Origin of the sequence: Shewanella electrica (assembly GCF_022321485.1) — a bacterium.
Lineage (GTDB): Bacteria > Pseudomonadota > Gammaproteobacteria > Enterobacterales > Shewanellaceae > Shewanella > Shewanella electrica.
On the sequence record NZ_JAKOGG010000004.1, the window covers coordinates 403,701 to 452,270 of the forward strand.

The window sequence follows — 48,570 nt, forward strand, 5'->3', positions numbered from 1 at the left end:
GCCACTTTGTTGCCTTGGCGTTTGATAAGACCTTTGCCGATTGGCAGGGCGGTCATCTGTTCTTCCGGTTTAACACCTGTGGCGCTGCCACGCGGGTAACGCACAGCAACGGGGCCGTCTTGATAGCAATAACCGGTGTACAGCATCTGACGACATTCGTTTTCATCAGATGGTGCCATAATCACCATGTTTGGCACACAACGCAGGAAGGTCAGGTCAAACGCACCTTGGTGAGTTGGACCATCGGCGCCGACAATGCCGCCACGGTCAATGGCAAACAGCACAGGTAGACGTTGCAAAGCTACGTCATGGATCAGTTGGTCATAGGCGCGTTGCAAGAAGGTGGAGTAGATAGCAACTACAGGTTTGTAACCTTCACAGGCAAAACCCGCACCTAGCGTGACGGCATGTTGCTCGGCAATCGCCGCATCAAAATATTGCTCAGGAAAACGCTGAGAAAACTCGACCATGCCTGAGCCTTCACGCATCGCCGGAGTGATGCCCAATACTTTCTCATCACGGCTAGCCATGTCACACAGCCACTTACCGAAGATTTCTGAGAAGGTCGGCAAGCCCGGTTTGGTATCGGGTTTACGGAACTGAGTTGGGTCGAATTTAGGCACTGCATGCCAACCAATCGGATCTTTCTCCGCAGGTTCATAGCCTTTGCCTTTCTTGGTCATAATATGCAGCAGTTGTGGCCCTTGCAGGCCGCGCATATTTCGCAAGGTTTCAACCATGGCGTCAACATCATGGCCGTCGATGGGGCCGATGTAGTTGAAGCCCAACTCTTCAAATAAGGTGCCTGGCACCATCATGCCTTTCAAGTGCTCTTCGGTACGGCGTGCCATCTCTTTAATCACTGGCATGCCTTTAAGCACTTTTTTGCCGCCTTCGCGGATGGTGGTGTAGAAACGGCCAGACATCAGTTGCGCGAGATGTTTATTCAGTGCGCCGACGTTTTCGGAGATCGACATTTCGTTGTCGTTCAGCACAATCAGCATGTCTTTGTGCAGATCGCCTGCGTGGTTCAGTGCTTCAAACACCATGCCGCCAGTCATGGCGCCATCACCAATAACGGCTACCACTTTACGGCCTGCTTGCTCTTTATCTGCAGCGATTGCCATACCGAGTGCGGCTGAAATTGAGGTACCAGAGTGGCCGACGCTGAAAGTGTCGTATTCGCTTTCTTCACGCCAAGGGAATGGGTGCAGCCCCTCTTTTTGGCGAATCGTGTGCATTTGTTCGCGGCGACCGGTAAGAATTTTATGGGGATAGGCTTGGTGGCCTACGTCCCACACCAAACGGTCAAACGGCGTATTAAATACATAATGCAGCGCCACAGTCAGTTCGACTGTGCCTAAACCTGAGGCAAAGTGCCCGCTTGAGCGGCCAACTGACTGTAATAAAAAGGCGCGAAGCTCGTCGGCTAATTGAGGCAATACTGCCTGTGGTAATGCACGCAGTTCATCTGGCGTATTCGCCTGCGCTAGTACCGGAAACTGAGAAATATCCAGGCTCATAAAATCATTCATTAGGTTATTTATACTCGCCGTTCAATGATATAGCGGGCGAATTCTGCAATTAGTTGGCTATTGTAGGGCAAATCACTCAAGGCTGATAGTGCGTCCTGTAACAGCTGTTCGGCGGTGGCTTTGGCACCGTCTAAGCCTAGCAAACGTGGATAGGTACTTTTATTAGACTTTGTATCAGAACCTTGCGGTTTACCTAGCACTTCCGTGGAACTGGTGACGTCTAAAATATCGTCCTGTACTTGGAAGGCAAGACCAATGGCGACAGCGTATTGGCGTAATTTGCTTTGGGTCAGCTCATCCCCCGCGGCAGCAATCACCGCTAGTTCAACAGCACACTGGATCAAGGCACCAGTTTTTAGCCGATGCAGTTGGGTGAGTTCGTCTAAACTGATTTGCTTATCGGTGGCTGCCATATCCAGCGCCTGACCGCCACACATGCCGCTGTAACCCGCCGCTTGCGCCAGTGAACGCACCATCGCTAACTGCTGCTCGGCAGAAAACTCACTCGGTGCGGTTAAAATATCAAAGGCTAAAGATTGCAAACCGTCACCAGCTAAAATCGCGGTGGCTTCATCGTAGGCGACATGTACGGTAGGTTGTCCACGGCGCAGCGCGTCATCGTCCATTGCCGGCAGATCATCATGGATCAGAGAATAGGCGTGAATACATTCGATGGCGGCGGCACAGTTATCTAATTTGTGTAACGGCACACCCAACATATCACCCACGGCATACACCAAAAATGGTCGCACACGCTTACCACCGAGTAATACCCCATGTTTCATGGCGGCTTTAAGCGTTGCATCGGTTGTGGCGAGCTGATCCAGCAGCGAGGTTAGGTGCTGATTAACGCGTTGTTGGTAGCGGGTAATAGCGTCAGATAACAATTACTGTTCCTCAGATTCAAACGGTGAAAGTGGTGCTTCCGTATCGTTCGCCAGCAAAATAGCGACTTTCTGTTGCGCTTGTTCTAACTTGTCTTGGCTGGCACGTACCAGATGCACGCCGCGCTCAAATTGTTTTAACGCATCGTCGAGCGCGACATCGCCTTGCTCAAGTTCGTTGACTATCTGCTCCAGCTCACCAAGTGACTGCTCAAAACTGAGATTTTCGGGTTTCTTAGCCACATCCAAATCCTGTTATTCAATCTGGGACGAGAGTATACCAGCCAACACGGTAGAACGGCGACCATCCTTTTCACCATGGTGGGCTGCAATAAGCAGCGAGAAAGTCGCAAACGTTATATCAGTGATGCCTAAGGGTCAAATGAGCTGCTTGGTTCTTTGTTACACCGCACGGTTTGTCACATAAAAACCTTTGGTTTCACTATAATTCTTTCTAAACTTGCCGGAGCACTGACCGATAAACAAAATAGAACCCGTTAATTTTGAGTAAGTTGGTTATACTTATTCATCGTAGGATTTGACTGAGCATGGCAGTATAGCGCCAGAGTAGTCACGACAATGAGCAATCATTCTCTCGAGGAGCAACAGTGGATTTAGCAACGATTATAGGGCTTATTGGCGGGTTCGGATTTGTTATCGGCGCGATGGCAACCTCTGGCGGTATTGGCATTTTTATTGATACAGCCTCCATATTGATCGTGGTCGCCGGCAGTATGTTTGTGGTGATGATGAAGTTCAACCTCAAACAATTCCTCGGTGCAGTAAAGATTGCCATCAAAGCGTTTATGTTCAAGTTGGATAAGCCAGAATCCTTGATTGAACAATCAGTTACTATGGCTGACGCGGCGCGTAAAGGCGGCTTTTTGGCGTTGGAAGAAGCACAAATCTCCAACTCATTTATGCAAAAAGCCATTGATATGCTGGTGGACGGCCATGACGGTGAAGTGGTGCGTGAGGCACTAGAGAAAGATATCGCCTTGACCGAAGATCGCCACAAAATGGGCATTAAGATTTTTAGAGCTTTCGGTGATGTGGCACCGGCAATGGGGATGATTGGTACCTTGGTGGGCTTGGTGGCGATGTTGTCCAACATGGATGACCCCAAATCTATCGGCCCCTCAATGGCGGTGGCATTATTGACCACCTTGTACGGCGCGATGATAGCCAACATGGTGTGCATGCCTATTGCCGATAAGCTTGAGTTACGGATGGGCGAAGAGATGCGTAACCGCAACTTAATTATGGATGCGGTGTTGGCCATTCAAGACGGCCAAAACCCGCGTGTGATTGAAGGTTTCTTGAAAAATTATCTCGCCGAGAGTCAGCGTAAAGTTGACACCACAGGCGGGGAGTAACCCATGGCTAAGGCTAAGTGTGAATGTCCACCACCGGGAGCGCCCGCTTGGTTAGCAACCTTTGCTGACCTGATGTCGCTGCTGATGTGCTTCTTCGTACTGTTGTTAGCGTTTTCTGAAATGGACGTACTCAAGTTTAAACAGATTGCTGGCTCGATGAAGTATGCCTTTGGTGTGCAAAACAAGGTGGAAGTGAAAGACATTCCTAAGGGCACGTCAGTGATTGCGCTGGAGTTCCGCCCCGGTCGCCCCGATCCAACGCCAATTGAAATCATCAACCAGCAAACCAACGAAATGACCGAGCCAACGCTGACCTTTCAAGCGGGTGAGGACGATAGCTCTGGCGGTAATCAACAGCAGCGAGGCGATCAACGTGGCGGTGATGCCGCGGCATCCGCGCAAGATGAAGCCGAAGCTGAGGCGCAAGCCCAACCGCAAGATCAACAAGCGCAGCAACAAGCCGTGAATGAACAGGCGAAAAAGCTGGCTGAGCAACTCAATAAAGAGATTGTCGACGGCGCGATTGAAGTGGAAGCCCTAGGGCAACAAATCATTATCCGTATTCGTGAAAAAGGGGCGTTTGCATCGGGCTCGGGTTTCCTGCAACCGCAATTTAGGCCGGTGATCCGCTCTGTGGGTGAGTTACTGAAAGATGTACCGGGGATTATTACGGTGTCGGGTTACACCGACTCATCCAACATCAGTAATGAGTTGTATCAATCTAACTGGGATCTGTCGGCGCAGCGGGCAGTTGCGGTGGCGCATGAACTTATTCGGGTTGATGGCTTTGATCAATCGCGCATGAAAGTGGTGGGCATGGCCTCAACCAATCCATTAGTGCCCAATACTACGCCAGAGAATCGCGCACGTAACCGCCGTGTAGAAATTGCCATCGAGCAAGGTAAAGCGATGGAATCGCGCGATGAAATTCAAGCGATGCCAGCGCCAGCAACCACGCCAACAGCGACGGATGCCAGCAACACCCCGCCAGCTCCTGCGAACTAGCGTGACATTGATTTAACGCAAATGCCGACGAGATGTCGGCATTTTTGTGTCGGCGTTTTAGCTATTTTGTTGGCGGATAACCACCTTGCGCGGATGTGCTTTTATTTGAGCAGTGCAGCGGCTGTTTTGCTATACTGCGCCGATTGCCGATTTTAATGCTGTTTTTTTGCGGAAGTTCCATGAAGTTTATCGTTAAGCTGTACCCTGAAATCATGATGAAGAGTAAACCGGTGAGAATGCGTTTCACCAAAATGCTCGAATCAAATATTCGTAATGTTCTGAAAAAAGTCGATGAAGAAGCTGCTGTGTTACGTCAGTGGGACCGCATTATGGTGCACGTGCCTACTGGAAAACCTGAGCTGGTGGATGTGTTTGCTGAACGCCTTGGTTGTATCCCAGGTATCTCCACCATCAGCCAAGTGAATGAATATAGCTTTGGCAGTGTGCACGACATATACGAACACGCACTGAAAGCGTTTGGCGCCTCATTAGCCGGTAAAACCTTCTGTGTGCGCGTTAAGCGTTCAGGGCAGCACGACTTTAGCTCAATTGATGTGGAAAAGTACGTTGGTGGCGGTTTAAACCAACACACTGACGCCGCTGGGGTAAAACTGAAAAACCCAGACACCACAGTGAATATTGAGATCAATAACGACAAACTCTATCTGGTAGAAAAGAAACTGCCGGGCTTAGGCGGTTTCCCTATTGCTACCCAAGAAGATGTGTTGTCGCTGATTTCTGGTGGTTTTGATTCGGGCGTATCTAGCTTCCAATTCATCAAAAAAGGTGCACGTACCCACTACTGTTTCTTCAACTTGGGCGGTGCCCAACACGAGATCGGTGTGAAGCAAGTGGCGCATCATTTGTGGAAACGTTATGGCGAATCGCACAAAGTAAAATTTGTCACCATCCCGTTTGAGCCCGTGGTGCAAGAGATCCTCGAGCGCATCGACAACGGCATGATGGGCGTTATCCTTAAGCGGATGATGATGCGTGCTGCTAGCCGCGTGGCTGAGCGTATGGGTATTCAAGCATTGGTGACCGGTGAAAGTTTAGGGCAGGTATCTAGCCAAACGCTGACCAACCTTAACGTGATTGACCGTTGTACCGACATGCTGATCTTGCGGCCACTGATCACCATGGATAAACAAGACATCATCGATGAAAGCCGTAAAATCGGTACGGAAGATTTTGCCAAATCGATGCCGGAATATTGCGGCGTAATTTCGCAACGTCCAACGGTTAAAGCGGTATTGTCTAAAATCGAAGAGCAAGAGACTAAGTTTTCTGACGATCTGCTCGACCGTATTCTGGCCGCTGCAGAAGTGATCGATATTCGCGAGATTGCTGAGACGATGGATACTAAAGTTGCCGAGACCGAAACGGTGAGCACCGTAGCGCAGCAGCAAGTGGTGATTGATATTCGCGCCCCTGAAGAGGAGGAGCGTAAGCCGCTGCAATTGGATGATACCCAAGTGCTGCATATTCCATTCTTTAAACTGGCCACCGCCTTTAATGACCTTGATAGCAGCAAAACCTATCTGCTCTATTGCGAGCGTGGGGTGATGAGCAAGCTGCAAGCGTTATACCTGTTGGAGCAAGGCCATAATAACGTCAAAGTCTATCGCCCATAATTGAGGCGATTGCCCAACACGTTATACAAGCCGCAGCATCTGTCTGCGGCTTTTTTACATCAATACCCCCAAGAAAATGCTAGCGCCTCGCATAAATAAAATGCCAGAATACGGATTAGAAAATCTAATAGAGTAGCTGGGTTTATGGCCGTATTTTGGTCATTAACTGTTTGAATTGAGTGATATTCAAACATGACTGCTCAACACCGTTAATCATGTTGAAGGAAATTTATGAGCAAGCGCCTTCCTCCTCTTAATGCGGTCAAAGCATTTGAAGCCGCCGCTAGGCATTTAAGCTTTACGCGAGCTGCTGAAGAGTTGTTTGTGACCCAAGCGGCCGTGAGTCATCAAATTAAAGCCTTGGAAGACTTTTTGGGACTGAAGCTGTTTCGCCGTCGCAACCGTTCGTTGCTGCTGACGGAAGAAGGTCAGAGTTATTTCCTTGAAATTAAAGATATCTTCACCCAATTGGCCGATGCGACCGATCGCTTGTTAGCGCGCAGTGCGGTCGGTTCTTTGACTGTTAGCATGTCGCCAAGTTTTGCCATTCAGTGGTTGGTGCCACGGCTGGCAAAATTCAGTGAAAAGAACCCCGACATCGACGTGCGTATTAAAGCGGTCGATGGTGAATCTGGTTCGCTTACCGATGATGTGGATGTGGCGATCTATTATGGGCAAGGCCATTGGCCGAATCTACGAGCCGATAAACTGCGTAATGAAGTACTGATCCCGGTGTGTTCACCACTGCTGCTCAACGGCCCTAAGCCACTCAGTCAACCGGCGGATTTGAAGTATCACACGCTGCTGCACGATATGAGCCGCCACGACTGGCAAGCATGGTTCCGCCAATGCGGTGTAACCGATGTGAACGTCAATCAAGGGCCGATTTTCAGCCACTCATCACTGGTGTTGCAAGCGGCTGCGCACGGGCAGGGCGTGGCACTGGGCTACAGCGTGCTGGCTAAGCCTGATATTCAGGCGGGGCGTTTAGTCTGTCCATTCCAAGAAGTGCTGGTCAGCAAAGATGCCTACTATCTGGTGTGCCAACAAAAACACGCCGAGTTGGGCAAAATTGTCGCGTTTCGTGAATGGATGTTAGATATGTTTGCCGAGGAGTCGCGCAGTGAATTGCTCCCCGGATGATTGCCGCTTTGATAGCGCGCCCAATGCTGACACGCTACTGATTTTTGCCCATGGCGCGGGCGCTGACATGGCCCATCCGTTTATGCAGACGCTAACTGAGCTACTGGTAGCACAAGGTTTTGCGGTGTTACGGTTTAACTTTCCTTATATGCAAAAGCGCGCCGAGGACGGCAAACGTCGTCCACCTGATCGCGCGCCAAAACTGCTGGCACGATTCAGCGAAGTGTTGCAGCAAGTGTGCGATGAACAGGCGTACCAGCGAGTGTTTCTGTTGGGCAAATCGATGGGCAGCCGTATGGCGACCACTTTGGCTGGCGAGCCGTTACCGGCGGTCGTCAAAGGTGTCATTTGTTTGGGGTATCCGTTTCTCCCTAAAGGCAAAACGGCGCCGCGGATTGAGGCCATTGAGCAGTGCCTGTTGCCAATCTTGATTGTCCAAGGCGAGCGCGACAGTTTTGGTACGCAAACGCAGCTAGAGCAATGGCCGTTACCGACAAATATCACGGTCGAGTTTTTACCTGATGGTGACCACAGTTTTGAACCTCGTAAACGTGCTGACGTGTCATTAGCACAGAATTATCATCACGCCGTAACCGCAATTACGGCATTCGTTAGGAGTCATCCATGAAAAAAGGGTTGTTTATGTTGGCCGCTATCAGCGGTTTTTTTGCGGTGGCAATGGGCGCTTTTGGCGCGCATGGTTTGAAGAATGTAGCACCGCCAGATCTGGTGGCGATTTTTAATCTTGGCGTTGAATATCAGTTCTATCACACCTTCGCGCTAATCGCTGTGGCGATGGCTGGGCATTGGGTTAACTCGCGCTTGCTTAATTGGGCGGCGGGGTTCTTTATCGCCGGTATGGCGCTGTTCTCTGGTTCACTTTATCTGTACGCGCTGCTGGGCGTAAAAATGCTTGGTATCATCACGCCGTTTGGTGGTGTGTGCCTGTTAGTGGCGTGGATGTTACTGGCCGCTGCGGTTTATCGCCATCGCATGGATGAATCTGGTCTTTGATTTGTTATACTTGCCGCCGTTTTTAGGTCGATGATATCCGCTATCCATGAATAACCTGTTTTTATATTGCCGTGCGGGCTACGAAAAAGATTGTGCCGCCGAGATCCAAGATGCTGCCAATCTTTTTGGGGTAGCGGGTTTTGTTAAAGCCGCGAAAGATGCCTATGTGCAGTTTCAGTGCTTTAGCGCTGCTGATGCTGATCGCTTAGGGCGCGAGCTATCGCTGGAGCGTTTGATTTTCGCGCGGCAGATGTTTGTTAGCAGTGACTTGCTGACCGATTTGCCAGTAGAAGACCGTATCACTCCAATTATCGACGCGCTGGCCGACGCCCCCAAAGCGGGCGAGCTGCGGGTGGAAACGCCTGATACCAACGAAGCCAAAGAGCTGTTGACCTTCTGCCGCAAATTTACCGTGCCGCTGCGCCAAGCGCTGAAGCAGCAAGGTAAGTTGTTGGCGAAGGAAAACTTTAACCGGCCGATTGTGCATGTGTGCTTTTTAGGTTCAGACAAAGCGTTTGTCGGCTACTCCTACAGCTTTAATAGCTCGCCGTACTTTATGGGCATTCCGCGCTTAAAATTCCCGCCAGCGGCGCCAAGCCGTTCAACGCTGAAATTGGATGAAGCCTTTATTCACTTCATTCCGGAAGATGAAGCTGAGCAACGTTTGTCTGGTGGATTGCAAGCGGTTGACTTAGGCGCTTGCCCAGGCGGCTGGACCTATCAGTTAGTGCGTCGCGGCATGTTCGTCACGGCCATTGATAACGGCCCGATGCAAGAGGAACTGATGGCATCAGGCCAAGTGACGCACTTGCGTGAAGACGGCTTCCGCTATGAGCCAAAGCGTAAAAACGTGTACTGGCTGGTGTGCGACATGGTGGAAAAACCGTCGCGTGTGGCTGAGTTGATCGAACAGTGGGCCATTAAAGGCTGGTTCCAAGAGGCGATGTTTAACCTAAAATTGCCGATGAAGAGCCGTTATAAAGAGGTCAGCACCATTTTGGCGCGTATGGATACCATTCTGAAAGAGAACGGTATTCATCACTTCACCCTGCGTTGTAAGCACTTGTACCATGATCGCGATGAGGTGACGGTTCACTTGAGCTTGCGCAAAGCCTAACGCCGTTGTGTGAATTGAATTAAGGATGGCTTAGCCATCCTTTTTTATGTTGGTTGTATCGTTAACGACGAGCAGCATCAGGGCCGAAAGTTCGCAATAAATCAGCGGCCGTTGCGGCCAAGATAATCCTTGGGGCTAGGTAAGGCGATGCGCGCTATCACCTCAGCGGGCAGGGAAAACTCCTGCACAATCCAATCGAGATTGGCATGTTGAAAGCCCAAATATTCGCGGGTCATCATCAGCGCCAGTGTTGCTTCAGTAAGCTGATTAAGGTGTTGCTGCTGCGGTAGTTGCTGGAAGCCGTGTTGCTCATCTGCTTGGTACGCCGCCAACAAACGTTGCAGTTCACGACCCGCGCGGCCAAGGGCAGAGCATTGCTCTTTGGCGACTTCATATTCCACCAGTTTATGCTTGCCGATACGAATATGGCTGACGGGATTATCACTCATGCTGATGACTCTGGTGTGATTGGCGTTGGCTGGTGGGAGTATCCTGCAACTGCGTAGCGATAAATGCAATGGCGCAAGATGGTATGGAGTCGTCGCTGCTAAGGCTGTGCAGGCCTGAATGCCCCATAAAAAACGACAGCCGTGGCTGTCGTTTTCAGTGTTAGGTAAAGCCTAAGATGGTTTGTAAGCAGTGCTTACAGACGATCTAACACCGCTTGGGTGAAGTCGGTAGTACCGTGAGTACCGCCCAAATCGGCCGTGGTACGGTCACCTTCAGCAATCACGTCTGATACTGCTTTGCGGATTTGTGCCGCTTTGTCGGCCATTCCTAAGTATTCCAGCATCTGGATAGATGCCAAGATCACTGAGGTTGGGTTAGCCAAGTTTTTACCGGCGATATCAGGCGCACTGCCGTGTACCGCTTCAAAAATGGCCGCGTCTTTACCGATGTTCGCGCCAGGTGCCATACCTAAACCGCCCACCAAACCGGCACACAAATCTGACAGGATGTCACCAAACAGGTTAGTGGTAACAATCACGTCGAAGTTTTCTGGGTTCATCACCAGCTTCATGCAGGTTGCGTCGACGATCATCTCTTCCGTTTTGATGTCTGGGTAACGCAAGCTCACTTCGCGGGCAGTTTTCAGGAACAGACCAGAAGTCGATTTCATGATGTTAGCTTTGTGTACGATGGTGACCTTTTTACGGCCTTCTTTACGCGCTAATTCATAAGCGAAGGTGGTGATCTGTTCCGCACCTTGCTTAGTGATAACGCTCATCGCTTCTGCGGTGTTGCCATCTTCAGAAATTTTCTGACCAATACCGGAATACATACCTTCGGTGTTTTCACGTACGGTAATGATGTCGATGTTGTCGTAGCGCGCTTTGGTACCTGCGAAAGACAGCACTGGACGTACGTTAGCGTACAAGCTGAACTTTTTGCGCAGAGATACGTTGATAGAAGTAAAACCTTCGCCAACTGGGGTGGTCAATGGACCTTTCAGGGTGATTTTATTCTTTTCAATTAAGTCGAGTGTGCGCTGTGGTAACAGCTCACCGTGCTTTTCTAGCGCGGCAAGGCCTGCATCAGCATATTCATATTCAAAGTCACAGCCAGCTTTATCAAGAATTTTTAGAGCAGCATCAATAATGCTCGGACCGATCCCATCGCCGGGGATTACGGTTATCGTTCTTTTTGACATGGAGAATCCTTCCACGGTTGAACATTAAGCGAGAATTCGCAAGGTGTGTTGGGGCACAGCCCGCGAGTTGAATTGTGTGATTCAGATCTCTTTTATTTTAAACACTTTTAAACACTTTTCACAGGAATTCAAAAGCAAAGTGCCGGGTTTTTATGTAGTCTAAAAGTCGTAGATGCCGCGATTTGGAACACTTTTTATTCATTCAGTATGGATTTTAAACATTGAAGCCGAACATAAAACAAACAGGACGGTCTTTTTTTAAGACATCAATATTGGCGGCGCTGATGACCTTGCCACAGCTTGGCAATGCCGCCACCGCAAAATCGACGCTGACGTTGCAAGACATTATGCATTTTGAGCAGATCACCGAGCAGACATTAGATCCTGCTGGCAAGGTGTTAGCTTACAGTGTGGCGCCAGACCGTGGTGATAGCCGTGGCGTGGTTAAATTGCTCGGCAGTGATAAAGTTTTCAACGTTGCCGGTGGCAGCAAACCGCTCATCTCCGCCGATGCTGCTTACGCTGCTTTTTTAGTGAAACCTGCGTTGCTCGCAACTGAACAAGCTTCGGCGAGCGAGCGCAAAAAACTGACTGATAACTTAGTGTTGGTTAACACTGCCAGCGGTGAGCAGCAACAGTTCAGTCGCGTGAAATCGTTCGCTTTCACCGAAGATGGCAAGCAATTGGTGGTTTGGCATAAAGCTGATGAAGCCAAAAAAGCCAAAGATGACGAGAAGTCTGCCGCGGACACCAGCAAAGATAAAAAAGACAAAGTGTCGCCAGCCGATCGCGGCAGTGAATTGTTGGTTATCGAGCTGGCTAGTGGCAAACAGCACAGCTTCAATGACATCACGGCGTGGAGCGGTGCGTTTGATAGCCGCTATCTCGCCTTAGCGCAAAACAACAGCGAGCAACAACTGCATAAATTGCTGTTAGTCCGCCTCGCTGGTGGTTTTAACGTAGCTGAGTTAGTGAATAGCAAAACGCAGCAGATTGGCAGCTTGGCGGTGAGCCGCGATAGCCAATATCTGGCATATACCTCTGGCGATGCGGCTACCGATATTGACCAACGTCTGTATCAACTGTCGTTGTATACCTTGGGCGAGGGGAAGTTCCAGCAACTGCAAGCGGCGCAGGCTGATGCCAACGGTTGGCGTATTAATCGTTACGCGAGTTTGAATTTTTCTGCCGATGGTCAACGGCTGTTCTTTGGTCGTGTGCCTGAGCTGAGCCAGCAAACCCGTGTGGCTAAGGTGGCCCAGCAGGCGGATCTCTATAACGAAGACCTGATCCGTGGACAACGGGGGTTGAACGTGTGGCATGGCGATGATCCGCTGATCAAGCCGAATGAAATCAAGCATTATGCCGATGAACTCAAACGCACCTATTTGGCGGTAGCGCATGTGATGTCAGGCAATGTCGTGCAGTTGGCTGACCGCCAAGTACCGAGTGTCGAACCTACGCAGCAGCGCCGGTTTGTGTTGGCTAGCTCCGATGTGCCATACCGCAAAATGATCACTTGGGCTGGTTTCTATCGTGATTGGTATCTCGTCGATTTAAACACCGGTAAGCGCGAGTTGGTATTGGCACAGCAGCCGTCAGACAGTGAACCGAGCTTGTCGCCACAAGGCCAATATATTGCCTATTATCAACATGGCAATATCTACCTGTATGACATTGCCGAAGCACATAAAATTCAGCTAAATACCAGCATTACCACCCCATTTGCCGATGAAGACCATGATTATCCATCTGCAGCGCCCGGCTACGGTTTCGGACCGTGGTTAGCCGATGATGAAGGGCTGCTGGTGTACGATAAATACGATATTTGGCAGTTTGATAGCCGTTCCCACCAAGGCTTTATGCTGACCGGTGGCACAGGGCGCAAACAGCAAGTGAGTTATCGTGTGGAAGCGCTGGCTCAGCCAGATGCTGCGTTTGAGCCGACAGTGGCCGATAAGCAAACGCTGTTGCTGCAGGGCTATAACAATCTTACCAAGGCTGACGGTTTTTATAGTGCAACGGTGGGCACGGCAGGTGTTACACCATTGCTCAATAAAGATGAAAAGCTAGAAGTGTTAGCGCGGGCTAGCAAAGGTAACACCTTGCTGTTTAGCCAACAGCGTTATGATCTGTTCCCCGATTTATATACCGCTGTGGTGACACAACCGGCATCAGCCACTAAACAAACTGACTTAGATAAACAGCGCCGTGCTTTGCCTTGGGGCAAAGCGGAACTGCTACGTTGGCGCGATGGCGATGGCCGCGATATGGATGGTGTAGTTATCAAGCCAGCGAACTATAAACCGGGTAAACAATATCCAGTGATGGTGTATTACTACCGCTTTATGAGTGACCGTTTGCACGCGTTCCCCGATATGAAAATCAATCATCGGCCAAACTTTGCTTGGTATGCTGCCGATGACTATGTGGTGTTCCTGCCAGATATTCGCTTTGAAGTGGGCTATCCCGGCATTAGCTCGGTGAAGGCGCTCACCAGCGCAGTCAATAAGCTGATTGACAGTGGCATTGCCGATCCTAAACGGATTGGTTTACAAGGCCACTCGTGGAGTGGTTATCAAACCGCCTTTGCCGTGACGCAAACCAATATGTTTGCCGCGGCGGTTTCCGGTGCACCAGTGAGTAATATGACCAGCGCTTATAGCGGCATCCGTTTAGGTTCTGGTTTGGCTCGTCAGTTTCAGTATGAGACCGGCCAAAGCCGCATTGGTGAGAGTTTGATGGCGGCACCACAAAAATACATCGAAAATTCGCCCGTGTTTTATGTTGACCGTATTCAAACGCCGTTGCTGATCATGTTTGGTGATCGTGACGACGCGGTGCCATACGAGCAAGGGATTGAGATGTATATGGCAATGCGCCGTGCGGGCAAAGACGTCATCATGCTGCAATATGAAGATGAACCGCACCATCTGAAGAAGTACCCTAACAAGTTGGACTACACCATCAGAATGAAGCAGTATTTTGACCATTACTTGAAGGGCAAACCCGCTGCGCCGTGGATCACTCAAGGCGAGGCTTATAGCGAGCCAAAAGCTGACTAAGCTGTGAGCAAACAACAAGGCAGCCAATTGGCTGCCTTGTTGTTTAATACGTGAGAATGTTTGATAGGTTAATTGGTGACGCTCGTCGGTACGGGTTGTAGGTACTGCTGATAGGTATCTTCACCCCATGCCACCAACTGTTCATTGACAAATAGCAGCGGCGTGCATTCATCACGGGTCAGTTGACCATCGGCCACTTTGCGTTGTGTTTGATAAAACAACACCAGCAGTTGTTTATCTCCTGCCATTTTGGCTTCAGAGAAATCGGCATGCCCCATGTGTTGTTGAATGTTGCTCAACGCTTCGCCAATGCGCAATTCACTTATTTTACCACGGTTAAACGCCTGCCTATCTTGCCAATCCATATCGTCCGGCGATGGTTCATACACCATCAAAATCACCCCGACAAAGGCTAAATAGGCAATAAATATTCCGCCAATTAACACTGGAATCTTGCTTTTCATTACCGTCCCTTAATTCAATCTTCTGCCAATATCATCTACTGAATTGCCAGTGAGATTCAACCGGCAATTGTAAGATAATTTGGCCGAATATGAACGAAAGGTTAATGTTGCAGGCGATAGTCGCTTAACCGGACTTGCAGCGTTAAGTCGGTTCTCAGCTTAGCCAGTTTGTAGCTTAGCCGCGCCATATCGCGGCCTTCGGCTAATTTCTGAGCCTGTTTGTGGCCGAGTTTATCGAGGGCGTTATAGATGTTGGCTAACGAGCGGTAAGTGCGTAGCAGTTCGGCGGCAGATTTCGGCCCGATGCCGCTAATACCGGGGATCTTGTTGCCGCTATCACCACTTAATGCGGCAAAATCCAATAGCTGATGACGCGAGATCCCGAGTTTGTGTTCGAGTGCGGCAATATCCAACCATTGGTTGGCAAAGTAATCCCATTGATTAACCGATGTTAGGTTAAGCTGCGCAAAGCCTTTATCGGTTGACACAATAATCGCTTCACCACCGGATTGGCTGAGTTTGCAGGCGAGGGTGGCTATCACGTCGTCGGCTTCTGAATCTGCCATCAACGAGTTAAATCCTTGGCTGGCAAAATGTTCGATAAGCGTGGGGAGGCCTTGTGCCAACGCCTCCGGCATTGGCTTACGGCCTTTTTTATAATCTGGGTAAAGTTGCTTACGCCACGAGATTTCGGTGCCATCCCACACCATCACGACATGTGTGGGCTGGTGGTGCAGACACAGTTTACGGCAAGCTGCTAGGGTACGAAGTTCTAGCGCTTGCATGTCTTGCTGATCAGGTTGCGCCGCTAAAATGCGGCGCACCAAGTTCATACCATCAATAATTAAAAGTCGGTTCATTTGCTAATTTGGTAACAGGGCGTATAGGCATTGCCCGGTAATTTCATCCGTTGTTGTTCAACAAAGGCGGACAGCAGTTTGTCCATCAAGGCCATCAATGCGGCATCGCCGCGTAGATTAAATGGGCCTTTTTCTTCCACTTGTTGCATGGTGTCGGCTTTGACGTTACCGGCCACAATCCCTGAAAACGCCTTGCGCAGATTGGCCGCTAGCTGTGCTTTCTCTTGGGAGAAGTGCAAGTCCAGTGATTCCATCGCTGCGTGGGTTGGTTCAAACGGCAACTGAAAATCGGGGTCAATGGTCAGGCCCCATTGGTACTGATAAGAATCGCCAGTATGTTTGCGATGCTGTTTGACTTGCTCCATGGCGTGGCGCATCTGCCGTGCAACTTCTTCAGGATTATCAATAATAATCTGGTATTTGCTTTGGGCGGCTTCGCCCAAAGTGGCCGCAATAAAGGCGTCCAACTCTTCAAAATAGGCCGCGCTTTCACTTGGACCGGTCAAAATCAATGGAAACGGTATGCCATGGTTCTTTTCATGCAGCAGAATGCCGAGGATATACAGCAACTCTTCAGCGGTACCTGGGCCACCGGGGAAGATAATAATGCCGTGCCCCATGCGCACAAAGGCTTCAAGACGTTTCTCGATGTCCGGCATAATCACCAGTTCATTGACGATCTGGTTTGGTGGTTCAGCTGCAATAATGCTCGGCTCAGTTAAGCCGATATAACGCGGGTTATGAATACGTTGCTTGGCATGACCAATGGCAGCGCCTTTCATTGGGCCTTTCATAGCACCCGGTCCACAACCGGTACAGATGTCGAGTTTTCTCAAACCAAGCTGGTAGCCCACTTCTTTAGTGTATTTGTACTCGATTTGGTTGATGCTGTGTCCACCCCAGCACACCACCACATTCGGGTCTTGTATCGGCGAAATGGCGCGCGCATTGCGTAACACATCAAACACCATATTGGTGATATGGCTCGGCTCGTTTAAATCGATATGTTTGAGATTATTGAATTTGTGGCGCACATAGATTAAGTCACGCAGTACTGCAAACAGGTGCTCTTGAATACCGATGATGATCTGTTCGTCAACAAAGGCGCTGGCGGGTGGGTTGATCAGCTCCAGCTTTATGCCGCGTTCGCGGCGCAGAATATTGATGGCAAAGTCGCTATACATGGCAAACAATGACTTGGCATCATCGGTTTGGGCGCCAGAGGAGAGTACGGCCAGTGAGCAGTTGCGATACAGCTGATATAGCTCACTGCTGGCACCTTGTTTGAGACTGTCGACTTCTAATTGAGACAGTTGGTCCATACTACCGCGTGGACTGATTTTGACGATCATTCTAACTCCTTGTTCTTGGGTGTTGTTCGTCGAGCATAAGTACACGACACATCACCCGCTTTGCCTAAATCAGGCTCTTTTGCTGCTAAACGACCAATAAAGGTCAACAGCCCCAAGGCACAGGAGTTGTTCCATCAATCAATAATAACCCTGTCCCTGCTTTCATGTTTGGCTTTATAGAGCGCTGCGTCGGCTCGTTCAAAGGTTTCGAGGATATGCTCACCGTCGATAATTTTGGCGGCACCGACAGATAATGTAACTGTAATGCGCTGATTTTTAAATTTAAACGGAATATTTTTAATTTTTTCACGCACGCGGTTGAGCAAACGGCCAATGTCGCTGTGGGATACATCAGGAATGAGCATGACAAACTCTTCACCACCATAACGTGCGACAAACTCGGTGTCGCGTAGCGAGTTTTTCAGTGCCATGGCAATCACCTGCAATGTCTTATCACCAGTCGTATGGCCGAAACTGTCGTTGATGGATTTGAAGTGGTCGATATCGGCCACCGCTACCCACAGTGGATTACGATGGCGTTGATAATGGCGATACTCCTGCTCCATGCGTTCATCAAGTGCGGCGCGATTGGGCAGTTGTGTCAGGCTATCAATCAGGTTGAGCTTTTGCTGCTCAAACAGTTTCTCTTTATAAGATGAGGTTTCGGCCGTCAGTTCACCAAGCTCTTGCCTTAACGCATCGACAGATTGTTTGAGTAATGCAACTTCGCGCAATTCGAGAGCTTCCTTGCGCGACAAACTGGTGCGCAGCACGGCTAATTGCTCAATCACGTGCTGTTTCATCTGTTCAGTATCGGTAAACTCTTGTAGCCCGGATTCAACATTATCGACTTGGTTATTGATGTCGTTATTGAGCTGTTGTTTCAGCTGTTGACTACGTTGTGATTGCACAAAGGATTCGTTAATCGAATCTCGTACAGAGACTAAGGCTTCATTTAAAGCAAATAAGAATTCCTGAGAGGCACTTTTTTCTGCGGCAATATTTGTGAGCAGCATGCTCATGATGGTTTGATAGGCCTCTAGCAACGCATCAATATCAATCTCTTCCGCTAGCTGCTCTTTGATCACTAACACTTGATCACGTTGCGCTTTGGAAAAATCGATCTCTGAAATAATCTGCGCCAGTTCATGGGCCAGTTGGCGATATTTGGGCAAGTAAGAGGGAGTGGCGTTTTCATCAAAGCACAGCGCCAAGGTTTGCTCATAAAACGCCATTAGACGTTCAACCTTGGGAATGTAGTCCCACACGGTGTGGAACGGTTTGGCAAGATCTTGTTTAAAGTAGCCCAGTTCTTTACGCAGTTTATCGGGCACGTCTTCAACACGTTGCAACTGCCTACTGAAGCGTGACAGACCATCACGACCTTGTTCCAGCTTAGTCATGACATGGTGGTAGTGGTGTTTTAATAACCGCTCAATATCGACCAACTCAGGGAGCACATCGCTGATTTTATCTAGGTCGCTAATGGTGACGCGTAACTTGGCAAGTTTGTTGTCGAGTTCTAAATTCTGGCCTTTACACGCTAGGCTCAGATGACCGATAAAACTCGTCAAGGCTCTGAGCTTGGCATCTCGTTCTGCTGTCAGCTCGGCTAATGAGGACTGAGCCGCGGCTAGTCTTTGTTGGAACAGCGCGCTTTGTGACAGGCTTGCACTCGCTTCTTTCATTCCAGTGTCATTCCTTCAGCATTCAATAGCGTTGGGAGGTTGGCTCTTACGAGCATCGCCTTCAATGCGCTTGGATCTTCCATAAATGGTATAGCAAATCCCTAACACTGCAAACGATTCCATCCGTTAGCCGTTAGCTGGAGCAAACAATATCAGCGATTGTTGATCTAAGTCGGTCAATTTTGCTGCAAATTGGCTCGAAGCGCCGTTTAGGCTGGCATTCGCTTGCTTGATGCATTAAGGAATATCGACCACGTTATCTCAATCGCGTGGTCGATAAGCGCTAGTCTGGTTGACTAATGGTCAGTGGGCGAGGGCGTCTTGTACGTCGATACTTTGAAACTCAGGCCAGTTGATCAATTCTTTATCAACATTACTTTCAATGCGAATAAATCCACGTCGAATGCTCTGCCCAAGTTGCAGATAAAGCGGCTGAGAAAATACCGTCGATGGCGTAAACTCCAACACTCTCAGTACCAAATAACAGCCTTTAGCAGCATCAACAGTACGCGCGCCAGCCAGCAGCCATTGCAAGGTTTCAAATAACACCTCGGTTGGCAAAGTCACTTCTTTGTCGGCAAGCAGCGGTAAGTTGATCATTGCCAAATTGAGCTTGAGTGGGGAGCTATCGATATTCACTGTGCTCAGCAGTTGATGCAGATCCTCAACGTCTTGCTCGCGTGTTTTTTGCACCGCAAACAGCGCTGGGGTAATGCTGTACACTTTGGTATCAAGCAACAAGGTCAGTTTGTGTTGTAGTGCTTGTTGGATCTGCTTCGCGCCATGGTAGCCTCGGCTGAGCATCATGTCGGCCAACTCTGGATATTCCAGTAACATCACGCCCTTGGCGTCAGTGGTGACACCTTGCAAAAAGTCACGGTAACTGGGCAAACCAAATAGTGGGTCAAGCAGGGCACTGTGCTCCAGCGCCTGATTTTGTTGTCGACTGTGCCGAAGCTGTTTTCGCCGAAACAGCAGCGCGGTGACGATGGCTAACAGTGCGATCACTAATAAGCCGACCAACAAGTTCCGATACAACAAACTTTGTTGCAGCTTTTGTAGGTTGCCCTGCTGTTGCTGAATTTTCAGCGTCATATTTTGTTCGTTGAGCGCCACATCTTCGCTTGGTTTATATTCCGCTTTAGCGGCGGCCTGAATTTCATCCTTAAGTGCGATAATCTGCTTTTGGTTGTTATAAGCGCTGGCGAGATCACCGGCTTTTTCTTGGATGGTCGCCAAATATTGTAGTGCTTCAACTTGTTCCGTTTTGAGACCTAATTGTGTGGCGAAGTTGAGTGCATTGCTCGCATAGGTTTGCACCATTGCCGTTTGCTCACTGGCTAATGCCACTTGAGCAATCATCAAATCGTTATAGACAAGATAGTGAAGGCTTTTGCGCTGTTGAAAGATGTGGTTGGCCTGCAGCAGGTACTCCAGCGCCTTGGGGTAGTTGGCGATATGAAAATAGGCTTCACCCAGATTGTGGAAGTTAAGCGCTTGGGCAATCAGGCTCTTATTCTGCGCGTCAAATTGTTGGGCGTTGAGGTAGTAATCGATAGCTTTATTCCATTCGCCTTGTTCAGCGTAAATCATGGCAATGACGGTCATGGAGCTAGACAAGTACTTATCGATACCTTGCTCACGGAACAACTCAATCGCTTTGTGGACATGAGTGAGCGCGTTATCCCATTGCTGCATGTCGCGATACAGCTTGGCTAAGCTCAGCTCCAAAAAGGCTTTTTGATATGGCGCATCATGTTTAGCGGAGTAACGATAGGCTTCGTTGTAATGCTTGAGAGCTTTCGCCAACTGATCGGTTTCACGGTAATACTTCGCCAAGCGAGCTTCCGCCTCGGCATTGAGGTAAGGATCGCGCAAGGCGTTTGCCATATCGCGCATCTGCTTAAAGTTGCTCAAGGCCGCGTCCGGGCGTTTGGTCATTAAATTGACCACACCTAGATCATCAAAAATCACCAATTTGAGCGTCAGAGCTTCGGGCGTGTGACTGTCGCGAATGTAGCTAAGCGCCTGCTCGTTAAGACTCACCGTGTCTGAAAGATGTTGATCAATTAACCCCGCGTAACGTCCAGCAACGTTGAGCGCGGCGGCGTGCTGATAATCGTTTTTGGCAATGATCTGAAGGGTATCGCGTAGTGCCTTGGCTTCGTTATGAGAGTCGCCTTGAGACACGCGCACTTCCAAATTTAACCGCGCTAAGTAGTAGAGTGATTGAAATACCGTATCAGCATCAAGTTTGGCGCTGTTTAAGGTCTGCTCAAACTCATCAGCGCTATTGAATAAATGGTTGGGCGGTAGTGATTCACGAAGTTGCTGATACAACTGTTGCGGTTGTTCACGGTAGTCCACTTCGAGTTCATGAGGTTCTGCGGCAACTGCCAACTGATGAATCAAGGCAGTCATACATAACGTTAGGCGTATCAACAAGCGCATTAATCTTCTTCCACGTCGTTATTTATGTCGTTATTAACGTTTTTATTGTTAACGAATATGTGATTCGGGTGAGATGACACACTGGAGTTGTTATACTCCTGATTCATCTTTACAACAATGATTTAGCAAGGATTTTGTGTGAAAATCAGCACTTTCTCAAAACGATGCGCCACCTTTTTAACCCTCATGGTCGCTGCTACATCTGCATTTGCTGATGTTATGTACAATATCGATATTGATCAGCCCGAACATCACCTTGCCAAGGTCACGGTCAGTTTCCCACAAACCCACGAGTCGCAACTTAAGGTTAATTTACCGGTATGGCGCACTGGCAAATATGCGGTATTGCCGCTAGCCGATGGCGTGCGTAATTTTGTTGCTAAAGATGAACAAGGTCAGCCACTCACTTGGCAACGCACCGCGAGTGGTGAATGGCAGGTGGCGCTAACCGCTCCAACCAAAGTCACCGTGTCTTACCAGCTATATGCTAATGAACTGGGGCAACGAGTGCGTCATATTGATGGCACCCATGCCTATCTCGATGCCAGCGGTGTGATGATGTACAGTCCCAGTTTTCGCCACGAGCCAGTGCTCGTTGGGCTGAAAGTGCCTGCTGGCTGGCAGAGCTATTCTGGCATGGCTGCGGGGGCTGAGCCGCACAGTTTTACCGCGCCCAATTATGATGTGCTCATCGATTCGCCAATTGAAACTGGCATTAGCCACCATCGCCGTTTTAACGCCGATGGTAAGCAATATGATTTAGTGGTGTGGGGTGAGGGCAATTATGATCTCGAGCAGATGGTGGTTGACTTAAAAAAAGTGACCCTAGCTTCGCAGCAGATTTGGCAAGGTTATCCGTTTGAGCGCTATCTGTTTATTGTGCATGCCACCAGCGGTGCGCGCGGTGCCACCGAACATATCAATTCCACCGTGATCCAATTGCCACGGTTTAACTTCCGCGAGCGTGAAGATTACCTGCGTTTTATCAGCACGGCCGCGCATGAGTTTGTGCATACGTGGAACGTCAAAGCTTATCGGCCTGAAGGTTTGGTGCCGTACGATTTCCAACAGGAAAATATGTCGGATCTGCTGTGGATGGCAGAAGGCTCAACCAGTTATTTCCAAAACCAGTTGTTACTGCGAGCCGGTATTATGACGCCGAAGGAGTTTTTGGAAGATGTGGCTAAGCGTATTGATCGTAACCAGCACACCCCAGGGCGTGAACAGCAATCGGTCGCCGAAACCAGCTTAAACGAGTGGGTTGCCGGTGGTGGTGATTATGCCCGTAACCACAGTGTGAATATCTATTCGGAAGGGTATCTGGTGTCGATGGCATTGGATCATCAGTTGCTGAACGACAGCAAGCTCAAGGTTTCCTATCGTGATTTGCAGCAGTCGCTTTACCAAGATTTTCGTCTGCCCAAAGGTTACAACGCCGCCGATGTGCGTGAGCTATTGCAACAACTGAGTGGCAAAGATTACAGCGATTGGTGGAAAACCAATGTGAATACGCCGATCAGTTATGACTTCGACAAGTTATTGGCAAACGCCGGGTTGCGTATCGACGCGGGCGATAAACAGCAAGCGGACTTTGGCATGCAGTTGGCGAGTGATTCACTGAAGCTGTCTTGGGTCGAACGCAATGGCGCCGCATGGCAAGCGGGGATCGCCGCAGGTGATGAGCTGGTGGCTATCGATGGCGTTAAAGTGACGCCGAAAAGCTTTGCCAAACGGGTGCAAGACTTTAAAGCGGGCGATAAGGTGGCAATTAGTTTGTTCGTGAACGATACGCTACAAACCAAACAGTTAACCGTTGCCTCTGCCGCGAAAGACAAGCTAGCGCTAAAAGCGGTAGCGAATCCTTCACGTGCGCAAAAGGCGTTTTTCAAGGCGTGGTTAGGGCTTGAATGGCCGTTCACCAAAAACGGCGAATTTAAAAAATAACATGTGGTGAGTTTAGGCTTGGCTGCTGGTAGTGGGAATCACCGCACGGCATTTTATCTGCCTCGACTAAATCACGCCTTTTGCAGCGGCAAAAGCGGTCGCCAAGGTTAACGCCGCTAAGCGATGGAGCGGTATTCGCGCTCCATCGTTGTCACTCTCATTGGTGTGTTTTCATAAAACCCGCCTCAGTGCGAGCTGAGGTATCTATTCCTAATTCGGCCCTTTTGCCGATAGCTAGCTCGCATTTGTCAGCGCCCGCCGCGCGTTTGCTCATCTGCAGTACGGCAAATAGTCGTCTCAATCACGGTTGTTATTTCTAGTTGTTATATAAAGTTCCAAAAACGAACATTTCAGGCATATAAGCGTCTGCTATTATCCGCTCAATCAAGGTTACTTTACCTGCTTATCAAGCTTAACTAGGCCAGCTTAGCTATGTTGATAGAAGGAAACCGAATAGCGAGATGAATGATGATTACGCCTGAAAAAATGACCCACCTGAAAGCACTGGAAGCCGAATCGATTTACATCATGCGTGAAGTCGCGGCGGAGTTTGATAATCCAGTGATGTTGTACTCCATCGGTAAAGACTCCTCGGTGCTACTGCACTTAGCGCGTAAAGCTTTTTACCCCGGTAAAATTCCTTTTCCATTACTGCACGTTGATACCACGTGGAAGTTTCACGAGATGATTGAGTTTCGTGACCGCATGGCGGAGAAGTACGGTTTCAAGCTGTTAGTACATATCAATGAAGAAGGTCGCCGTCTCGGCATTAATCCTTTTGAGCACGGCAGTGCCAAGCATACCGACATCATGAAAACCCAATCGCTGAAACAAGCGTTAGACAAATACGGTTTTGATGCGGCATTCGGTGGCGCGCGTCGCGATGAAGAAAAGTCTCGCGCTAAAGAGCGTGTCTACTCCTTCCGCGATAGCAAACATCGTTGGGACCCGAAGAACCAACGTCCAGAGCTGTGGAATATCTACAACAGCAAAGTGAATAAAGGCGAAAGCATTCGTGTGTTCCCACTTTCTAACTGGACCGAACTCGACATCTGGCAGTACATCTACCTCGAAAGCATCGAAATTCCATCGTTGTACCTCGCTAAGCCGCGGCCAGTAGTTGAACGCGATGGTGCACTGATCATGGTTGATGATGAGCGTATGCCACTGCGTGACGGTGAAACGCCGGAAATGAAGACGGTACGCTTTAGAACGTTAGGCTGCTACCCATTGACTGGCGCGGTGGAATCGGTGGCGCAAACACTGCCTGAAGTCATTCAAGAGATGCTGCTGTCGACCACCTCAGAACGTCAAGGCCGAGTGATTGACCACGACTCCTCAGGCTCGATGGAGAAGAAGAAAATGGAAGGGTATTTCTAACCTCAGCGAGTTACGAGTCACGAGCGTCGAGTTTTTAGCGAGAGCAAAGCAGATCACATGGAGGTGGTATGCAATATGAGCAGTTAGTTGTCTGGCAGCGAAGCTATAAGTTAGCAGTCGCTGTGTATCGAGAGTTGATTTCTCTTAGGGATTTTTCTTTTAAAGATCAGATTTCTCGTTCAGCACTATCGATTCCAAGCAATATTGCCGAAGGTTTTGAGCGCTATTCGAATAAAGAGAAAGCTCGATTTGTGTCCATTGCTAAAGGCTCATGTGGTGAATTTAAAACTCAGGCCATGATTGCAAAAGATGTTGGTTACATAGCGACGGAAGTTAGTGACCATTGGCAGTCTGAGGCTGAGCAAATATCCCGAATGTTAGGGGCGCTAATCAAAACCTTGCAGGTTAGTGCTGAGTAATAGGTTTAGTGAAAAGGCGCTCGAGTCACGCAACTCGCTACTCGAGGCCAGTGGAGAGGTTTATGTCTACCAGTTCTGATTTGCTTGCGACAGATATTGAAGGTTATTTAAAAGTTCACGAAAACAAAGATATGCTGCGTTTTTTAACCTGCGGTAGCGTGGACGATGGTAAGTCGACATTGATTGGTCGTCTGCTGTATGACAGCAAGATGATTTTTGAAGATCAAATGGCGGCGATTGAGAAAGATTCTAAGCGGTTTAACACCACGAACGAGGCGTTTGACTTAGCGCTGTTGGTGGATGGCTTGCAGTCTGAGCGCGAGCAGGGCATCACTATCGATGTGGCGTATCGTTATTTTGCGACCGATCAACGTAAGTTCATCATCGCCGACACGCCGGGGCATGAGCAGTACACCCGCAACATGGCAACTGGCGCATCCACCTGTGATTTGGCGATTATTTTGATCGATGCGCGCCACGGTGTGCAGGTGCAAACCCGCCGTCACTCATACATCTGTTCACAACTTGGCATTAAGCACGTAATCATCGCCATCAACAAGATGGATATTGTGGATTACGACCAAGCGGTATATCAAAAAATTAAGAAAGATTACCGTGAGTTTGCTGAGCAGTTGAAGTTTACCGATATTCGCTTTGTGCCAATCTCAGCCCTGAAGGGCGATAACGTGGTAAACGAAAGTGCCAACATGCCTTGGTACCCAGGTTCGCCCCTGCTAAAACTGCTCAATACAGTGACTATTAAGAAACAGCGCCAAGCGGCGTTCCGCTTCCCTGTGCAATATGTTAACCGGCCAAATCTCGATTTTCGCGGTTTCTGCGGTACTGTTGCGTCGGGAGATATTCGTGTTGGCGATACCATTGAGGCGCTGCCTTCTGGTAAACAAAGCCGCGTGAAATCGATTGTGACGTTCGATGGTGATTTGGATAAAGCCTTCGACGGCATGGCGGTGACCATCACACTGGAAGATGAAATTGATATCAGCCGCGGTGATATGTTGGTGCGCCCGCATGAAGAGTGTTTGGTGAGTGATCGTTTCGATGCCGATGTGGTATGGATGGCGGATGAGCCGTTGCATCTGGATCGTGAGTATCTGATCAAAGCCGGGAGCAACGCGACCTCGGGTTATGTACAACAGGTTAACTACAAAGTTGATGTGAATACGCTGGAACGTGAAGACGCTAGCCAATTGGCGTTGAATGAGATGGGCGAGTGTCGTTTCCTACTCAATGAGAAAATTGAGTTTGATCCCTATGACCAGAACCGTACCACAGGCTCATTTATCGTCATTGACCGTTTAACCAATGCCACGGTTGGTGCGGGAATGATTAGCCGTTCCGTCATTAAAGACCGTCAAGAAAAAGCCAAGTATTCTGCTTTTGAGCTAGAGCTTAACGCATTGATCCGCAAGCAGTACCCGCATTGGGGCGCTCGCGATATCAGTCAAGATTAGTCTGTAGGTTTTCGGTCATGTCATGGCATGGATACCTAACCTTAGCCTTGTTCGCTGGCACAATCGTGGGGTTGATTCGGTTTCAATCCCGTCCTGCGGCCGTGTTTGGCTGTTTGATGCTGGCGCTGGTCGCCAGCGAATTGGTCAATCGCGAACAGGTATTGGAGAGTTTTTCTAACTCAGGATTGGTCACGCTGATCTTGTTGATGATGTGTTCATTAGTATTGGAGAAAACTCGCTTACTGCGGATGTTGGCGACGGGGGTGATTGTCAAAAGCTACCGCCATTCTTGGTTGCGTTTGTTCGGCGTGACGACGGTGTGTTCGGCATTTTTGAACAATACCGCGATTGTGGCAACGTTAATGGCGCCGGTGCGCAACAATCCTTATCATGCTGCTAGCCGATTGTTGTTGCCGTTATCTTATGCGGCCATTCTTGGCGGCACGGTTACCTTAATTGGTACTTCAACCAATCTTATCGTCAATAGTTTCTATATCAGTGAGACCGGCGAGTCATTGGCGTTTTTCTCATTTTTTGCAGTGGGCATCCTGTTAGTGCTGGGCTGTGGTTTGGTGGTGGCATGGAGTAGCCGTGGTTTGCCTGATACGCCAAGACATGACCCTAGCTACAAAGGCTACTTTATTGAGGCCAAGTTACAGGCAGATTCACCGTTAGTGGGTAAGAGCGTTGAGCAAAATGGCTTACGTCATTTAGAGTCGCTGTTCCTTGTCGAAGTTGTACGGCAGGGGCGGTTGATCTCGCCAGTTTCGCCGCAAGAGTTATTGCACGAAGGCGACCGCTTAGTGTTCGCTGGTGATATCCAAAAGGTGATGCAGTTGCACACGTTCCCCGGTTTGACTTTATTTGCTGACAAAGACGGGTTAATGCAGCGTGATCTGACCGAAGTGGTCGTACGACAAGAGAGTGTATTAGTTGGGCGCACCCTCAAATCGACAGGGTTTCGTTCGCTGTTTGATGCTGCAGTAGTGGCGATTCGCCGCGATGGACAAAACATCTCCGGTAAGTTGGGGGAGGTGGTGATTCTTGCTGGTGACTTTTTGGTACTGGCGGTGGGGGAAGACTATCGTCACCGCCATAACATTGGTAAAAACTTTATTAGCGTCAGTGGGGTTGAACCTGATCTGCACCTTAGTGGCGTACGCGAATGGTTGGCGGTTGGTGGTTTTGGGGTGGCTGTGTTGGCATCCGCGCTGGGCGTGGTTGATTTATTGCAAGCGCTGCTCCTACTGCTTGGCGTATTTATCTTCTCTGGCTGCGTTACGGTTAATGAATTATTGCGGCGCTTTCCGGTGGATATCTGGCTGATTGTTTCCGTCGCGATTTTGCTCTCCTTTGCCATGGTTAGTTCCGGCGTGGCTGAGTGGTTTTCTGAGTTGGTGAAGTTGCATGCCTCTGGGCTGCAACCGTTTTATCTGTTGCTGTTAACTTACGTGGTCACTTGGGTGCTCACCGAATTAGTCACCAATAACGCGGCAGCCGCGTTGATGTTTCCGTTAAGTATCGGCTTGGCCCATGGCCTTGGGGTCAACATTCTACCGTTTGTCATGGTGGTCGCGTATGGCGCGAGTGGTAGTTTTATCAGTCCATTTGGTTACCAAACGAACTTGATGGTCTATAACGCGGGTAAGTACACACTCACGCACTTTTTACGCGCAGGCCTGCCGGTAGCCTTGGTGTATGGCGCCATCGTGGTGGCCGCAGTGCCGGTGTTTTTTCCTTTTTAATACGTTTGAGCGAGCAATGCAGAAATGAGTAGTGAGAAATCAACCAATGTGGTGTGGCATCAACATCAAATAGCTAAAGCCGATCGTGTTAAACAAAAGGGGATTCAACGCCCCGCCGTATTGTGGTTCACCGGTTTGAGTGGTTCTGGCAAATCAACCATCGCCAATGCCGTTGAGCAATTATTGTTTGCCAAGGGCTATCACAGTTACTTGCTGGATGGTGACAATGTCAGACACGGCCTGAATAAAGATCTCAATTTTAGCGATGCAGATAGAGTGGAAAATATTCGTCGCATTGGCGAAGTGAGCAAATTGTTTGTCGATGCCGGATTATTGGTGCTGACGGCATTTATCTCGCCATTTCGGCAAGACCGCCAATCAGTGCGGAAGTTACACCAAGACCATGAATTTATTGAAGTGTTTATCGATACGCCGCTGGCAGTTTGTGAGCAACGTGATCCCAAAGGCTTGTATGCAAAAGCGCGTGCGGGCGAGATTAAACACTTTACCGGCATTGATTCCGCCTATGAGGCACCGAGTGCAGCAGAGATCCGTGTCGATACCGCTAACTCGTCAGTGACCGAATGCGCCGAGCAGATAGTGGCCTATCTTGCCACAAACGGTTATCTATAACCGCCGGAGGGCTTGTGCAATACGACATTTTTAACGGTGATGCCGATGGCATTATTTCGCTTATCCAAATGCGGCTAGCTGAACCCAAAACCGCGCAGCTAGTTACCGGTGTTAAGCGCGATATTGAGTTAGTTAAGCAAGTTCAGGCGATGGCGAATGATGAGCTGCTAGTCCTTGATATCTCATTAGAAAAAAATCTTGCAGCGGTAAATGTGGCACTCGCTAACGGCGCAGTGATTACTTACATTGATCACCATCGAGCCGGAGAATTGCCAGTATCAACGCGCTTTACCGCCCATATTGATACCGCGGCAGAGACTTGTACCGCTTTGATAGTTGATAAGCTACTGGATGGTAAACATCGCGATTGGGCGATTGCTGCAGCATACGGTGACAACATGGTCGCGGTGGCTGACGCATTGGCCGATGAACGTGGTTTACCACTCGATGACAAACGCTTCTTGCGTGAACTTGGCACCTTGATCAACTACAACGGTTACGGCGTTACCATCGATGACTTACACTTTGCGCCAGCAGAACTCTTTCAAATGCTCGTGCAATATGCTTCGCCATTTGTCTTGCGCGATGACCGAACTTCACCTTTTTATCAACTGCAAGGTGCCTATGCTGCAGACATGGTCAATGTCGCGGCGCAGTCCCCCTATTATGATGATGACACGTTACTGTTATACCTGTTGCCAAATGAGGCTTGGGCAAAGCGTGTCAGCGGTGTACTCGGCAATGTGTTAGCCAATCAACATCCACAGCGAGCCATTGCCGTGGTGACGCATAACACGGATAAATCTTTCACGGTGTCGTTACGCGCACCGCTGAACAACCGCCAAGGGGCGGGGGATATTTGCAGCCAATTTGCCACAGGTGGCGGGCGTGCTGCTGCTGCTGGCATCAATGCCTTGTCAGTAAGTGATCTACCTCAATTGATTGACACAATAAAAGCTTATTATCAGTAGCAACTTTGTGGTTAGAATAGCTTTTATTAAATTGGCTATAGTTAGGTGGACTAGGGACTCTCATGAAAATAGTTGTGGCAGGGACGGGCTATGTTGGCCTTTCTAATGCGGTGTTGCTGGCACAACATCACCGCGTGATCGCGGTCGATGTGTTGCAAGATAAGGTTGACTTAGTTAACCAGCGCAAATCGCCGATTGTTGACGAAATGATTGAAGAATATCTGGCAACGAAAGATCTCAACCTTGAAGCAACCACCGATGTCAGTGTTTATCGTGATGCTGATTTTGTGATTGTGGCGACACCTACTGATTACGATCCGCGTACGAATTACTTTAATACCAGCACTGTTGAGGCGGTGGTGGCCAAGGTGTTAGAGCTAAACCCGACCGCTTGTATCGTGATTAAGTCGACAGTACCTGTAGGGTATACTGCACAGTTACGTCAACAGACAGGCTCTGACAATATCATTTTCTCTCCTGAGTTTTTGCGCGAAGGTAACGCCTTGTATGACAACCTTTACCCTTCACGGATTATTGTCGGTGAGCGCTCTGCACGGGCCGAACAATTTGCGCGTTTACTTGCTGAAGGCGCGTTAAAAGAAAATATCCCGGTGCTGTTTACCGAAAGTACCGAGGCGGAAGCGATCAAGCTGTTTGCTAATACCTACTTAGCCATGCGTGTGGCGTATTTTAATGAACTAGACAGCTACGCAGAAATGAATGGTTTGGACACTCGGCAAATTATCGACGGTGTATCTTTGGACCCGCGGATTGGTAGCCATTACAACAACCCATCATTTGGCTACGGCGGTTACTGTTTACCAAAAGACACCAAGCAGTTGCTGGCTAACTACGATCAAGTGCCGAACAATCTGATTGCGGCAATTGTGGATGCGAACCGCACACGTAAAGACTTTATTGCTGATTCGATTATCGCTAAAAAACCGAAAACGGTGGGTGTGTATCGCTTGATCATGAAGAGCGGCTCTGACAATTTCCGCGCCTCGGCGATGCAAGGGGTGATGAAGCGTATCAAGGCGAAAGGCATCGAAGTGGTGGTCTATGAGCCAGTGCTCAAAGAGGATGAATTCTTCCACTCTAAAGTGATTCGTGATTTAGCATCCTTTAAGCAGCAAGCGGATGTGATTATCTCTAACCGCATGGTGCCGGAATTGGACGATGTTGCTGATAAAGTCTACACCCGCGATATCTTTGGTCACGACTAATTGCCGTTTGTGATAGCATTTGCGCCATTATTTGTGTAGATACTGGCAACTAAAATAACAACGCTGTGTCTACTCGACATGGCGTTTTTTATTTTGAGGCTTTGATGAAATATTTAGTGACAGGCGTGGCAGGGTTTATTGGGGCACGTGTAGCCGAGCGTTTGGTTGCCGCTGGTCATCAGGTGGTGGGGATTGATAACCTCAATGATTACTACGATGTTAGCTTGAAACAAGCGCGTTTGGATAAACTCACCGACAACGACCTCTTTCACTTTAAATCGCTCGACTTAGCTGATCGCGACGGCATGGCGCAACTGTTTGTTGATGGGCAGTTTAACCGTGTCATTCATCTGGGGGCTCAGGCCGGCGTACGATACTCCATCACCAATCCGTTCGCCTATGCTGATAGCAATTTAATCGGCACTTTATGTGTGTTGGAAGGGTGTCGCCAGCATAAGGTCGAGCACTTAGTTTATGCGTCTTCTAGTTCGGTCTATGGGCTGAATCGTAAGATGCCATTTGCAACGAGTGACTCAGTGGATCATCCGGTGTCTTTTTATGCGGCCACCAAAAAAGCCAATGAAGTGATGGCGCACAGCTACGCACACCTTTATGGCTTGCCAACCACAGGACTACGTTTCTTCACCGTGTACGGCCCGTGGGGACGCCCTGATATGGCACCGATGCTGTTTGCTAAAGCGATTAGCGCCGACGAGCCGATCAAAGTATTTAACCACGGTAATATGAGCCGCGACTTTACCTATATCGATGATATTGTTGAAGGTATTTTGCGTTGCGCCGACCATATTCCTGCGCCGAATAGTGATTGGACTGTTGAAGCGGGTACACCGGCCACCAGTATTGCGCCGTTCCGCGTGTATAACATAGGTAACGGTAGCCCGGTTAAACTGATGGACTTCATCGCTGAGCTGGAAAATGCGCTTGGTAAAAAGGCGCAAAAAATCATGATGGAGATGCAAGATGGTGATGTGCCCGCGACGTGGGCGGATACTGAAGATCTCTTTAAAGCGGTAGGTTATCAACCCAAAGTGGGTATTCAACAAGGCGTGCGAGCTTTTGCCGAGTGGTATAAAACCTACTACGGCGTAACACAGTAGTAAGTCAGCTATTATCGCCTCATTTAGGGCGTCGTGGGTATTACCGTGACGCCCTTTTCATTTGTTGCTGTTAAAGAATGCTCGCGGAGTAGCAGTAGAGCTTTCACCCCTGTTAGCGTAAGCTGCACCGTATCGTTTTAGCCGGGGCTTAGTGCTATGTTTCCTGTTGATATCCACGCTCATACCGTTGCTTCTACACATGCTTACAGTACCGTACACGACTATCTAGCGCTGGCAAAGCAACGCGGCACACAACTGTTTGCCATTACCGATCATGGGCCTGCCATGGCTGATGCACCGCACTTTTGGCATTTTGTGAATATGCGTGTTATCCCGCATCTCATTGATGGCATTGGCATTTTACGTGGTATTGAAGCTAACATTCAGAGTACAGCGGGCGATATCGATTTTTATGGTGAATATCTTACACAGTTAGATATCGTGCTTGCTGGATTGCATGAGCCAGTATTTGCGCCAGCAGATAAAAACCATAACACCGAGGCAATGTTAAATTGTATTGCCAGTGGCAACGTCGATGTAATTAGCCATCCCGGCAATCCTAAATATCCCATTGATCAAGCAGCGATAGTCCAAGCGGCAGCCAAATACCATGTGGCGTTAGAGATCAATAACTCCTCTTTTTTGCATTCACGTAAAGGCAGCGAGGTGAACTGTTTATCTTTAGCAAAGCTGGCAAAACAATATGATGCGCAGTTGGTTATGGGCTCGGATTCTCATGTAGCTTTTACGCTTGGCGGGTTTGAACAATCGCTGAGTATTATTGATGCGGCGGGCTATCCGCGTGAGCGCTTACTCAATGTTACACCGATGCATCTGCTGACATTCTTGCGCGAGCGCGGTCATCAAACATTAACCGAGTTACTCGATTTCTTCGAACACGAAGAGGGGAGGTAACGCCAATATCATTCATCAGTGATGGGCTATCGTCCCTCAGGTTTTAGGCCATTGCTCCCCCTGTTAGGCTGGAACTTGCTGATTTTTTGGTCAAGCTTGAGGATTAACACTTGCGTGCAGTCGGCTGTTCGTTGAAGATGTGCCTCCTTGCAAGCGCCGAGGCTGATCTTTATCCTCGTCTTGGTGCTACTCCCGAGTGGGATACGGCAGTATCAGCTATTTTACGCGCTGCTGGTGGGTATGATTTGCCCAAACCGCAGCGATATAACACAAAGAATACGTTAGCTAACCCTTGGTTTGTGGCTTACAGGCTAGGGTGGATAGAGGAAAATCCAAGATGAGACTGGGTATTGACTTAGGTGGAACCAAAACTGAGATCGTTGCCTTAGCAGAAGACGGTACCGAACTTTATCGTCACAGAGAACCCTCTGCTCATGATTATGAAGGTACATTGCGTACTATTTGCGCGTTAGTTAACCAAGCTGAAGAGGCGTTGGGTGAACGCGGTAGTGTCGGCGTCGGCATCCCTGGGGTGGTATCGCCGTTTACTGGCTTGGTCAAAAATGGCAACTCCACTTGGCTACATGGTCACCCGTTGGATAAAGACTTAGGCGCATTACTGGACCGAGAAGTTCGCGTCGCGAATGATGCTAATTGTTTTGCCGTGTCTGAGGCGGTTGATGGTGCCGCGGCAGGTAAAGGGTTGGTACTTGGTGTGATTTTAGGTACGGGTTGTGGTGCAGGTATCGCCATCAACGGACAAGTGCATGTTGGCGGCAACGGTATTGCTGGTGAGTTAGGGCACACCCCTTTGCCGTGGATGACGCCAGACGAGTTTCGTTCTACCCAATGTTTTTGTGGTAACTACGACTGTATTGAAAATTACATTTCTGGTACTGGCTTTGTGCGTGATTTTAATTTGCACCACCCTGAAGCTCAGGTACGCAGTGGTCAAGAGATCACCGCATTGATTGCAGCGGGCCACCAAGGGGCACAAGCGTCTTTTGAACGTTATTTGGACCGCTTAGCGCGCAGTTTGGCACAAGTGATCAATGTGCTTGACCCTGATGTTATTGTGCTTGGTGGTGGCATGTCGGCCGTTGATGCTATCTACCCAGAGCTACCCGCGCGCATTGCAAGTTATGTGGTGGGCCGTGAGAGTGATACACCTATTGTGAAAAATCGCCACGGTGGTTCATCTGGTGTTCGCGGTGCCGCTTGGTTGTGGCCGTTGAACTAACCGGTACAGCATTGGACTAACTCTGCATAACTATCAACGATGTGAGCTGATACTGATTTATGTTTTGGATTAAAAAGATACTCTCCCAGCTTTTTATGCCAGTCCCCTCTACGGTCATATTACTGTTGCTGGCACTGTGGCAATTTCGCCGTCGTCCTAAACTCGCCAAGTCGCTAATTGTATTCTCAATCGTCTGGTTAGGTTTTCTAGCCAGTAGTTTTGGGAGTTACTGGTTGTTATGGCCGTTAGAGCAGCAATATGCGGTTTATAAACAATCGGTGCCTCATAGCTGTGTCGTCATGGTGCTTGGCTCTGGTCACGATGATGGCATTCAAGGTGATGCGCGTCACAAGTTATCGGCTACCGCATTAGCGCGATTGTCTGAAGGTGTGGCTCTGGTTAAAAAAGCGGATTCAAAAGATTGCCTATTGGTGTTGAGTGGCTGGACTGGTGGTGGCAGCAATACCGTTGCCCATGCAGAAGAGATGAAACAAGCAGCTATCGATATGGGCGCAGAGCCAGCGCGGATTCTCACGCTTGATGATGCAAAAGACACCATCGAAGAAGCATTAGCTTTACGGCAAACCTTTGGGGCCGCCGCGGAAGATATGGGGGATGATGCTGTAGGCGGGCGTAAGTTGCTGTTAGTGACGTCGGCAAGCCATATGCCGCGGGCAATGGAGATCTTTATCGGCACAGGTTTTGACCCCATCGCGGCACCAACCGACTTTTTGGGGCGAAATGATCACTGGTGGCGTCTCTCTACCGAAAACTTAGACAAATCTGCTAAAGCGCTGCATGAGTACATGGGCACCACATGGTTACATGTGAGAATGCTGCTGGGAGTGTAGTTGGATACCATTGAATTACGCTCTACCTCTAAACGTAATGCGCTCACATTAACTGTTGTGGGCGCATCTGCGTTAATGATTGCGATTATCCTGTTTGTTGCTGATCGTAGTTGGTTTGCGGTGGCCTTTGTCGCTTTTATGTTAGGGGCGGTAGCGTTGATCATTGGCATTGCCAAGCAGTATGAGCCTGCGGTGGTCATGACTTTATCCGCCGAAGGTCTGCGTTTCCACCATCGCCGTGGTAGCTTGTTTATTGAATGGCAAAACATTCAACGTATTGACTTTCCTCGAGTACAACGAGGGTTAGCGCTAGTTGAGTTGCCGTTCATCGGCGTTAAGCTCAAAGCGGTTAATCCCATCCTAGATAACATCTCACCGCGATTGGCAACAGGTCTGCTAACTGAGCAACGATCATTGATGATGACTGCGGTGGCGAACGATGAAGACTTAGCCGCGTTGGAACATTACCTCAGTGCGGAATTCACCCCGCTGGTGGTCAATGGTGATCGCTATCGTGGCTTGTTAGCCATGTTTGGTCGCCGCTGTTTAACTTTGGATAAGCATCTAGGGTATCACCTGTATCTTTCCGCTGAGTTCGTCGAACTTGAACCGCAACAATTGCTGATGCAATTACGCGATTATTGGCAAACGCATAGATTTGAGTAACGAAAGAAAAAGTTTTAAGCCGTAAGCCATAAGCCATAAGCCATAAGCGGTAAGCGGTAAGCTTTAAGAGCAAGAGCAAAAGTGCTTTTCTTGGTGGTCAAAACTGAGTTTCAAACGGCCATAAAAAAAGGCAACTTAAGGAAGTTGCCTCTTGATCCAGTTGGGATCAATGGGGCCGCGCTAGAAGCCCCGCTAGGGAGAATGATGAACAAAAAATCCGTTCACTATGTTGGACGATAAACCCCGAATAGAGTTCCCATCTTTTTTGCGATCTTTTCCATAAATCCTCGCCAAACAAGTTAACCTTCTGAATAATTTGAAGAATAAATTTTTAAAAATTTTTGAAAGCTAACATCAACCAGCTAAAGCGTGTTATTTTATCTGCTCAGACATTCACAGATAATGTCGTGTGAATCCATGCGTTACCGCTGATATAAACCGATAGGGAGATGATCTTGAGCGATTCGAACATCCCACAAGAAGAGCCAATCCAAGACGTTGGGCAGATGATCCAAGCGGTCACGCAGGCTGATGGTGTCGCACAGGCCGAAATTTTTGATGAAGTATTAGAAGAGCTTGATGCCGGTACCATCGCGTTGCTGCTGGAATCGTTGCCGCTGGAACAACGTTATCAGCGTTGGTTGCAGGTCGAAGAAAGTGAACGTGTTGATGTCCTCAGTGAGATGCGTGCCGAAGCAAGATTCAGCATCTTACGCCAATTGGATGAAGCACAGCTGGATAGCATCTTTGCCAGTTTGACGCCAGAAGCGATGATCGATTGGAGTGACTCGCTGCCCGATCGCTACATTGAGCGTGCTTTAGAACAAGTTAGCCATCGCCATCGTGAGCGCTATGCGTTATTCGATCAATACACTGATAATCAGATTGGTCGCTACGTCGATCACCAATTGTTGGCGCTGACAACCGATGCCACCGTGATGCAGGCACAACGCTTTTTCCGTCGTACCGCGCTTGACTGCTGTTCCAGCCTATTTTTAGTTGATGATCAAGACAAATACGTTGCCAGCATCAATCGCTACCAAGTCTTTCGTGCCGAGCCAGACGCTAAGCTGGTTGATATCGTCGAAGATGAATGGCGCGTACTCCGCGCTGATATGTCGCTGCTAGATGCGGTGGAAGCCATTGAACATAGTGCGGTGACCGAGTTACCTGTAGTTGATGCCGATGGTGTGCTGATCGGTCGTTTGACGTTGCGTACGGCCACCGCGTTGGTGCGTGAACATTACGAAGCGCAGATGATGGCGCATGCCGGTATGGACGAAAGTGCGGACTTGTTTGCGCCAGTGTTCTCAGGTGCTAAACGGCGCGCTGTCTGGTTGGGTATTAACTTGCTAACCGCATTTTTAGCCTCGGCGACCATTGGCATGTTTGAGAACGTGTTAGCAAAAGTGGTGGCGCTGGCGGTGTTGATGCCCATTGTTGCTTCCATGGGCGGTATCGCTGGTTCGCAAACATTAACGCTGATGATCCGTGGCATGGCGATGGGACAGATCTCCATTGGTAACTTGTTTGCCTTGTTCCGCAACGAGTTGGCCATTGGCGCCATTAACGGTGTAGCGTGGTCGTTGGTCATCGGTGCCGTAGCAGGGTGGTGGTTTGCCGATCCTATGATGGGCATCACCATAGGTATTGCCATCTTAATTAACTTAGTGATAGCGGCAATGGCTGGTGTCGCGATTCCGATGATATTGCAAAAGTTGAATCAAGACGCCGCTTTGTCTGGCTCAGTCATTTTGACGACAGTGACCGATGTGGTCGGTTTCTTCGCTTTCTTGGGTGTCGCCAGCATGTTGTATCTTTAGTGTTTAATTTTGTTCAAGTTAAATGCGTTATGAACGAGGCGCGGCCAGCGTTGTTTCGGTAACTCAGCGACGCTGGCGAGCTAGTGCGAAATCCATAATGAACTTTCTGCCAACGCCGCCGCGCCATTGATTCAGCATGAGCCGTTGCAGTACACCATCATTTTTGTCTTAATCTCGTACAGCTACTGACACGCACGATTAACGCCCGAGAATCGGCTACACAATAGCTGCTGTCAGCGATTACGCAGCAAGAAATCGACAAACGCTTGGTCGGCTTGGCTCAACGGGCGGTGTTTTTTCCACGCAATGTGCAGCTCGACAAACACTGGTGGGTCGAGTGAAATGGTGTTGATGTTGTCGTGCGGTTGGATCACCATCTTCAACAGCGTGGCGGCGGCAAAGCCTTGTTGTACCACTTGTTTGATCAGGTTTATCAGGTTGGTTTCAAAGGCGATTTTCGGCGTTAACCCAAGGGCGTTGGCGCGCGATAGTATCCATTCACGGTGATAATATCCCGGTTTGAACATCACCAGTTCATGCTCAAACAGTTCGGGCAGGCTGACCTGCTGTTGCGCGGATAGCGGGTGATCATGGGCGGCGGCTACCACTATCTCTTCATTGATCAGCACACAAGAATCGAATTCTGGCTTGAGATCTGACGTAGTGATAATGGCGATATCGACCTCTTGCTGCTCTAGCATTCTGAGTGCATCACGGGTGCCACCTTCAAATAAACTGAGTTTGAGATCGGTATATTGGTGACGAAACGCCATTAAGCGGCTTGGCAGATAGAACGACCCCAGCATTCCCGGCACCGCCACGCGCACTTCGCCCCGGCTCAAGGCGGCCATCTCTCGCAGATGGTTCTGCGCCTGAGTGACCTGCTTTAAGATCAATTCTGCATGTTGTTGCAACACTTTCCCCTCTGCCGTTGGCGTAATAGCCGAGGTTTGTTTACGGGCTTGGCGTTGTACTAACATCACGCCGAGTGAGGTTTCTAAGCGCTTGATGCTTTGGCTGAGCGCTGGCTGGGCAATGTTCAGCTTAGCGGCGGCGCGGGTGAAACTGCCATATTGCAGCAGGGCGCAGAAGTGTTTGAGTTGGCGCAGTTCCATCGGTTGATGACCTCTGAGTGGCGAATTTTTACTATAACAAAAATCAATCAGTTTGATATTTTTTATCTATTATAGTTATGCCAAATTCACTGCTAAGCTTGCTGTAACTCAGTTTTTTAGGTGTTACTAATGAATATGGCGGCAAAGCGCCAAGTGCGCGACCGACGGTTGATTTGGGCGCTGTGTATTGCCTCGTTGGTGATTTATATCAATCTGTACATGATGCAGGGCATGTTGCCGTTGATTGCGGAGCATTTTGCCGTGACCAGCGCGCGCGCCACCTTAGTACTGTCGGTGACCAGTTTTACCTTGGCGCTGAGCTTACTGATTTATGCGGTGGTGTCGGATCGTATTGGTCGCCATCGGCCAATAGTCATCAGCTTGTGGGCGTTGGCCTTATCCAATGTGCCGTTGATGTTTATTAGTGATTTTCACACTTTGTTGGCGCTGCGTTTGTTGCAGGGCGTGCTGCTTGCCTCGTTGCCCGCCATTGCCATGGCCTACTTTAAAGAGCAACTCAAACCACAGACGATGTTGACTGCCGCGGCGGTGTATATTGCCGCCAATAGTTTTGGCGGTATTGTTGGGCGTCTGCTGGGCGGCCTGATGGCGCAGCTGTTTGATTGGCAGGCGGCAATGCTAGCAAGTTTGCTGTTCAGTGTTATCTGCGTTGCTATAAGCCACTACCTGTTGCCCAAAACGCGCGATGCGGTGAAGCGTGAGCGCAATGAGCGCCGTTGGTCACTCAAACGTGATTTGGCCGCCGATATGCAGGGTTTTGCCCACCATCTGCGTGATAGCCAGATGCGCCTCGCTTATTTGATTGGCGGTGTGACCTTTATGATGATGGTCAATCAATACAGCTTTATTCAATTGCACTTGATGGATGTGTTTGAGTGGAGCCGTTTTCAAGCAACCTTGATTTTTGTGTGTTACTCCAGTGGCACTATTGCTTCTTACTTCACTGCGCGATGGATTATGCGCTACGGCCAACTACCTTTGTTTGCCATCTCGCTGGTGTTGATGTTTAGTGGCTCGTTACTCACGTTGCTGGATACGCAAGTGGCTATTTGTGCTGGGTTCCTGCTGAGTTCTTGTGGTTTCTTCGTCACTCACAGTTGCTGCAATTCTTTTGTGGCGGTGCGGGCGACCAGTCATCGTGCTAAAGCCACATCGCTGTATTTGTGTTGCTACTATCTCGGGGCGGCGCTGGGTGGGCCATATTTGATGCTGTTTTGGCATCAGGCCGAGTGGCAAGGGGTGATTTTAGGTTCGATGCTGCTGCTGGCGGTGATCTTTTTGGGCGTATTGCGTTTGGGGTTTCGCCAGCGCAAGGCTGAACTGCCACAACCGGCTTAGGGCTGTAACAGTGTTGGATGTTGGCGAATGGCCAATTACAGCTCGTCGTTTAGATAATCTTTGCGCTCTAGGCCGTATTTGCGCATCTTGTCGTACAATGTTTTACGCGGCAGTTCCAATTGCTCCATGGTGTTTTTAATGGAACCTTTGTTGTGGTTGAGCGCATCTTCTATTAATAGTCGTTCAAAAAACTCCACCCGCTGGGTCAGTGACATGCCGCTGTGCAGTTTGCTGTTATTGCCAATAGCGCCAGCAAAAGCCGCATCTTCACCGAGTAGCACATAACGTTCGGCCAAGTTACGCAGTTCGCGCACGTTGCCGGGCCATTCGTACGTGCTAAGAATAGCGCGGTGCTCGCTGTCTAATGCTATCAACTCTTTGTGGTAGCGGGCTGACGCCACTCGGGCGAAGTGTAAAAACAGTAAGGCGATATCTTCGCGCCGCTCGCGCAGCGGCGGAATTGCCACGGTGACCAAGTTGAGGCGATAGTACAGGTCGTGGCGAAATTCGCCGCGATCACATAAGTCCTTAAGGTTAACTTTGGTGGCGGCAATTACGCGAATATCTAAGTCGATACTCTTGTTAGAACCGAGCCGTACCACTTTGCGATCTTCCAGTACCCGCAGCAGTTTGACCTGCAATGACATCGGTGTGCTTTCAATCTCATCGAGAAATATCGTGCCGCCGTTGGCAAATTCAAATTTACCCACGCGGGTTTTATCAGCGCCAGTAAATGCACCCGCGTCGGCGCCAAAGAGTTCGCTCTCGATGATGGTTTCGGGAATGGCACCGCAGTTAATTGCCACAAAGTTAGCGTTGCCGCGCGGGCTATGATCGTGCAGATAGCGGGCGACGAGCTCTTTGCCGGTGCCGGTTTCACCTTCTACCAGGACATCTGCGGGCGTGTCCAAGACTTGGTGTAGCAGATGTCGCATCTGCTGCATGCCGGGACTGTTACCCAAAATGCGGGGTCCCGGTGAGCTTTGCGATTCCAGTTCACGTTTTAGTTTACGGTTCTCCAAAGTGAGCGCTCGCTTATCAAGGGCACGTTTAACCACATCGAGAATATGTTCGTTGTTGAAGGGCTTTTCGAGAAAATCGTACGCCCCCTGTTTTACCGCACTCACCGCGGTGGCGATGTCGCCGAAACCGGTCAGTAAAATCACCGGAATATTGGCATCTATCTGTAGCACTTGCTGCATCACTTGAATGCCGTTTTGCTGAGGCATGTTCACGTCAGTGATGATGACGCCGAACCAGTTGGGTTTGACTAAGCGCAAAATATCCGCCGCATTGGTACTGGCTTTGGCGGCAATGCCTTCTAACTCAAACAGTTGAGTTAGCACAGTACCAATGTGTGGCTCATCATCAAGGATGAGCACTGTGTATGGAGCATCAATCATGTGCGCTTATTCCTCAGAGCACAACGGCAGTGAAATGTTAAATTCTGCGCCACCTTCAGCAGCATTGGCGACGCTAATACTGCCATTCATCGATTGAATGATACGGCGCGAGATTGACAACCCTAATCCGAGCCCTTGGCGTTGGCTGGTAGTGAAGTAGGGTTCAAAAATCTTTTCCATCTGGCTCTCGTTAACGCCGGAGCCGGAATCTTTAATTTGAATGCATATGCTGTCAGCTACGTTAACGCTGATGGTGAGTTGGCGCTGTTGCACCTGTTGCATGGCCACAATGGCGTTGCTGCATAAATTCACCAATACCTGCTGTAAACGAACTTTATCCCCCAAAAACTGCACCGGCTGTGGCGGCAGGACAAGCATTAGGTGGATCTGTTGCTTATCGATTTCCGGTTTCACTATGGTCAGCGCTTCGTGGAGCGTTTCATTGAGTGAATTGACCTTGTCTTGTCCTGGGCTCTTGCGGGTAAAGCTTTTAAACTGCGCCACAATTTCAGCCAGTCGGTCGGCTAACGACACAATCGTGCTGAGGTTGTCGTTCGCTTTGTCCAGCATATTACGTTGTAATAAAGTTTGCGTGTTTTGGGCATAACTGCGCAATGCGGCTAAAGGCTGATTGATTTCGTGATTAATGCTGGCGGATAGACTACCAATAACCGTGAGCTTAGCGGCTTGGATCAGTTCATCTTGGGTTTCTTGCAGCTTGCTGTTGGTATCTTCTAACGCTTGGGTGCGCTCTTTCACGCGTAGCTCGAGTAACTCATGCGTTTGCTGCATGCGCAGCATGTTTTTACGGCGCTCTAAACTAAATAGTAGGGCTAATGCCAACAGCAGATAGACGCTGGCAGACAGCAACATCACTAGCGGCAGTGAGGCGTAAAGTGGCTTGGTTGGCGTGAGAATGTGCACCTGCCAGCCGGCTTTAATCATACTGCTTTTGGTATCGAGAAATTGTTCACTGCCATCATCGTGGCTGATGCGATAAAGCGCTCGCGTGGGTTTGGCGATAGCATCATAAGGCGGATTAATGGTTAAGGCGCTGACTTCGCGTGTGGCGTAGCGGCGACTCTGAATGATGGCTTGTTGGTCTGCGGCCGTCAGCGGTGTTAACGATTTCAGACGCCAGCTGTCCATACTGGCAAGAAAAATCACATTATCGTTGCCGCTGATAGCTAGCTCATATTGGCCAGCTTTAGCTAGACCGGTGAGCTGGGCCTCAATATCACTGATATCGACTTTCACTACGATAATGCCGCGCACTTTGCCTTTATCAACCACCGGATAGGAGAAGTAAAACCCGCGAGTATTCGATGCCGTACCGACGGCGTAATAGCGACCTAGTCCCCCGGCGATGGCTTCAGTGAAGTAGGGGCGAAAGGCATAGTTCTGTCCCACAAAGGAATAGGGCTTTTGCCAATTGCTAGCGGCGATAGCGGTACCTTGATTATTGAGCAGGTAAATATCTGATGCTTCGGTGACGTGCTGTATCTCTTCGATATAGCGATTAATGGCGGCGATTTCTTCGGTGTTACCGCTGTGTTCCAATGCGCGAGTGAGCAGCGGGTTGGTGGATAACACATGCGGAATACTTTCGTAGCGGACCAAGGCGCCGTCAATAAAGTTGATCACTTCGGATAACTGCCGATTCGCCAATGGTTGAATGCGGGCAAAGCCTTGCTCAAGGTGATACCAGTAGGAGAGGGCCAACGTAAGCCCCAAACCGAGGAGTGTTAGCAAGCTAATAAGCCAACGTTTACGCGTTGAAGTGGGTGAGTGCATGTCTAACGGTAGCCCTGAAAAACGGCGAGTCTGATGTAGACTCGCCGAAAGCTGTTTACTTTTCAAGGCTTATGATCAGCGTAAGCTGTCGAGATATTCTGGCAATGCCAGAGAGATAGCAGGAATGTAGGTAATCAAAACTAAGAAGAACAACAGCAGCAACAGCCATGGCAAGCAGGCTTTAATGACCCAGCCGATACTCTTATTAGTGATCCCCGCCGTCACAAATAGGTTAAGCCCCACCGGCGGCGTTAACATACCGATCTCCATGTTCACCACCATGATGATGCCTAAGTGGATTGGGTCGATACCCAGCTTAACCGCGATAGGAAACAGGATTGGCGCCATAATCAGCAGAATCGCTGACGGTTCCATAAAGTTACCCGCGGCCAACAACAGCAAGTTAACCACAATGAGGAACGCCCAAGGTGGTAAGCCCCAACCAACAATGGTCTCGGCAATGATATGCGGAATACGTTCAGTGGTGAGAACGTGGGCGAACAGCATCGCGTTGGCGATAATGAACAGCAGCATAATGCTGACCTTGGCGCCATCACGTACCACATTACGAATCTCTTTATCCGTTGGGGTTTTGATTATCCCTAACACCACGTGGAATAGGTTACGGCCGATAGCAGCGATCAATGACTCGCCTTCGTTACGCCACGCCACGTTTTTCAACGGACCAATATCGCGATAACCAAAAACGGCGACCAGATAGGCGTAAACACAGGCAACCGCCGCAGCTTCGGTAGGTGAGGCGACACCGCCGTAAATTGACCCGAGGACGATGACGATCAGCATCAAACCGCCAATCGCTTTCGCACTGGAGATCCCCAGCTGTTTAATGCCAGGGAATGGGCGCGACGGCAGGCCTTTGATTCGCGCGGTGATGTAAATCGCCACCATCAGCAAGCCACCCATCATCAAACCAGGGATAAGACCTGCCATAAACATACGTGCAGCGGAGACTTCGGTTGCTGCGGCGTACACCAGCATCACGATAGATGGCGGGATCAAAATCCCCAAGGTGCCGGAGGTGGTGATAACGCCCGCGGCGAACTTTTCTGGATAGCCCGCTTTCACCATGCCGATGATCACAATCGAACCGATAGCGGCAACGGTTGCCGGTGATGAGCCTGACACTGCGGCAAACAGCATACACGCCATCACTGATGCCATGGCAAGCCCACCTTTAATATGGCCGACGCTGTCCATTGCAAAATCAATAATGCGGCGCGCCACCCCACCGGTGGACAAAAAGGCGGAAGACAGAATAAAGAACGGAATCGCTAGCAGCGTGTAATGTTCGGAAGATGACTCATAAAGTTTCAGCGCAATAGACGCGAGAGAATCGTTAGAGAACAGCAAGATGGTCAACATGCTGGAAAAGCCAAGGGCAATCGCAATCGGCATCCCCAACAGCATGCAGAGCAACAGTACAATAAAAAGAGTGGCAATGGTCATGATAGTACCCTATTGATCCTGTTTGTTTTGGACGTCGTTATCAGAACCTTTGACTTCATCAGCCAAATGCATGCTTTCTTTTGCTTCATCGTGGAAGCTAAAACCAACGGCTTTGTTGGTAATAATGGCAATGGTTAATTCAATAAAACGCCAAGTGAGTAGGGCAAAACCAATCAGCAAAATACTTTGTGAGATCCATAGAGGAACCGCAGGGTCTTCAACGTCGAGGCGTAAAATTTCCCAAGCTTGGTCTGGATCTAGCTGCGAAACGATGAAATGCGGGAAATGAATATCTTCCATTGGGACGCCAATCTTATACATCTGTGACAGGTAGTCCCAACTGCCTTTTAAAAACAGCAAACAATAGAAAATACAGATAGTAGCAGCGATCAGCGCCGCTATTTTACGGCCCTTACGTGGCAACTTGCTGACGAAGGCATCCACACCAATATGGGCACCCACTTTGACGCCATATGACATGCCAAACAAAACAAACCACCCTGCGATGGTGAGTGTCAGCTCTTGGATCCACAAAAAGCCAGTATTAAAGAAGAAGCGCGCAATAACCTCAACAAACACTAAGATCGTCATAAGGGAAATGGCGAGGTTGAGTACACCCTCTTCCACATAAGCGAAAATACGAGAGAACATAATGTAATCCTAGTCGGAAATGGGGGCCGTAGCCCCCAAATGCTTCTTGATTAGTTATTGGCCGCTACTGCAGCATCAATCATGTCTTTACCGATTTGGTCTTCAAATTTGCCCCACACAGGTTTCATAGCATCAACCCATGCTTTACGCTCATCAGCGGTTAGCTCAACCACTTGAGACATTTTTGAATCGATAATCAGTTGGCGATCTTTCATGTTCTGCTCGTTTGCCAGACTGTTACCGTAAGCAATCGCTTCGCTCATGCAGGCTTGCAGCACTTTACGTTTGTCGGCAGGTAAGCTTTTCCAGAAAGTGTCAGAGGTCACCACCATGTAATCCAGTACGCCGTGGTTACTTTCGGTGATATAAGACTGCACTTCATAGAATTTTTGCGAGTAGGTGTTAGACCAAGTGTTTTCTTGGCCGTCGATGGCGCGGGTTTGCAGCAGAGTAAACACTTCAGAGAACGGCTTTTTAACTGCCATGGCGTTAACCGCATCAAATTGTGCTGCCAGTACGTCTGACGCCATTACGCGGAATTTTTTGCCTGAGGCATCTTTTGGCAGTTTCAATGGTTCGTTAGCAGAGAACTGCTTCATGCCGTTATGCAAGTAGCCAAGACCAACAATTCCTTTACGTTTCATTGAACCCAGCAGCGATTGGCCGGCATCGCTCATCTGGAATTTTTCTACCGCATCCATATCTTTAAACAGGAATGGCAGATCGAACAGTTGCAGGCGTTTGGTATAACGTTCGAATTTAGAGAGTGACGGTGCCACAAACTGTACGTCGTTTAGCAGCAATGCCGCCAATTCGTTGTTGTCACCAAACAGTTGTGAGTTAGGGAACACGCTGACTTTATATTCGCCGGGTAGGCGTTGTTCAACCAGCTCTTTGAATTTCAACGCTGCTTGACCTTTTGGTGTGTTTTCAGCCACCACGTGCGAGAACTTAATCTCTACCGGTTCAGCCGCTGCAAGAAAACTGGTGGCCATTGCCCCAGCAGCCAAAGCTGCCATAGCCAAGGTTTTCAAAGGTTGAGAGAACAAACTGATGTGCATGGTATTTCTTATAGTCATCTTGGATATCCTTCTGACACTTTTTAAGTTGTTTAGATACGTGCCCCATAACAACGTATCTGACCCGGGAAAACAGCTTAATTTCCCAATGGTTAAACCGATAAGAGCAAGTAACAGGCCAATTTGTTTAACATGGTGTAACTCATTGGTTATTAAAGTGTAGGCTATTTGATGACCATCACACTTATTTGTTTTTTGTGTGATAAGTGAATCACTGTTTTTTATGTAATGGGTGGAAAACCACCCATAAATGCAGCGGTGCTAACAGTGGAATGTGATGTAGATCTTATTGCAGTCGAATTTTGCCCTTTTCTACTAAGGGCTGATAGAATATCCGCCTTATCACTTGCCTCTGCGTAGGCTTCTTATTAATTCAAGGTTTAAAGTCAATTATGACCATCAAGACGCGTTTTGCTCCTAGCCCTACCGGCTATCTTCACGTGGGCGGTGCTCGCACAGCTCTTTATTCTTGGTTGCACGCTCGTGCTAACAATGGCGAGTTTGTATTGCGTATTGAAGACACGGACTTGGAGCGCTCTACTCAGGAAGCGGTCGATGCCATTCTGGAAGGTATGGAATGGTTGGGGCTGAATTGGGATGAAGGTCCGTACTACCAAACTAAACGTTTCGATCGCTATAAAGAGTTGATCGCCAACATGTTGGATGAGGGCACAGCATATAAATGTTATTGCTCCAAAGAACGTTTGGAAAAACTACGTGAAGAACAAGCGGCCAAAGGTGAGCATCAGGGATATGACCGTTGCTGCCGTGATCATGCACCGCGTGATACTGATGAGCCTTATGTGGTTCGTTTCAAAAACCCATTAGAGGGTAGTGTAGTATTTGATGACCACGTGCGTGGCCGTATCGAAATCTCTAATACCGAGTTGGATGATTTAATCATCGCTCGTACTGACGGCACACCAACCTATAACTTCTGTGTGGTAGTGGATGACTGGGATATGGGCATCACTTGTGTGATCCGTGGTGAAGACCATATCAACAATACGCCAAAACAGATCAACATTCTGCGTGCTCTGGGGGCTCCAATCCCTGAATATGCACACGTTGCGATGATCTTAGGTGATGACGGTGCCAAACTGTCAAAACGCCATGGTGCAGTAAGCGTTATGCAATACCGCGATGACGGTTATCTGCCAGAAGCGTTGCTGAACTATTTGGTGCGTTTGGGCTGGTCTCATGGCGACCAAGAGATCTTCTCGCTTGATGAAATGGTGCAGTACTTCAAACTGGATGACATTAATAAAGCCGCGTCTGCTTTCAACACTGAAAAACTGCAGTGGTTGAACCAACACTATATTAAGTCACTCGATCCTGCTTATGTGGCATCTCATCTTGAATGGCACATGAAAGATCAAAACATCGATACCAGCAATGGCCCAGCGTTGACTGACGTCGTGTCAGCTTTGGCTGAACGTGCTAAGACGTTAAAAGAGTTGGCGGCATCTAGCCGTTACTTCTATGAAGACTTCGCCGAGTTTGATGAAGCTGCAGCTAAAAAGCATCTGCGTGGTGTGGCATTAGAACCGCTGCAACTGGTGCAACAAAAGATTGCTGCCCTAACAGAATGGACACCAGAAGCATTGCACAATGCGATTGAAGCCACTGCGACTGAATTGGAAGTAGGGATGGGCAAGGTTGGTATGCCACTGCGCGTAGCGGTGACTGGTGCAGGTCAATCTCCGTCATTGGATATCACGCTGTTTCTCATCGGAAAAGCCCGTTGTGAACAAAGAATATCCCAAGCGGTTGAATTTGTAGCAAGCAGAATAAATTCCTAAAAAATGCGTTGACACATTTGGGTGTGCTGCATAGAATGCGCCTCGCACTCAGGGACATGGCAGTGAAAACTAGCAGTTTCTGAGTGTGAAGCGACTACGGGGCTATAGCTCAGCTGGGAGAGCGCTTGCATGGCATGCAAGAGGTCGACGGTTCGATCCCGTCTAGCTCCACCAATGTCGCAGTCCATGGGTCCCCTTCGTCTAGAGGCCTAGGACACCGCCCTTTCACGGCGGTAACAGGGGTTCGAATCCCCTAGG

Annotated in this window: 41 protein-coding genes and 1 tRNA gene (1 of these 42 cut by a window edge); 26 read left to right on the top strand and 16 right to left on the bottom strand. The window is 49.1% G+C overall.

Going from position 1 to position 48,570, the window contains the following annotated elements; genetic code table 11:
* The 3 genes in view from dxs to xseB are tightly spaced (at most 20 nt apart) and all read right to left on the bottom strand, a layout consistent with a single transcriptional unit that may run on beyond the window.
* Window positions 1–1,523, bottom strand: the 5' portion of a protein-coding gene (dxs, locus tag L9G74_RS08745; protein ID WP_238895915.1) for a 1-deoxy-D-xylulose-5-phosphate synthase. Its footprint begins 343 nt before the window's first position; 1,523 of the gene's 1,866 nt are visible here — the first part of the coding sequence; its start codon is at window positions 1,521–1,523; the stop codon falls past the left edge of the window.
* 20 nt (window positions 1,524–1,543) lie between these two features.
* The gene (gene ispA / locus L9G74_RS08750; RefSeq protein ID WP_238895916.1) at window positions 1,544–2,422 is read right to left on the bottom strand and encodes a (2E,6E)-farnesyl diphosphate synthase; all 879 of its coding nucleotides are present in this window, start codon (window positions 2,420–2,422) and stop codon (window positions 1,544–1,546) included.
* The gene (gene xseB / locus L9G74_RS08755) at window positions 2,423–2,662 is read right to left on the bottom strand and encodes an exodeoxyribonuclease VII small subunit (protein ID WP_238895917.1); all 240 of its coding nucleotides are present in this window, start codon (window positions 2,660–2,662) and stop codon (window positions 2,423–2,425) included.
* A gap of 365 nt (window positions 2,663–3,027) precedes the next feature.
* Between xseB and pomA the strand changes: the two genes are divergently transcribed.
* The 7 genes from pomA (at window position 3,028) to rlmM (ending at window position 9,708) form a co-directional block, all read left to right on the top strand.
* A complete protein-coding gene (pomA, locus tag L9G74_RS08760) occupies window positions 3,028–3,795 on the top strand; it encodes a flagellar motor protein PomA (RefSeq protein ID WP_238895918.1) in 768 nt (255 codons plus the stop codon).
* Window positions 3,796–3,798: 3 nt separating this feature from the next.
* Entirely contained in the window at window positions 3,799–4,800 is a 1,002-nt protein-coding gene (locus L9G74_RS08765) for a flagellar motor protein MotB (RefSeq protein ID WP_238895919.1), read from the top strand.
* Between the two features lie 179 nt (window positions 4,801–4,979).
* Window positions 4,980–6,434 carry a tRNA uracil 4-sulfurtransferase ThiI gene (thiI, locus tag L9G74_RS08770; RefSeq protein ID WP_238895920.1) on the top strand — a complete coding sequence of 485 codons (1,455 nt, stop codon included), beginning with the start codon at window positions 4,980–4,982 and terminating at the stop codon, window positions 6,432–6,434.
* A 231-nt stretch (window positions 6,435–6,665) separates the two neighbouring features.
* Window positions 6,666–7,577, top strand: a complete 912-nt coding sequence (locus L9G74_RS08775; protein ID WP_238895921.1) for a transcriptional regulator GcvA — start codon at window positions 6,666–6,668, stop codon at window positions 7,575–7,577.
* Entirely contained in the window at window positions 7,558–8,205 is a 648-nt protein-coding gene (locus tag L9G74_RS08780) for an alpha/beta fold hydrolase (protein ID WP_238895922.1), read from the top strand. The genes L9G74_RS08775 and L9G74_RS08780 overlap by 20 nt, the downstream gene beginning before the upstream one ends.
* The gene (locus tag L9G74_RS08785; RefSeq protein WP_238895923.1) at window positions 8,202–8,591 is read left to right on the top strand and encodes a DUF423 domain-containing protein; all 390 of its coding nucleotides are present in this window, start codon (window positions 8,202–8,204) and stop codon (window positions 8,589–8,591) included. Before L9G74_RS08780 ends, L9G74_RS08785 begins: the two co-directional genes overlap by 4 nt.
* A gap of 46 nt (window positions 8,592–8,637) precedes the next feature.
* Entirely contained in the window at window positions 8,638–9,708 is a 1,071-nt protein-coding gene (gene rlmM / locus L9G74_RS08790) for a 23S rRNA (cytidine(2498)-2'-O)-methyltransferase RlmM (protein ID WP_238895924.1), read from the top strand.
* Between the two features lie 101 nt (window positions 9,709–9,809).
* Here rlmM and L9G74_RS08795 read toward each other — a convergent pair whose 3' ends face one another.
* A complete protein-coding gene (locus L9G74_RS08795; protein ID WP_238895925.1) occupies window positions 9,810–10,157 on the bottom strand; it encodes a hypothetical protein in 348 nt (115 codons plus the stop codon).
* 194 nt (window positions 10,158–10,351) lie between these two features.
* Window positions 10,352–11,359 (bottom strand): isocitrate dehydrogenase, encoded by a 1,008-nt coding sequence (locus L9G74_RS08800; RefSeq protein WP_238895926.1) that lies wholly within the window; start codon window positions 11,357–11,359, stop codon window positions 10,352–10,354.
* Between the two features lie 284 nt (window positions 11,360–11,643).
* Here L9G74_RS08800 and L9G74_RS08805 point away from each other — a divergent pair, with 284 nt between their 5' ends.
* Window positions 11,644–14,424, top strand: a complete 2,781-nt coding sequence (locus L9G74_RS08805) for a prolyl oligopeptidase family serine peptidase (protein WP_238895927.1) — start codon at window positions 11,644–11,646, stop codon at window positions 14,422–14,424.
* 68 nt (window positions 14,425–14,492) lie between these two features.
* Here the strand turns inward: L9G74_RS08805 and L9G74_RS08810 are convergent, their stop codons facing one another.
* The 5 genes from L9G74_RS08810 to L9G74_RS08830 form a co-directional block, all read right to left on the bottom strand.
* Complete coding sequence (locus tag L9G74_RS08810) at window positions 14,493–14,888, bottom strand: DUF3192 domain-containing protein (RefSeq protein ID WP_238895928.1); 396 nt, start codon at window positions 14,886–14,888, stop codon at window positions 14,493–14,495.
* A gap of 101 nt (window positions 14,889–14,989) precedes the next feature.
* Window positions 14,990–15,748: a flap endonuclease Xni gene (gene xni, locus L9G74_RS08815; RefSeq protein ID WP_238895929.1), complete on the bottom strand. Its 759-nt coding sequence runs from the start codon at window positions 15,746–15,748 to the stop codon at window positions 14,990–14,992.
* Entirely contained in the window at window positions 15,745–17,100 is a 1,356-nt protein-coding gene (gene ppnN, locus L9G74_RS08820) for a nucleotide 5'-monophosphate nucleosidase PpnN (RefSeq protein WP_238895930.1), read from the bottom strand. Before ppnN ends, xni begins: the two co-directional genes overlap by 4 nt.
* Before the next feature lie 134 nt (window positions 17,101–17,234).
* Window positions 17,235–18,788 (bottom strand): diguanylate cyclase domain-containing protein, encoded by a 1,554-nt coding sequence (locus tag L9G74_RS08825; protein WP_238895931.1) that lies wholly within the window; start codon window positions 18,786–18,788, stop codon window positions 17,235–17,237.
* A gap of 303 nt (window positions 18,789–19,091) precedes the next feature.
* Window positions 19,092–21,239: a tetratricopeptide repeat protein gene (locus L9G74_RS08830; RefSeq protein ID WP_238895932.1), complete on the bottom strand. Its 2,148-nt coding sequence runs from the start codon at window positions 21,237–21,239 to the stop codon at window positions 19,092–19,094.
* Window positions 21,240–21,425: 186 nt separating this feature from the next.
* On the opposite strand from L9G74_RS08830, the gene L9G74_RS08835 reads away from it, so the two are divergent.
* The 15 genes from L9G74_RS08835 to L9G74_RS08900 all read left to right on the top strand — a co-directional run bounded on the left by L9G74_RS08835 (window position 21,426) and on the right by L9G74_RS08900 (window position 37,642).
* Window positions 21,426–23,183 (top strand): M61 family metallopeptidase, encoded by a 1,758-nt coding sequence (locus L9G74_RS08835; protein ID WP_238895966.1) that lies wholly within the window; start codon window positions 21,426–21,428, stop codon window positions 23,181–23,183.
* Window positions 23,184–23,648: 465 nt separating this feature from the next.
* A complete protein-coding gene (gene cysD / locus L9G74_RS08840) occupies window positions 23,649–24,563 on the top strand; it encodes a sulfate adenylyltransferase subunit CysD (protein WP_438944556.1) in 915 nt (304 codons plus the stop codon).
* A 68-nt stretch (window positions 24,564–24,631) separates the two neighbouring features.
* Entirely contained in the window at window positions 24,632–24,982 is a 351-nt protein-coding gene (locus tag L9G74_RS08845; RefSeq protein ID WP_238895933.1) for a four helix bundle protein, read from the top strand.
* A 62-nt stretch (window positions 24,983–25,044) separates the two neighbouring features.
* Window positions 25,045–26,454, top strand: coding sequence for a sulfate adenylyltransferase subunit CysN (cysN, locus tag L9G74_RS08850; RefSeq protein WP_238895934.1), 1,410 nt, complete (start codon window positions 25,045–25,047; stop codon window positions 26,452–26,454).
* Window positions 26,455–26,471: 17 nt separating this feature from the next.
* A complete protein-coding gene (locus tag L9G74_RS08855; RefSeq protein ID WP_238895935.1) occupies window positions 26,472–28,199 on the top strand; it encodes an SLC13 family permease in 1,728 nt (575 codons plus the stop codon).
* A gap of 24 nt (window positions 28,200–28,223) precedes the next feature.
* Window positions 28,224–28,832 (top strand): adenylyl-sulfate kinase, encoded by a 609-nt coding sequence (gene cysC, locus L9G74_RS08860; protein WP_238895936.1) that lies wholly within the window; start codon window positions 28,224–28,226, stop codon window positions 28,830–28,832.
* Window positions 28,833–28,846: 14 nt separating this feature from the next.
* A complete protein-coding gene (locus L9G74_RS08865; protein WP_238895937.1) occupies window positions 28,847–29,803 on the top strand; it encodes a DHH family phosphoesterase in 957 nt (318 codons plus the stop codon).
* Window positions 29,804–29,865: 62 nt separating this feature from the next.
* Complete coding sequence (locus tag L9G74_RS08870; RefSeq protein WP_238895938.1) at window positions 29,866–31,029, top strand: nucleotide sugar dehydrogenase; 1,164 nt, start codon at window positions 29,866–29,868, stop codon at window positions 31,027–31,029.
* 104 nt (window positions 31,030–31,133) lie between these two features.
* Window positions 31,134–32,147: an NAD-dependent epimerase gene (locus tag L9G74_RS08875; RefSeq protein ID WP_238895939.1), complete on the top strand. Its 1,014-nt coding sequence runs from the start codon at window positions 31,134–31,136 to the stop codon at window positions 32,145–32,147.
* Between the two features lie 156 nt (window positions 32,148–32,303).
* Entirely contained in the window at window positions 32,304–33,062 is a 759-nt protein-coding gene (locus L9G74_RS08880) for a phosphatase (RefSeq protein ID WP_238895940.1), read from the top strand.
* A 110-nt stretch (window positions 33,063–33,172) separates the two neighbouring features.
* Entirely contained in the window at window positions 33,173–33,403 is a 231-nt protein-coding gene (locus L9G74_RS22435) for an inositol monophosphatase family protein (protein WP_369123385.1), read from the top strand.
* Window positions 33,400–34,302: a fructokinase gene (mak, locus tag L9G74_RS08885; protein WP_238895941.1), complete on the top strand. Its 903-nt coding sequence runs from the start codon at window positions 33,400–33,402 to the stop codon at window positions 34,300–34,302. The genes L9G74_RS22435 and mak overlap by 4 nt, the downstream gene beginning before the upstream one ends.
* Window positions 34,303–34,397: 95 nt before the next feature.
* A complete protein-coding gene (locus tag L9G74_RS08890; protein WP_238895942.1) occupies window positions 34,398–35,153 on the top strand; it encodes a YdcF family protein in 756 nt (251 codons plus the stop codon).
* Entirely contained in the window at window positions 35,154–35,819 is a 666-nt protein-coding gene (locus L9G74_RS08895) for a DUF2982 domain-containing protein (protein ID WP_238895943.1), read from the top strand.
* Between the two features lie 449 nt (window positions 35,820–36,268).
* Window positions 36,269–37,642: a magnesium transporter gene (locus L9G74_RS08900; RefSeq protein WP_238895944.1), complete on the top strand. Its 1,374-nt coding sequence runs from the start codon at window positions 36,269–36,271 to the stop codon at window positions 37,640–37,642.
* Between the two features lie 233 nt (window positions 37,643–37,875).
* Here L9G74_RS08900 and L9G74_RS08905 read toward each other — a convergent pair whose 3' ends face one another.
* Window positions 37,876–38,757, bottom strand: a complete 882-nt coding sequence (locus L9G74_RS08905) for a LysR family transcriptional regulator (RefSeq protein ID WP_238895945.1) — start codon at window positions 38,755–38,757, stop codon at window positions 37,876–37,878.
* A gap of 129 nt (window positions 38,758–38,886) precedes the next feature.
* Between L9G74_RS08905 and L9G74_RS08910 the strand changes: the two genes are divergently transcribed.
* Window positions 38,887–40,116, top strand: coding sequence for an MFS transporter (locus L9G74_RS08910; protein WP_238895946.1), 1,230 nt, complete (start codon window positions 38,887–38,889; stop codon window positions 40,114–40,116).
* Window positions 40,117–40,151: 35 nt separating this feature from the next.
* Here L9G74_RS08910 and L9G74_RS08915 read toward each other — a convergent pair whose 3' ends face one another.
* The 5 genes from L9G74_RS08915 to L9G74_RS08935 all read right to left on the bottom strand — a co-directional run bounded on the left by L9G74_RS08915 (window position 40,152) and on the right by L9G74_RS08935 (window position 46,510).
* On the bottom strand, window positions 40,152–41,519 hold the full coding sequence (locus L9G74_RS08915; RefSeq protein ID WP_238895947.1) for a sigma-54-dependent transcriptional regulator: 1,368 nt from the start codon (window positions 41,517–41,519) through the stop codon (window positions 40,152–40,154).
* A 6-nt stretch (window positions 41,520–41,525) separates the two neighbouring features.
* Window positions 41,526–43,313: a sensor histidine kinase gene (locus tag L9G74_RS08920; RefSeq protein ID WP_238895948.1), complete on the bottom strand. Its 1,788-nt coding sequence runs from the start codon at window positions 43,311–43,313 to the stop codon at window positions 41,526–41,528.
* Between the two features lie 75 nt (window positions 43,314–43,388).
* A complete protein-coding gene (locus tag L9G74_RS08925; protein ID WP_238895949.1) occupies window positions 43,389–44,780 on the bottom strand; it encodes a TRAP transporter large permease in 1,392 nt (463 codons plus the stop codon).
* 9 nt (window positions 44,781–44,789) lie between these two features.
* Window positions 44,790–45,431: a TRAP transporter small permease gene (locus tag L9G74_RS08930; RefSeq protein WP_238895950.1), complete on the bottom strand. Its 642-nt coding sequence runs from the start codon at window positions 45,429–45,431 to the stop codon at window positions 44,790–44,792.
* A gap of 50 nt (window positions 45,432–45,481) precedes the next feature.
* On the bottom strand, window positions 45,482–46,510 hold the full coding sequence (locus L9G74_RS08935; protein ID WP_275297321.1) for a TRAP transporter substrate-binding protein: 1,029 nt from the start codon (window positions 46,508–46,510) through the stop codon (window positions 45,482–45,484).
* A gap of 392 nt (window positions 46,511–46,902) precedes the next feature.
* Between L9G74_RS08935 and gltX the strand changes: the two genes are divergently transcribed.
* Together gltX and L9G74_RS08945 are read left to right on the top strand one after the other, a co-directional pair.
* The gene (gene gltX, locus L9G74_RS08940; protein WP_238895951.1) at window positions 46,903–48,312 is read left to right on the top strand and encodes a glutamate--tRNA ligase; all 1,410 of its coding nucleotides are present in this window, start codon (window positions 46,903–46,905) and stop codon (window positions 48,310–48,312) included.
* 98 nt (window positions 48,313–48,410) lie between these two features.
* Window positions 48,411–48,486 (top strand) — tRNA-Ala (locus tag L9G74_RS08945).
* Window positions 48,487–48,570: the final 84 nt, after the last annotated feature.

Excerpts from the sequence above, each read along its gene's own strand:
- L9G74_RS08810 (WP_238895928.1), bottom strand. The coding sequence starts at position 14,888 with ATGAAAAGCAAGATTCCAGTGTTAATTGGCGGAATATTTATTGCCTAT.
- thiI (WP_238895920.1), top strand. The coding sequence starts at position 4,980 with ATGAAGTTTATCGTTAAGCTGTACCCTGAAATCATGATGAAGAGTAAA.
- L9G74_RS08835 (WP_238895966.1), top strand. The coding sequence starts at position 21,426 with ATGGTCGCTGCTACATCTGCATTTGCTGATGTTATGTACAATATCGAT.
- cysD (WP_438944556.1), top strand. The coding sequence starts at position 23,649 with ATGATGATTACGCCTGAAAAAATGACCCACCTGAAAGCACTGGAAGCC.
- L9G74_RS08805 (WP_238895927.1), top strand. The coding sequence starts at position 11,644 with ATGACCTTGCCACAGCTTGGCAATGCCGCCACCGCAAAATCGACGCTG.
- mak (WP_238895941.1), top strand. The coding sequence starts at position 33,400 with ATGAGACTGGGTATTGACTTAGGTGGAACCAAAACTGAGATCGTTGCC.
- L9G74_RS08900 (WP_238895944.1), top strand. The coding sequence starts at position 36,269 with ATGATCTTGAGCGATTCGAACATCCCACAAGAAGAGCCAATCCAAGAC.
- L9G74_RS08915 (WP_238895947.1), bottom strand. The coding sequence starts at position 41,519 with ATGATTGATGCTCCATACACAGTGCTCATCCTTGATGATGAGCCACAC.
- L9G74_RS08925 (WP_238895949.1), bottom strand. The coding sequence starts at position 44,780 with ATGACCATTGCCACTCTTTTTATTGTACTGTTGCTCTGCATGCTGTTG.
- L9G74_RS08920 (WP_238895948.1), bottom strand. The coding sequence starts at position 43,313 with ATGCACTCACCCACTTCAACGCGTAAACGTTGGCTTATTAGCTTGCTA.
- L9G74_RS08880 (WP_238895940.1), top strand. The coding sequence starts at position 32,304 with ATGTTTCCTGTTGATATCCACGCTCATACCGTTGCTTCTACACATGCT.
- cysC (WP_238895936.1), top strand. The coding sequence starts at position 28,224 with ATGAGTAGTGAGAAATCAACCAATGTGGTGTGGCATCAACATCAAATA.
- cysN (WP_238895934.1), top strand. The coding sequence starts at position 25,045 with ATGTCTACCAGTTCTGATTTGCTTGCGACAGATATTGAAGGTTATTTA.
- L9G74_RS08890 (WP_238895942.1), top strand. The coding sequence starts at position 34,398 with ATGCCAGTCCCCTCTACGGTCATATTACTGTTGCTGGCACTGTGGCAA.
- L9G74_RS08795 (WP_238895925.1), bottom strand. The coding sequence starts at position 10,157 with ATGAGTGATAATCCCGTCAGCCATATTCGTATCGGCAAGCATAAACTG.
- L9G74_RS08875 (WP_238895939.1), top strand. The coding sequence starts at position 31,134 with ATGAAATATTTAGTGACAGGCGTGGCAGGGTTTATTGGGGCACGTGTA.
- L9G74_RS08800 (WP_238895926.1), bottom strand. The coding sequence starts at position 11,359 with ATGTCAAAAAGAACGATAACCGTAATCCCCGGCGATGGGATCGGTCCG.
- L9G74_RS08855 (WP_238895935.1), top strand. The coding sequence starts at position 26,472 with ATGTCATGGCATGGATACCTAACCTTAGCCTTGTTCGCTGGCACAATC.
- L9G74_RS08870 (WP_238895938.1), top strand. The coding sequence starts at position 29,866 with ATGAAAATAGTTGTGGCAGGGACGGGCTATGTTGGCCTTTCTAATGCG.
- ppnN (WP_238895930.1), bottom strand. The coding sequence starts at position 17,100 with ATGATCGTCAAAATCAGTCCACGCGGTAGTATGGACCAACTGTCTCAA.
- L9G74_RS08825 (WP_238895931.1), bottom strand. The coding sequence starts at position 18,788 with ATGAAAGAAGCGAGTGCAAGCCTGTCACAAAGCGCGCTGTTCCAACAA.
- L9G74_RS08765 (WP_238895919.1), top strand. The coding sequence starts at position 3,799 with ATGGCTAAGGCTAAGTGTGAATGTCCACCACCGGGAGCGCCCGCTTGG.
- rlmM (WP_238895924.1), top strand. The coding sequence starts at position 8,638 with ATGAATAACCTGTTTTTATATTGCCGTGCGGGCTACGAAAAAGATTGT.
- L9G74_RS08935 (WP_275297321.1), bottom strand. The coding sequence starts at position 46,510 with ATGACTATAAGAAATACCATGCACATCAGTTTGTTCTCTCAACCTTTG.
- xni (WP_238895929.1), bottom strand. The coding sequence starts at position 15,748 with ATGAACCGACTTTTAATTATTGATGGTATGAACTTGGTGCGCCGCATT.
- L9G74_RS08845 (WP_238895933.1), top strand. The coding sequence starts at position 24,632 with ATGCAATATGAGCAGTTAGTTGTCTGGCAGCGAAGCTATAAGTTAGCA.
- L9G74_RS08910 (WP_238895946.1), top strand. The coding sequence starts at position 38,887 with ATGAATATGGCGGCAAAGCGCCAAGTGCGCGACCGACGGTTGATTTGG.
- L9G74_RS08930 (WP_238895950.1), bottom strand. The coding sequence starts at position 45,431 with ATGTTCTCTCGTATTTTCGCTTATGTGGAAGAGGGTGTACTCAACCTC.
- L9G74_RS08905 (WP_238895945.1), bottom strand. The coding sequence starts at position 38,757 with ATGGAACTGCGCCAACTCAAACACTTCTGCGCCCTGCTGCAATATGGC.
- gltX (WP_238895951.1), top strand. The coding sequence starts at position 46,903 with ATGACCATCAAGACGCGTTTTGCTCCTAGCCCTACCGGCTATCTTCAC.
- L9G74_RS08785 (WP_238895923.1), top strand. The coding sequence starts at position 8,202 with ATGAAAAAAGGGTTGTTTATGTTGGCCGCTATCAGCGGTTTTTTTGCG.
- L9G74_RS08830 (WP_238895932.1), bottom strand. The coding sequence starts at position 21,239 with ATGCGCTTGTTGATACGCCTAACGTTATGTATGACTGCCTTGATTCAT.
- L9G74_RS08775 (WP_238895921.1), top strand. The coding sequence starts at position 6,666 with ATGAGCAAGCGCCTTCCTCCTCTTAATGCGGTCAAAGCATTTGAAGCC.